General features: G+C 68.4%; 42 protein-coding genes and 1 riboswitch. Of the genes, 26 read left to right on the plus strand and 16 right to left on the minus strand.

All coding sequences use genetic code 11. The features are described 5' to 3' along the window. Nucleotides 1–215: 215 nt before the first annotated feature. Complete coding sequence (locus tag RHOFW104R8_RS15430; RefSeq protein ID WP_068092777.1) at nt 216–1,418, minus strand: amino acid aminotransferase; 1,203 nt, start codon at nt 1,416–1,418, stop codon at nt 216–218. A gap of 14 nt (nt 1,419–1,432) precedes the next feature. Continuing rightward, a complete protein-coding gene (gene ttcA / locus RHOFW104R8_RS15435) occupies nt 1,433–2,320 on the minus strand; it encodes a tRNA 2-thiocytidine(32) synthetase TtcA (RefSeq protein ID WP_068092775.1) in 888 nt (295 codons plus the stop codon). Between the two features lie 109 nt (nt 2,321–2,429). Between ttcA and RHOFW104R8_RS15440 the strand changes: the two genes are divergently transcribed. Then, the gene (locus tag RHOFW104R8_RS15440) at nt 2,430–2,636 is read left to right on the plus strand and encodes a YdcH family protein (protein WP_027484175.1); all 207 of its coding nucleotides are present in this window, start codon (nt 2,430–2,432) and stop codon (nt 2,634–2,636) included. An 18-nt stretch (nt 2,637–2,654) separates the two neighbouring features. Next, nucleotides 2,655–3,254, plus strand: a complete 600-nt coding sequence (locus RHOFW104R8_RS15445) for a GNAT family N-acetyltransferase (RefSeq protein ID WP_068092772.1) — start codon at nt 2,655–2,657, stop codon at nt 3,252–3,254. A gap of 153 nt (nt 3,255–3,407) precedes the next feature. Here the strand turns inward: RHOFW104R8_RS15445 and pssA are convergent, their stop codons facing one another. The 7 genes from pssA to RHOFW104R8_RS15480 form a co-directional block, all read right to left on the minus strand. Next, nucleotides 3,408–4,799 (minus strand): CDP-diacylglycerol--serine O-phosphatidyltransferase, encoded by a 1,392-nt coding sequence (gene pssA / locus RHOFW104R8_RS15450; RefSeq protein WP_068092769.1) that lies wholly within the window; start codon nt 4,797–4,799, stop codon nt 3,408–3,410. A 62-nt stretch (nt 4,800–4,861) separates the two neighbouring features. Further along, nucleotides 4,862–5,869, minus strand: a complete 1,008-nt coding sequence (locus RHOFW104R8_RS15455; RefSeq protein WP_068092764.1) for an HlyD family secretion protein — start codon at nt 5,867–5,869, stop codon at nt 4,862–4,864. A gap of 10 nt (nt 5,870–5,879) precedes the next feature. Beyond that, on the minus strand, nt 5,880–6,080 hold the full coding sequence (locus tag RHOFW104R8_RS15460) for a DUF1656 domain-containing protein (RefSeq protein WP_068092762.1): 201 nt from the start codon (nt 6,078–6,080) through the stop codon (nt 5,880–5,882). Next, nucleotides 6,070–8,199 carry an FUSC family protein gene (locus RHOFW104R8_RS15465; protein ID WP_082823663.1) on the minus strand — a complete coding sequence of 710 codons (2,130 nt, stop codon included), beginning with the start codon at nt 8,197–8,199 and terminating at the stop codon, nt 6,070–6,072. Before RHOFW104R8_RS15465 ends, RHOFW104R8_RS15460 begins: the two co-directional genes overlap by 11 nt. Nucleotides 8,200–8,203: 4 nt before the next feature. Further along, nucleotides 8,204–8,698, minus strand: coding sequence for a MarR family transcriptional regulator (locus RHOFW104R8_RS15470; RefSeq protein ID WP_068093065.1), 495 nt, complete (start codon nt 8,696–8,698; stop codon nt 8,204–8,206). Nucleotides 8,699–8,850: 152 nt separating this feature from the next. Further along, a complete protein-coding gene (locus RHOFW104R8_RS15475; RefSeq protein WP_068092760.1) occupies nt 8,851–9,258 on the minus strand; it encodes a DUF4156 domain-containing protein in 408 nt (135 codons plus the stop codon). Between the two features lie 144 nt (nt 9,259–9,402). Then, nucleotides 9,403–12,261 carry a pitrilysin family protein gene (locus RHOFW104R8_RS15480; RefSeq protein ID WP_068092756.1) on the minus strand — a complete coding sequence of 953 codons (2,859 nt, stop codon included), beginning with the start codon at nt 12,259–12,261 and terminating at the stop codon, nt 9,403–9,405. A gap of 259 nt (nt 12,262–12,520) precedes the next feature. On the opposite strand from RHOFW104R8_RS15480, the gene RHOFW104R8_RS15485 reads away from it, so the two are divergent. The 12 genes from RHOFW104R8_RS15485 to RHOFW104R8_RS15540 all read left to right on the plus strand — a co-directional run bounded on the left by RHOFW104R8_RS15485 (nt 12,521) and on the right by RHOFW104R8_RS15540 (nt 23,631). Next, nucleotides 12,521–12,724, plus strand: coding sequence for a hypothetical protein (locus tag RHOFW104R8_RS15485; protein ID WP_068093063.1), 204 nt, complete (start codon nt 12,521–12,523; stop codon nt 12,722–12,724). Nucleotides 12,725–12,765: 41 nt separating this feature from the next. Continuing rightward, nucleotides 12,766–13,233 (plus strand): tRNA (uridine(34)/cytosine(34)/5-carboxymethylaminomethyluridine(34)-2'-O)-methyltransferase TrmL, encoded by a 468-nt coding sequence (gene trmL, locus RHOFW104R8_RS15490; RefSeq protein ID WP_068092755.1) that lies wholly within the window; start codon nt 12,766–12,768, stop codon nt 13,231–13,233. A gap of 122 nt (nt 13,234–13,355) precedes the next feature. Further along, nucleotides 13,356–14,006, plus strand: a complete 651-nt coding sequence (locus tag RHOFW104R8_RS15495) for an SCP2 domain-containing protein (RefSeq protein ID WP_068092752.1) — start codon at nt 13,356–13,358, stop codon at nt 14,004–14,006. Continuing rightward, the gene (ubiB, locus tag RHOFW104R8_RS15500) at nt 14,003–15,652 is read left to right on the plus strand and encodes a ubiquinone biosynthesis regulatory protein kinase UbiB (RefSeq protein ID WP_068092749.1); all 1,650 of its coding nucleotides are present in this window, start codon (nt 14,003–14,005) and stop codon (nt 15,650–15,652) included. The genes RHOFW104R8_RS15495 and ubiB overlap by 4 nt, the downstream gene beginning before the upstream one ends. Before the next feature lie 126 nt (nt 15,653–15,778). Further along, nucleotides 15,779–16,495 (plus strand): pseudouridine synthase, encoded by a 717-nt coding sequence (locus tag RHOFW104R8_RS15505; RefSeq protein ID WP_068092743.1) that lies wholly within the window; start codon nt 15,779–15,781, stop codon nt 16,493–16,495. Between the two features lie 96 nt (nt 16,496–16,591). Continuing rightward, the gene (gene arfB / locus RHOFW104R8_RS15510; protein ID WP_068092742.1) at nt 16,592–17,014 is read left to right on the plus strand and encodes an alternative ribosome rescue aminoacyl-tRNA hydrolase ArfB; all 423 of its coding nucleotides are present in this window, start codon (nt 16,592–16,594) and stop codon (nt 17,012–17,014) included. After that, nucleotides 17,011–17,607: a lysophospholipid acyltransferase family protein gene (locus RHOFW104R8_RS15515; protein ID WP_068092740.1), complete on the plus strand. Its 597-nt coding sequence runs from the start codon at nt 17,011–17,013 to the stop codon at nt 17,605–17,607. The genes arfB and RHOFW104R8_RS15515 overlap by 4 nt, the downstream gene beginning before the upstream one ends. A 28-nt stretch (nt 17,608–17,635) precedes the next feature. Continuing rightward, nucleotides 17,636–18,265, plus strand: a complete 630-nt coding sequence (locus tag RHOFW104R8_RS15520; RefSeq protein ID WP_068092735.1) for a LysE family translocator — start codon at nt 17,636–17,638, stop codon at nt 18,263–18,265. Nucleotides 18,266–18,523: 258 nt separating this feature from the next. After that, complete coding sequence (locus tag RHOFW104R8_RS15525) at nt 18,524–19,540, plus strand: NAD-dependent epimerase/dehydratase family protein (RefSeq protein WP_068092734.1); 1,017 nt, start codon at nt 18,524–18,526, stop codon at nt 19,538–19,540. Beyond that, nucleotides 19,506–20,897, plus strand: coding sequence for a glycosyltransferase family 2 protein (locus RHOFW104R8_RS15530; RefSeq protein ID WP_068092731.1), 1,392 nt, complete (start codon nt 19,506–19,508; stop codon nt 20,895–20,897). Before RHOFW104R8_RS15525 ends, RHOFW104R8_RS15530 begins: the two co-directional genes overlap by 35 nt. Continuing rightward, the gene (locus RHOFW104R8_RS15535) at nt 20,894–22,372 is read left to right on the plus strand and encodes a hypothetical protein (RefSeq protein ID WP_235604364.1); all 1,479 of its coding nucleotides are present in this window, start codon (nt 20,894–20,896) and stop codon (nt 22,370–22,372) included. The genes RHOFW104R8_RS15530 and RHOFW104R8_RS15535 overlap by 4 nt, the downstream gene beginning before the upstream one ends. 260 nt (nt 22,373–22,632) lie before the next feature. Beyond that, entirely contained in the window at nt 22,633–23,631 is a 999-nt protein-coding gene (locus RHOFW104R8_RS15540) for a polysaccharide deacetylase family protein (RefSeq protein WP_068092724.1), read from the plus strand. Nucleotides 23,632–23,696: 65 nt separating this feature from the next. On the opposite strand, the gene RHOFW104R8_RS15545 is transcribed toward RHOFW104R8_RS15540, so the two are convergent. Continuing rightward, nucleotides 23,697–24,731 carry a LysR family transcriptional regulator gene (locus RHOFW104R8_RS15545; RefSeq protein WP_068092720.1) on the minus strand — a complete coding sequence of 345 codons (1,035 nt, stop codon included), beginning with the start codon at nt 24,729–24,731 and terminating at the stop codon, nt 23,697–23,699. Between the two features lie 123 nt (nt 24,732–24,854). On the opposite strand from RHOFW104R8_RS15545, the gene aceB reads away from it, so the two are divergent. Both aceB and aceA read left to right on the plus strand, forming a co-directional pair. Then, nucleotides 24,855–26,450 carry a malate synthase A gene (gene aceB / locus RHOFW104R8_RS15550; RefSeq protein ID WP_068092717.1) on the plus strand — a complete coding sequence of 532 codons (1,596 nt, stop codon included), beginning with the start codon at nt 24,855–24,857 and terminating at the stop codon, nt 26,448–26,450. 114 nt (nt 26,451–26,564) lie between these two features. After that, complete coding sequence (gene aceA, locus RHOFW104R8_RS15555) at nt 26,565–27,854, plus strand: isocitrate lyase (RefSeq protein WP_068098848.1); 1,290 nt, start codon at nt 26,565–26,567, stop codon at nt 27,852–27,854. Between the two features lie 76 nt (nt 27,855–27,930). Here aceA and RHOFW104R8_RS15560 read toward each other — a convergent pair whose 3' ends face one another. From RHOFW104R8_RS15560 to RHOFW104R8_RS15570, 3 genes are all read right to left on the minus strand, one after another. Next, nucleotides 27,931–29,718: a sodium:proton antiporter gene (locus RHOFW104R8_RS15560; protein ID WP_068095180.1), complete on the minus strand. Its 1,788-nt coding sequence runs from the start codon at nt 29,716–29,718 to the stop codon at nt 27,931–27,933. 157 nt (nt 29,719–29,875) lie between these two features. Then, complete coding sequence (locus RHOFW104R8_RS15565) at nt 29,876–31,369, minus strand: YifB family Mg chelatase-like AAA ATPase (protein WP_082823664.1); 1,494 nt, start codon at nt 31,367–31,369, stop codon at nt 29,876–29,878. Nucleotides 31,370–31,516: 147 nt separating this feature from the next. Continuing rightward, nucleotides 31,517–31,777 (minus strand): accessory factor UbiK family protein, encoded by a 261-nt coding sequence (locus RHOFW104R8_RS15570; RefSeq protein ID WP_068095204.1) that lies wholly within the window; start codon nt 31,775–31,777, stop codon nt 31,517–31,519. 180 nt (nt 31,778–31,957) lie between these two features. Between RHOFW104R8_RS15570 and glnK the strand changes: the two genes are divergently transcribed. Both glnK and RHOFW104R8_RS15580 read left to right on the plus strand, forming a co-directional pair. After that, nucleotides 31,958–32,296, plus strand: coding sequence for a P-II family nitrogen regulator (gene glnK / locus RHOFW104R8_RS15575; RefSeq protein WP_068095184.1), 339 nt, complete (start codon nt 31,958–31,960; stop codon nt 32,294–32,296). Between the two features lie 89 nt (nt 32,297–32,385). After that, nucleotides 32,386–32,597: riboswitch (cobalamin riboswitch) on the plus strand. Between the two features lie 153 nt (nt 32,598–32,750). Beyond that, entirely contained in the window at nt 32,751–35,204 is a 2,454-nt protein-coding gene (locus RHOFW104R8_RS15580; RefSeq protein WP_068095186.1) for a ribonucleoside-diphosphate reductase subunit alpha, read from the plus strand. A gap of 54 nt (nt 35,205–35,258) precedes the next feature. Here RHOFW104R8_RS15580 and RHOFW104R8_RS15585 read toward each other — a convergent pair whose 3' ends face one another. Next, on the minus strand, nt 35,259–35,555 hold the full coding sequence (locus RHOFW104R8_RS15585) for a GIY-YIG nuclease family protein (RefSeq protein WP_068095206.1): 297 nt from the start codon (nt 35,553–35,555) through the stop codon (nt 35,259–35,261). Between the two features lie 202 nt (nt 35,556–35,757). Here RHOFW104R8_RS15585 and RHOFW104R8_RS15590 point away from each other — a divergent pair, with 202 nt between their 5' ends. The 3 genes from RHOFW104R8_RS15590 (at nt 35,758) to RHOFW104R8_RS15600 (ending at nt 39,136) form a co-directional block, all read left to right on the plus strand. Further along, on the plus strand, nt 35,758–36,783 hold the full coding sequence (locus RHOFW104R8_RS15590; protein ID WP_068095208.1) for a ribonucleotide-diphosphate reductase subunit beta: 1,026 nt from the start codon (nt 35,758–35,760) through the stop codon (nt 36,781–36,783). Between the two features lie 129 nt (nt 36,784–36,912). Continuing rightward, nucleotides 36,913–37,299: a BlaI/MecI/CopY family transcriptional regulator gene (locus RHOFW104R8_RS15595; RefSeq protein ID WP_068095188.1), complete on the plus strand. Its 387-nt coding sequence runs from the start codon at nt 36,913–36,915 to the stop codon at nt 37,297–37,299. A 1-nt stretch (nt 37,300) separates the two neighbouring features. After that, nucleotides 37,301–39,136 (plus strand): M56 family metallopeptidase, encoded by a 1,836-nt coding sequence (locus tag RHOFW104R8_RS15600; protein ID WP_068095190.1) that lies wholly within the window; start codon nt 37,301–37,303, stop codon nt 39,134–39,136. A gap of 264 nt (nt 39,137–39,400) precedes the next feature. Here RHOFW104R8_RS15600 and RHOFW104R8_RS15605 read toward each other — a convergent pair whose 3' ends face one another. Beyond that, nucleotides 39,401–41,737 carry a S9 family peptidase gene (locus RHOFW104R8_RS15605; RefSeq protein WP_068095192.1) on the minus strand — a complete coding sequence of 779 codons (2,337 nt, stop codon included), beginning with the start codon at nt 41,735–41,737 and terminating at the stop codon, nt 39,401–39,403. Between the two features lie 193 nt (nt 41,738–41,930). Here RHOFW104R8_RS15605 and RHOFW104R8_RS15610 point away from each other — a divergent pair, with 193 nt between their 5' ends. Both RHOFW104R8_RS15610 and RHOFW104R8_RS15615 read left to right on the plus strand, forming a co-directional pair. Then, complete coding sequence (locus tag RHOFW104R8_RS15610; protein WP_153021720.1) at nt 41,931–42,323, plus strand: acyl-CoA thioesterase; 393 nt, start codon at nt 41,931–41,933, stop codon at nt 42,321–42,323. A 77-nt stretch (nt 42,324–42,400) separates the two neighbouring features. Continuing rightward, entirely contained in the window at nt 42,401–43,153 is a 753-nt protein-coding gene (locus tag RHOFW104R8_RS15615; RefSeq protein ID WP_068095194.1) for a glutathione S-transferase family protein, read from the plus strand. 9 nt (nt 43,154–43,162) lie between these two features. On the opposite strand, the gene RHOFW104R8_RS15620 is transcribed toward RHOFW104R8_RS15615, so the two are convergent. After that, the gene (locus tag RHOFW104R8_RS15620) at nt 43,163–44,062 is read right to left on the minus strand and encodes a LysR family transcriptional regulator (RefSeq protein WP_068095196.1); all 900 of its coding nucleotides are present in this window, start codon (nt 44,060–44,062) and stop codon (nt 43,163–43,165) included. Nucleotides 44,063–44,166: 104 nt separating this feature from the next. Between RHOFW104R8_RS15620 and RHOFW104R8_RS15625 the strand changes: the two genes are divergently transcribed. From RHOFW104R8_RS15625 to RHOFW104R8_RS15635, 3 genes are all read left to right on the plus strand, one after another. Next, on the plus strand, nt 44,167–45,159 hold the full coding sequence (locus RHOFW104R8_RS15625) for an aldo/keto reductase (protein WP_068095198.1): 993 nt from the start codon (nt 44,167–44,169) through the stop codon (nt 45,157–45,159). A 120-nt stretch (nt 45,160–45,279) separates the two neighbouring features. Next, nucleotides 45,280–46,104 carry an NADPH-dependent 7-cyano-7-deazaguanine reductase QueF gene (gene queF, locus RHOFW104R8_RS15630; RefSeq protein WP_068095200.1) on the plus strand — a complete coding sequence of 275 codons (825 nt, stop codon included), beginning with the start codon at nt 45,280–45,282 and terminating at the stop codon, nt 46,102–46,104. 188 nt (nt 46,105–46,292) lie between these two features. Beyond that, complete coding sequence (locus RHOFW104R8_RS15635; RefSeq protein ID WP_068095202.1) at nt 46,293–46,904, plus strand: hypothetical protein; 612 nt, start codon at nt 46,293–46,295, stop codon at nt 46,902–46,904. The last annotated feature ends 40 nt before the right edge of the window (nt 46,905–46,944 follow it).

Raw genomic sequence — 46,944 nt, forward strand, 5'->3', positions numbered from 1 at the left:
GTTCGGCCAGCGCCTCGTCGAGGCGGTTCAGGTCATCGGCAACGGCGGGGGAAAAACGGAACAGCGTGAGGTTGCGAAAAAACATTCAGGAATCCGGGTCAGTGCTACGGGAAGCAGGTGGTTTCGCCGTCATTCCGGCGAAAGCCGGAATCCAGTGGCTTGATAGGGCCAAAGACGCTGGGTCCCGGCTTTCGCCGGGATGACGGTCATGGATGTCAGCGGATGACGGCGGCGACCGCGGCGGCGACGGTGTCCAGGTTCGCCTGGTTCAGCGCCGCCACGCAAATGCGACCGCTGTCGAGCGCGTAGATCGCATGTTCGTCGCGCAGCCGGTGCACCTGCGCCTTGCTCAGGCCGGAGTACGAGAACATGCCGGCCTGGCGGTTGATGAAGCCGAAATCCGGCGCACCGTGCGCGGCCAGCCGTTCGACGAAGCCGGCGCGCATCGCGTGGATGCGCTCGCGCATGCCGCCCAGCTCCTGCTCCCAGCGCGCGTGCAGCTCAGCGCTGCCGAGCACGCCGGCGACCAGCGCGGCGCCGTGCGTGGACGGGCTGGAATAGTTCGCGCGGATGGTCTGCTTGATCTTCGACAGCAGCCGCGCCGCCTCGTCGCGGTCGGCGCCGACCATCGACAGCGCGCCGACCCGCTCGCCGTACAGCGAGAACGACTTGGAGTACGAATTGGCGACCACGAACGCCTCGATCCCCGACGAGGCCAGCAGGCGCACGCCGGCGGCATCGGCATCGGTGCCCTGGGCGAAGCCCTGGTAGGCCATGTCGACGAACGGCAGCAGCCGGCGCTCCCTGAGCAGCGCGATCACCTGCTGCCACTGCGCCGCGTCCAGGTCGACGCCGGTCGGGTTGTGGCAGCACGCGTGCAGCAGCACCACGGTGCCGGGCTCGAGCTTGCCCAGGTCCTCCAGCATGCCGGCGAAGTCCAGGCCGTGGCTGGCCGGGTCGTAGTAGCGGTACTCCAGCAGTGCGAAACCGGCGGTGCGGAACACCGCGTGATGGTTGCCCCAGCTGGGGTTGCTGATGGCGATCTTCGCGCCCACCCCGGCCACCTGCTTGAGCAGGTCGGCCGCCACCCGCAGCGCGCCGCTGCCGCCGACGGTCTGCACGGTGGCCACGCGGCCGGCCGCCAGCAGCGGCGAACCGGCGCCGAATACCAGCTGCTGGGTCGCCTGGTTGTACGCCGGCATGCCGTCGATCGGCAGGTAGCCGCGCGGCTTCGCCGCCGCGGCCAGCGCCTGCTCCACCTCGCGTACGCTCGGCAGCAGCGGGATGCGGCCATGCTCGTCGACGTAGATGCCCACGCCCAGGTTGATCTTGCCAGGGCGCGGATCGGCCACGTAGGTTTCGGTGAGGCCCAGGATCGGATCGCCCGGGGCCATTTCAACGGATGCAAAGAAGGACACGGCGGTTACTCGGCTCAGGTGGTGGAGGGGTGGAGGGTTCGGGCCGGCGCGGTCTCGTCCGCTGCGTCGCCGGGCCAGGCCGGCGGCGCGGCGGGCGGCGCGCCGAAGCTGAAATCGAACAGCCGGCGGTCGGCCAGCTGCGAGGGCGACACGTGGCCCAGCGCGCGGAAGATGTTCTCGCTGCGCCCGGGCTGCTGCCGTTCCCATTCGGCCAGCATGCGCTGCACCGCCTTGCGCTGCAGGTTGTCCTGCGAGCCGCACAGGTTGCACGGGATGATCGGGAACTGCCGCTGCGCCGCGTATTCGGCGATGTCGCTTTCGCGGCAATACGCCAGCGGGCGGATCACCACGTGGCGGCCGTCGTCCGAGCGCAGCTTCGGCGGCATCGCCTTCAGCTGCGCCTGGTAGAACAGGTTGAGGAAGAACGTGGCGAGGATATCGTCGCGATGGTGGCCCAGCGCGATCTTGGTGATGCCGTTGTCCGCGGCCCAGGTGTACAGCGCGCCGCGGCGCAGCCGCGAGCACAGGCTGCACATGGTCTTGCCGGCGGCGATCACCCGCGTCACCGTGCTGTAGGTGTCCTGCTCGATGATGTGGAACGGCACGCCGCGCGCGGCGAGGTAATCCGGCAGCACGTGCGCGGGGAAGTCCGGCTGTTTCTGGTCCAGGTTCACCGCGATCAGCTCGAAGCGCACCGGCGCCTTCGCCTGCAGCTGCAGCAGCAGGTCCAGCAGGGTGTACGAATCCTTGCCTCCGGACAGGCACACCATCACCCTGTCGCCGTCCTCGATCATGCCGAAGTCGCCGATCGCCCGGCCCACCTGCTGGCGCAGGCGCGAGGCCAGCTTGCCGGCCTCGGCGGCGGCGACAGGTGGACGGGGGATCCCGGGTTGGGCGGACATAGCGGCTGGCAGGACGACGGGGAACGCTCATTGTAGCCCGCCAGGCGCCCCGCCACCGGCCGACGAACGGCGTTAAACTCAAGGAACCGCCCCAGCAGCCGCCGACGCCATGCAGGTTCAGGATCACGCCGAGATCGTCCATCTTCTGGCCGAGTTGCGGATGGAGCATCGGGATCTCGACGCGGCGATCGAGCAGCTCGCCTCGGCGATCGGCCGCGACGAACTGCAACTGACCCGGCTGAAGAAGCGCAAGCTGCTGCTGAAGGACAACATTGCCCGGCTCGAGAGCAAGCTGATCCCCGACCTCGACGCCTGAATACCGCACCGGACTCCCATGAACCCGTTCGCCCCGATCCGTCTGCACGACGAGTACGTCGTGCTGGAACCCTTGAGCCTCGACCATGTGCCGGCACTGGAAGCGGCCGCTGCCGACGGCGAGCTGTGGAACCTCGCGGTCACCAGCGTGCCGCCGCCGGGACACGCGCGCGCTTACGTCGAGAAGGCGCTGCAGGGCCAGGCCGAGGGGCACATGCTGCCGTTCGCCGTGCGCGAGGCCGGCCGCGGCGAGATCGTCGGCAGCACCCGCTACTACGAGATCGACACCGCGCTGCCGCGCCTGGCCATCGGCTATACCTGGTACGCGAAACGCTGGCAGAAGACCCACCTCAACACCGCCTGCAAGCGCCTGCTGCTGGAGCACGCGCTCGAGGCGCTGGACTGCGTGGCCGTCGCCTTCCATACCGATGAATTGAACGAGGATTCGCAGCTCGCTATCGAACGCCTCGGCGCGCAGCGCGAAGGCGTGCTGCGCGCGCACAAGCGGCGCACCGACGGCAGCCTGCGCAACACGGTCTGCTTCAGCATCCTCGCCGACGAATGGCCGAACGTGGCGAACTGGCTGGAGATGCGCCTGAGCCGCCTGACCGCTTCGTAGGGCGGGCACAGCCCGCCGCTTTCGCCGCGGCGTATCGAAAAACCGGCGGGCATTGCCCGCCCGAAACTTGCCGCGCAATCGTAGGAGCGCACCCTGTGCGCGAATGCTCTTGGCACCGATCGACATCAGAGCATTCGCGCACAGGGTGCGCTCCTACAGCAGCCGGTTGACCAGCCGGTCCAGCCGCGTGCGGTTCAATCGCCGCAGCAGCCGGCGCACCTCGGCCGGGTAGCGCCGCGGGCTTTCCAGCGCGCGGTAATCGGCCAGGCGCGTGGCATGCCGGCGCAGGGCCGCCCACTCCGCCTCGTGCTTCGCCTGCAGCAGCCGCGCGGGATCGCGCAGCACCAGGCCGTTTTCCAGATCCAGCGACCACGCGCGCGGGTTGAGGTTGTTGCCGGTCAGCACGGCCACGTCGTCGTCGATGAACAGGCCTTTCAGGTGGTAGCTGTTGTCGCCGTCGCGCCACAGGTGCAGGTTGAGCTGGCCGCTCTCGATCTGCCGGCGATGCGCCCGCGCGAAGCGGCGCAGGTTGTTCTCGTACAGGTACGGCAGCAGGCCGATCGTCTTGAACGGTTGTCCCGGCGGGATGTAGAAATCGTTGGCGACCTTGTCGCCGACCATGATGTCGAGGGTGCAGCCGCGGCGCAGCAGCTGGCCCAGCACCGCCCGCACCGGCCGTGGCAGGTTGAAGTACGGCGTCAGCAGGATCAGCCGCCGGCGCGCGCCGCCCAGCAGCGCCAGCAACGCTTCGTTGAGCGCGTTGTCGCCGCGGCCGAAGCCGAGCAGCGGCGTCACCGCCACCTCGCCGATGCCCGGCGTGTCGCGCGGAACCTCGTACGCGGCGCGCTGCAATTCCTGGCGGAACTCGCGGATCGCCGGCTGCAGCATCTTCGTGGACGGCACCTCCGCTACGTCCAGCCGGCGCACCGCCGCGCTTTCGGCGAAGTACCGCTGCACGAATGCCGCCATCGCATCGGCCAGGCCGCGATGGCGCAGCAGGTGGTAGCGGTCGAGCCGGTAGCGTCCGTACCGCGCCAGGTAGACGTCGTTGAGGCTGGCGCCGCTGTACAGCACCGCGTCGTCGATCACGAAGCCCTTCAGGTGCAACACGCCGAACAGCTCGCGGTTCTGCACCGGCACGCCGTGGATTTCCACGCCCGGCCCCAGCCGCGCGGCGCACTCGCGGTACATGCCCGCATTGCCTTCGTTCTTCTGCTTGCCGATCAGGCCGCGCTGCGCACGATGCCAGTCGACGAACACCGACACCTGCAGCGCCGGCCGGCGCGCCTTCGCCGCGTACAGCGCGTCGAGCACCTCGCGGCCGCCGTCGTCGTCCTGCAGGTACAGCGCCACGATCACGATGCGCCGGGTGGCCTGCGCGATGCGCTGCAGCAGCTCGCGCCGGAACGCTGCCGGATCCGGCAGCACGTCGATGGCCCCGGCGGGGATGGCGAAGGACGGCAGCGCGACCGGCGCCGTGCGCGGCTTGCGCCGGAACGGCAGCAGGCGCGCAAGTCGGCCGGGAGCGGTGATCAGCTTGTTCATGACGGCGCCGTGGTGCAACGGCGCCCATCATCGCAAACCACGGCGCACGCGCCTACCGCGGACTACTTCCCCGCTGCGCGCGGCTGCACCTCGATGGTGGCGGTCATGCCGGCGGCGATCAGCGTGTCGGGCGGCAGCTTGCCGGTATCGATCGCGATGCGCACCGGCACCCGCTGCGCCAGCCGCACCCAGTTGAAGGTGGGATTGACGTCGGCCAGCAAGTCGCTGCCGGTGGGGTTGTCGCGGTCGGTGATGCCGCGGGCGATCCCGGTGATGGTGCCCTTCAGGTGCACGCCGCCGGCCATCAGGCGGATGTCGACCGGGTCGCCCACGCGCAGCTGCGGCAACTTGGTCTCCTCGAAATAGCCGTAGATGTAATAGCCGTGGCTGTCGATCAGGGCCAGCCGCGGGCTGCCGGTACTGGCGTAGTCGCCGACGCGGATGTCGAGGTTGGTGACGTAACCGTCCACCGGCGCGCGCACCTCGGTGCGCTCGAGATTGAGCCTGGCCTGGTCCAGCGCGACCTGCGCCTGCTCCACCGCGGCCTGCGCCTGCTCGCGCACCGCCGAGGCCTGGCTGCCGCCGGCCTGCGCCTGGGCCCAGGTGGCGCGGGCGGAGTTCGCGGTGGCGGTGGCATTGGCGCGTTCTTCCTGGGTGACGATGCCGCCCAGGCGCTGGCGGCGCGCGGCCTCTTCCGCCCGCATGTCGTATTCGGCCTTGCGCGCCGCGGCGCTGGCCAGCGCCGCGCCGATGTTGGCGCCGGCGGCCCGGGCGCTGGCCTCGGCGGCATCCAGGTTCGCCTGCGCCTGGCCGACCGCGTAGCGGAACCGCGCGGGGTCGATGTCGAACAGCAGGTCGCCCTTGTGCACGAACTGGTTGTCGCTCACCTCCACGCGGGTGACCAGGCCGGAGACGTCCGGCGCGATCCGCACCACCTCGGCGCGCACGCGGCCATCGCGGGTCCACGGCGAATACAGGTAGTGCTTCCACAGGGCGTGGCCGAGCAGGGCCGCCACGATGACGATGATGCCGGTGACGGCAAGGCGCAGCAGCAGGGGTTTGTTGTTCATGGAAGGGGACTCAGTGGATCAGCAACAGTCCGGCGGCGCCGAACAGGCAGACGAACAGCGCCAGCCGCACCAGCGATGGGTGCAGCACGTAGCGGTACAGGCCGAGCCGGCCGAGCACCGTATCGAACAGCCACATCAGCAGCAGGCAACCGAAGAAGACCACGACCAGGCCGGGCATCATGGCTCCGCCGATCGACACTTCATGAGGCATGGACAGGCTCCTCAGCCGCCGGCATGTACGGCGCCAGCGCCGATTCGTCGTCGCGCAGCACGCTGCGCAGCTGGTGAAGGTGCAGCAGCACGCGGCGGCTGCCGGCCTGTGCGCCCGACTGGCCGCGCACGATCTCCGTGATCGCCTCGGTGACCGTCTGCTCGGCCTGCTGCCAGCGCGCGGGGTCCGGTGCCTCGAACAGCCGCGCCACGGCCTGCACCGCCTGCTGCGCCGGCTGCTCCACCGAGGCCGGCAACTGGCTGCCGGCCATGTCCTGGCGCAGTTCGATCAGGCCGCGGCCGCACTCGTGCACGGTCAACGCCCAGGCCAGCAGGTCGCGCGATTCGCGGCTGTCCGGCCGGGTATACGTCACCACCTGCAGGAAGAGATCGCGATTCACGCTCTCGAAGCGGTATGCCAGCCCCGCCAACGGCGCACTGGCGGCCTGCACCACCTGCCGGCGCAACTGGCGCAGCTGGCGCGCGCGCTGCCAGCCGGTGCCGGTGATCGCGGGGATCGCCATGAAAGCCACTGCGCAGAGCCCGAACCCGGCCAGCTGCGCGATCGCCTCGTTGATGAAGAACGCCGGGTCGTAGCTCATCCGGTTGGTCAGCAGCATGCTGGAGACGAAACCGATGCCGTAGCCCACGCCCATGGTGGAAACCGCCGGCTTCGACTGCACGTAGAAGCCGGGAATCAGGAACGGGAGCGTGGCCACGATGAACATCGTGTAGCCGTCGCAGCGCGGCAGCAGCCCGAACGTGACGACGAACGCCACCGCCATGCCCACCCCCTGCGCGAACAGCGTGTGGAACGCCGCCGAGACCGGGTTCGGCGCCATCGCCAGCAGACCGGCGAAGATCGTGGCGATCAGCATCGCGCTGGCCCCGTGCGGCCAGCCGCTGGCCAGCCAGAACACGCTCAGGGCGACCATCGTGAGGAAGGTGCGCAGCACCGCCAGGCCGGCACTGGCGTAGTCGTTGCCGCGGCGGAACTGCACCCGCTCCACGTTGCCGCGCAGGCGCTTTGCGCGCAGCGAGTTCTCCACCAGGGCGAAGTCGCGCAACTCGTCGGCGAAGCGTTGCAGCAGGATCGCGCCGGTATCGAAGTCCAGCCGCGCCGGCGCCGGCAGCGCATCGCGCAATTGCCGCGCCAGCGCCGGCAGCACCTGCTCGCAGGCCTGCAGCCGCGGCGCCAGCACGGCCGGGTCATGCTGCTGCGCCGGCTCCGGCGACAATGCCTCGCCGATCGGCCGGTACAGCGCGATCAGCGCATCGGCGGCATCGGCGCGGCCGTTGCGCTGCAGCCGGTTGATCAGGTGATGCACCGACTGGAACGTGGTGGTGGCGGACATGTAGAACTGGTTGATCAGGCGGATGCGACTGCTGCGCGCGCGCGCCTCGGGATCCTCGAAGATCACCGCGGCGCGCAGGTTTTCCAGCTGCACCGCGCCGCGCACGAAGCGCAGGTAGGCCTGCTCCATGTCGCGGCGGGCGATCGTGCCGCCGGTGCTGCGACGGGCGAAGTCCAGGAAGTGCCCGAACTGCTCGCGTGCACTGCGCCGCAGCACCTCGCGCAGGCGGGTGGGCAGCACCAGGTCGCTCACCGCGCCGGCCACGATCACGCCCAGCAGCACCTCGCTCACCCGCATCACCGCCGAGTCGAACACGGTGAGCGGATTACCGATCGCCGGCAAGGTGACGATCGCGGCGGTATAGCCGGCCAGCACGAAGCCGTAGGACATGAAGTTGCGGTACAGCGTAGCGCCGCCGGCGCACAGCGCCACCCACAACGACATCGACAGCAGGAACAGCTCGCGCTGCTGCGGGAACAGCGCCATCAGCAGCACGCCGAACACGCTGCCGGCCAGCGTGCCGATCGCCCGGTAGAAGCTCTTCGCCAGCACCATGCCGCTCTGCGGATGCATCAGCAGCGCCACGGTGATCATCGTGGTGGACGGCTTCTCCAGCTGCAGCCACATCGCCAACCAGGTCGCCGCATACAGCGCCAGCGCGGCCTTGAACACGAACAGCCACGCACTGCCCTCGCCGGCGAAGGCCTCGGCCAGCCATTGCCGGAGCGGGGGCCGCGTCCCGGATTCGATGACGGCGACGGTCACAGCCTCAGGCCTGCTCGAGATGGTCCAGGAATTTCTTCAGCAGCTTTTCCAGCTGCGCAGCCTCGCGCGGCTGCAGGCCGGCGGTCTGGCGCTCCAGCAAGGCGCAGACGTCAGGCAGGAAGCCCTTGATCACCACCACCCCCGCCTTGGTCAACGTGAGCGCGATCTTGCGACGATCCTCGTCGCTGGCGGTGCGCTCGATCAGGCCCTTGTCGCACAGCTCGTCAGTCAGCCGCGTGATGTTGGCGGACTTCTCCCCCGCCGCCGCCGCCAGCTGCGACGGGCTGAGCGTATACCCCTCGGTGCCGTACAGCATCATCAGCAGGTTGTATTCCGGGTGGTTGATGCCCCACGGCTTCAGCAGCGTATTGGCGTCGTCGTGCAGGCGCTTGTAGAGATGCTTGACCAGCCGCACCAGCACGGCCGGCTCGCGCGGAAACGCGGGGTGCCGCCGGCAGGTGACCGCCAGGCGCTGCTCGGTGGGGGCAAAACTGTTCACGGCATTCATCATTAATTGTCGTGCATATTATACATAAATGTACTATATGTTTATGAATGCCATGCCGCTCCCCGGCACGGCGCAAGCACCCGGTCGGCACGCACGAAAAAGGCGCCCCGCGGGGCGCCCTTCGATGGCCGGACCAGGCGGGTTCAGCCGCCGTGCACGGGGAAGGTCTGCAGCTGGCCCGGGGCCGAGCCGGCAGCGGCCGGCGCCCGCGGCGCGGCGGCCGCTGCCGGCCGGTTCGCACCGCACTGGTACGCGCCCCACGGCTGCGAGCCGTCGGCCGGCTCGGCCAGCGGCTTGATGGTGTCGGCGTGCATCTTGGCAGCCTCGTTGCGGGCCAGCACCTCCAGCTCGTCGCGCACCTTGATGTCGTTGCGGTCGACCGGGCCGACGCGGTTCATCACCGAGACGGTGACCTTGCCCAGCTCGCGGCAGGAGGAGACGTCGCCGCTCCAGGCCGTGCGCACGTTCTTGGCGGCATCGTCCAGGGTGATGCCCCAGCTGCAGGCGCCGAGCAGGAGGACGGGGACGAGCAACAGCAGGGTCTTGCGCATGGGGTGGCTCCGCGACGATGGCTTGGGCATGGAAGGAGGCCGCACGTTGCCGGCCCGAGCTCCATCCTAGCGCGGGCACGCCGACGCGTCCCCGAACCGATCCACAACGGGCGGCGCCGGCACGGGCCGGCGCCACCCGCGGGCCTACTTTGCCGGCTTGGCGTCGGCGTCGAGCACCTGCACCTGGCCGAGATTCAGCGCGCGGATCGGCGCCTCGATCTTCTTGAGGTCGCCGACGATCACCCAGGTCAGCCGGTCCGGGTGGATGACCTCCTTCGCCGCCGCCTCGACCGCGGCGTCGGTCTGCGCCTCGATGCGCGACTTCAGGGTCTGCACGTAGTCGTCCGGCCGCCGGTACTGGGCGATGCCCTGCAACGCCCCCATCACCGCCGTGGTGGTCTGGTAGCTGCCCGGCATGCTGCGCACGTCGCCGACCTTGATCTTGTCGATCTCCTGCGCGGTCAGCGGCTTGTCGCCGATCACGCCCTTCGCCTCCTTCAGCATCTCGGCCACCGACGGCGCGGTCCGGTCGGTCTGCACCGGCGCGTACAGCATGAACGGGCGCTGGCCCACCGCGTTCTGCAGGAAGCTGAAGGCGCCGTAGGCCCAGTGCTTGTCCTCGCGCAGGTTCATGTTGAGGCGCGAGGTGAAGGTGCCGCCGAAGGCACCGTTCATGGTCTGGATCTCCAGGTTGTTCGGTGCCTCGGTGGACGGCGCCAGGCTGCCGGCGAGGATCAGGCTCTGCTGCGCGCCGGGGCGATCGACCAGGTACACGCGCGCCTGCGCCGGTGGCGCCACCTTGCCGACGTTCTTCGCCGGGACCTTGCCGGCCGGCGCCTTCCAGTTGCCGAACGCCGCGTTCAATTGCGGGATGATCTTGTCCAGCGTGGTGTCGCCGGCGACCAGGATCTTCATGTTGTCCGGCCGGATGAAGTCGCCGATGAACGCGCGCATGTCGGCGGCGCTCAGCGACCTGATCGAGGCCTCGGTGCCGGAGCCAGTGAACGGGATCGCGTAGGCATGGCCCTGCCCGTACAGCAGCGGCGGCAGGGTGCGCAGCGCGATGCCGGTCGGCTGGCTCTTCTCCTGGGCGATGCGCGCCAGCCACTGGCCGCGCAGGCGGCCGATGTCGGCCTCGCGGAACGCCGGATTGCGCACGATGTCGGCGAACAGCTCGAGCGACGGCTTCAGCTGGTCGTCCAGCGCGTTCAACGAGGCATTGCAGTAGTCCAGCCCGCAGCCGCTGGCGATGATCGCACCGAGGCGCTGCTTGCGCTTGGCGATCTCGACCGAATCGAGTTCCTTGCTGCCCTCGTCCAGCATCGCCATGGTGAAGCTGGAGGTGCCCAGCTTGCGGCCCTGGTCGGCCGCGTAGCCGGCGTCGAACAGCAGCTGCAACTGCACCGCCGGCACCGTGTGGCGCTCGGCCAGGATCACCTCGACGCCGTTGTCCAGCTTGCCGCGCTGCAGGGCGGGAAAGCTGAGGTCCGGGAACGTGCCGACCGCGGGCACGCCTTTGCCGCGGTCGACGTCGCTCTGCACCGTGCGGTAGTCGCCCCTGGCCGACAGCACCGGCGCCGGCGCGCCGCCGGCTGCGGCACGGCCGGCCACGGTGGCCATGTCGGTGGCCTCGACCTTGCCCGGCACCACGGTCAGCGTGTAGTCGCCCTTGGCGATCCACCGGTTCGCCACCGCGGCGACGTCGGCCGGGGTGGCCGCCATGAATTCCTTGAAGTCCTTCAAGTAGGCAGCCGGATCGTTGCGGTACAGCTGGCCCTGGGCCAGGATCGAGGCCTGCGAGTTGACCTTTTCCAGGCCGCGCACGAACGAGGCGCGGGTTTCCGTCTTGACCCGCGCCAGCTCGTCGGCGCCGGGGCCGTCCTTCAGGAATTTCCGCCACTCGTCGGCGATCGCCGCCTCCACCCTGGCCGGATCGGCGCCTTTCTTCACGTCCACCTGCAGGTTGAACATGCTGGCCAGCACGTGCTGCTCGACGTCGACCGAGACGTCGTCGGCCAGCTTGTCCCGGTAGACCAGCCGCTGGTACAGCCGCGAGGTCTTGCTGCCGCCCAGCACGGCGGCGGCCAGCTCCAGCAGGTTCTCGTCGCGGCTGCCGCGGCCCGGCACGTTCCACTCGCGGTAGATGCGCACCTGCGCCACGTTGTCGGTCATCGTGCCGCGGGTCGAGCCGTGGCGCGGCGCCACCCACGGTTGCGGCCGCGGCACCCGCGGGCCGGCGGCGATGTCGCCGAAGTACTTCAGCATCTTTTCCTTCGCCAGCGCCGGCGTGATGTCGCCGGACAGCACCGCCACCGTGTTGGCCGCGCCGTAGTAGTCGCGGAACCACTGCTTCACGTCGGCCAGCGAGGCCGCGTTCAAATCGTCCATCGAGCCGATGGTGTCGTGGTGGTACGGATGGTTGGCCGGGAACGCCTCGGCCTGGATCAGCTCGCCGGCGCGGCCGTACGGCTGGTTCTCGCCCTGGCGCTTCTCGTTCTGCACCACGCCACGCTGCTCGTCCAGCTGCGGCTGGCCGATCGCGCCGAGCAGGTGGCCCATGCGGTCCGATTCCATCCACAGCGCCATGTCCAGCGCGGTGGTCGGCACCGTCTCGAAGTAGTTGGTGCGGTCGAGCCAGGTGGTGCCGTTCTGGTCGGTGGCGCCGGCCAGCTCGAACGGCTTGAAGAACTCGTCCTTGTGGTTCTCCGAACCCTGGAACATCAGGTGCTCGAACAGGTGCGCGAAACCGGTCTTGCCCTTCGGCTCGTACGACGAGCCCACGTGGTACCACACGCTCACCGCCACCACCGGCGCCTTGTGATCCTCGTGCACCACCACGGTCAGCCCGTTAGGCAGGGTGAAGCGCGTGTAGGCCAGTTCGGGGATCTGCTGCTGCGCCGTCGCAGCCGCCACGGCGGTGTCGGGTGCGGCCAGCGCCAGCGGCATGCCGCCGGCCAGGGCGAGCAGGCCGGCGATGAGCAGGGCGAGCGGTTTCTTCGTCACGGTGAACCTCCTGTTTCACGGATAAGTCTCCGCAGGCTAGCGACGCCCCACGGGCACCGCAAATGACTTGTGGCACGGTCGCCGCCGGGTTGTCCGGTTGTCCGGCAGCGGGCGGACAGCTGTCCGCGGACAATGCTGCGGCTGGCCAATCCATTTATTTATATTTTAAAAATCAATGGCTTGAATCCAAATGGCTGCCTGGCACGGGGATTGCTCAGAGGAAAGCGCAGGAACCTTCCCCTCATACGGAGACATGACCATGAAATTCGAGACCATGATGTTGCGCGGCCTGTTCATCGCCTGCCTGGCGGTCTGCGGCCTGATCCTCGCCGCGATGGTGACGACCACACCGGCATCGGTGCAGCTCGCCGCCAACGGCGGCATCGGCGCGATCCTGCTGGCCGCACCGACCAGCTGCGCGTTGCGGCCGGACGGCGTGGTCTGCCCGCAGATCGGCGGCTGAGCACTCGACGCGGATCGGCACGGGCACGCGATAATGGCGGAATGCTGCACGTCATCCTGTTTCGCCCCGAGATCCCGCCGAACACCGGCAACGTGATTCGCCTGTGCGCGAACACCGGCGCCGCGCTGCACCTCATCCGGCCGCTCGGCTTCACGCTCGACGATGCCCGGCTGCGCCGCGCCGGACTGGATTACCACGAATACGCCAGCGTCGCGGTGCATGACGACCTGGCCAGTTGCCTTAATGCGATCGGCAGGCCGCGGGTGTTCGCCTTCACCACCCGCGGACGGGTTGCCCACGTCGACGCCCGCTTCGCCGACGGCGACGCGCTGCTGTTCGGCTGCGAGACGGCCGGCCTGCCGGCCGACGTGCTGGAAGCGATTCCCGCCCAACGACGCCTGCGCCTGCCAATGTGCCCGGACAGCCGCAGCCTGAACCTGTCGAACACGGTCGCCGTGGCCGTCTACGAAGCGTGGCGCCAGCTGGGCTTTCCCGGCGCGACCCCGTAGGAGTGCACCCTGTGCGCGAACGGCGGGCATCGCCCGCCCATGTTTATGGCGAGGCAACCGCAAGAGCATCGCGCACAGGGTGCGCTCCTACAGATCACGGCCCGCACGGCTACAATCGCCGGATGAACGCTGCCACTCCCAACTCCTGGTTGCCGCAACCGCTACGCAAGCTCGCCGGCCGTGCGCTGGAAACCGCGCTGAACCACACCCTGTCGCTGGATCCCGACACGCAGCAGAAGCTGGCCGCGTTGAACGGCCGCAGCGTGCAGTTGCACCTGCGCGGGCCGGAACTCGCGCTGGCGGTCACCGTCGACGACGCACGCCTGAAAGTCGGGCCGCCGCAGGACGACAGCCAGCTGAAGGTGGCCGCCACGCCGGGCAGCCTGCTGGCGATGCTGTTCCGCCGCGACGACGACGGCATCGCGCCGGGCAAGGTGGAGATCGCCGGCGACGCCGAGCTGGCGCGCCGGCTGGAAAAGCTGGCCGGCAAGTTCGCCCCGGATTTCGAGGAAGCGTTCGCGCGCAGCTTCGGCGACGTGCTCGGCGTGCCGCTGGCCAGGGCCGTGCGCAAGGCCCTCGCCCTCGCCCGCGACACCGCCGGCCATCTCACCGAGGACACCGCCGACTGGCTGCGCGACGAGGCGCGCGTCGCCATGGCACCAGGCGAGGTCGAGGGCTTCCTCGACGGCGTGGACAACGTGCGCGAGCGCAGCGAGCGGCTGGAAGCGCGCGTGCAGCGGCTCGTGCAGCGCCTGCAGGGCAACACCGCGTGACGCCGCTGAAGGTGGTGCCGCGCCTGCTGCGGGTCGCCTCGGTGCTGCTGGCGTACCGGCTCGACGAACTGGTCGACGCCACCCACCTGTACCGCCCGCTGAAACTGCTGCGCCCGCTGGTGGCGCGCCCGCGCACCGATATCCGCGGCCTGCCGCGCGGTGCGCGCCTGCGCCACGCGCTGACCGAACTGGGGCCGATCTTCGTCAAGGCCGGCCAGGTGCTGTCGACCCGCCGCGACCTGGTGCCGGCCGACATCGCCGACGAACTCGCCCTGCTGCAGGACCAGGTCGCGCCATTCCCCGGCAGCGGCGCGCGCGCCATCGTCGAGCAGGAACTGAAATCGCCGATTGGCCGTCTATACGCCCAGTTCGACGAGACGCCGCTGGCCTCCGCCTCGATCGCCCAGGTGCATGCCGCCACCCTGCACGACGGCCGCGAGGTGGTGGTGAAGGTGCTGCGCCCCGGCATCGACGCGCAGATCGCGCGCGACGTGAAGCTGCTGCGCTCGCTGGGCGAGCTGGCCCAGCGCTGGCACCCGAACGCCGACAAGATCCGCCCGCTGGACGTGGTCGCCGAAGTCGAGAAGATGCTGGAAAACGAGCTGGACCTGCAGCGTGAAGGCGCCAGCGCCAGCCTGCTCCGCCGCAACTTCGCCAGCGGCGTCGACCTCTACGTGCCCGAGGTGCACTGGGAACTGACCAGTGCGCGCGTGCTCACGCTGGAGCGCGTGCACGGCATCAGCAGCGACGACATCGCCGCGATCGACGCCGCCGGCCTCGACCGCAAGGCGCTCGCCGCCAAGGGCGTGCGGGTGTTCTACGAGCAGGTGTTCCGCGACAACTTCTTCCACGCCGACGCCCACCCCGGCAACATCTGGGTCGACCCCTCGCACACCGGCGAGCCGCGCTTCATCGCGCTGGACTTCGGCATCATGGGCTCGCTGCCCGAGGCCGACCAGTACTGGCTGGCGCAGAACTTCATCGCGCTGTTCGAACGCGACTACGCGCGCATCGCCAAGCTGCACGTGGACGCCGGCTGGATGCCCGCCGACGTGCGGCTGGACGAACTGGAGGCGGCGGTGCGCACGGTTTGCGAGCCGTACTTCACTCGCCCGCTGGCGCAGATCTCGCTGGCCGAGCTGGTAGTGAAGCTGTTCCAGACCGCGCGCCGCTTCGAGCTGACCCTGCAGCCGCAGCTGATCCTGCTGCAGAAGACCCTGCTCAACATCGAGGGCGTGGGCCGCATGCTCGACCCGGAAATCGACATCTGGGCGGTGGCGCATCCGGTGCTGAAGCGCATTCTGCGCGAACGCTACAGCCCGCGGCACACCCTGCGCGAAGTACGCAAGCGGCTGCCGGAATGGCTGCACGAGGCGCCGCAATTCCCCGGGCTGGTGCGTGATGCACTGCGCCAGATCGGCCGCGGTGAACGGCGCACTTTGAGCGATCCTGTCGAACTCAAGCTGCTGCACGACAACGCGCAACGCCAGCACAGGCTGCTCGCCTGCGGCCTGCTCGGCAGTTCGCTGCTGATCGCTGCTGCCCTGCTGTGGGCGCTGGCGCCGCAACACGGCAACTGGCCGCCGCTGTGCGCCGGCATCGCCGGACTGCTCGCATTCGCGACCGGCTGGCCGCGCGCGCGCTGATCAACGAGAAGCCCCCTCGGGACGTAGGGCGGGCACTGCCCGCCGCTTCGCGCCGAGACGCGGCAAGAGCCGGCGGGCGCTGCCCGCCCGGCGTCGCTCCCGCAACCTCATCGACACCTCGCCTGCATGCTCGACATTCTCTACCAGGACGATGCGCTGATCGCGGTGAACAAGCCCGCGAACCTCGCCGTGCACCGCTCGAAGATGGTGGGCAATGCCGAGGAGTTCCTGATCGACCTGCTGCGCGAGCAGATCGGCGACAGCGTGTACCTCGCGCACCGGCTCGACCGCGCCACCAGCGGCGTGCTGTTGATCGCGCGCACGCGCGAGGTCGCCGCCGCGCTGGGCGAGCAGTTCATGGGGCGCGCGGTGCACAAGCAGTACCTGGTGGTGGTGCGCGGCTGGCCGGAGCCGGCCGAGGGCGTGATCGACTATCCGCTGCCCGGCTCGCGCGAGACCGGTCCGCGCCGCGAGGCGCGCACGTGCTACCGGCGGCTGGCCACGGTCGAGGTGCCGATCGCGCTGGGCCGCTACCCGCAGCAGCGTTACGCGCTGCTGCGGGCCGAACCGGAAAGCGGCCGCTTCCGCCAGATCCGCAAGCATCTGGCACACATCCACCATCCGGTGATTGGCGACTGCCAGCACGGCCGCGGCGACCACAACCGGCTTTACAAGCAGCATTTCGGCTGCCACCGGATGCTGCTGCACGCGTGGCGATTGCGCTTCGCGCATCCGGTCACGGGTGCCGCGATGGAGATCGAGGCGCCGCTGGACGATGCGTACGCGGGGTTGCTTGAGCGCTTCGACTGGACGCTTGAAACAGGAGTGAGTGGAGAGGAGTGAGAAGTGAGAGAGAGCCAAAGCAAGCCGCGCCCGGGCTTTTCTCTCACTTCTCACTCCTCTCCACTCACTCCTCGCTTCTCCCCTACACTTCCCCGCATGCTGACCATCAGCCGCACCCTCTCCCTGCCCGAATCCGAACTGGTCGAGCGTTTCCTGCGCGCTGACGGCCCCGGCGGGCAACACGTGAACCGCACCGAGAGCGCGGTGGAGCTGCGTTTCGACGTGATCCACTCGCCCTCGCTGCCGGAGGAAATCCGCGCACGCCTGCTGGCGCGCCGCGATCGTCGACTGACCAGCGAGGGCGTGCTGGTGATCCAGGCGCGCCGCTTCCGCGACCAGGCGCGCAACCGCGACGATGCGCGCGAGCGGCTGGCCGAGATCATCCACGGCGTGCTGACGCCGCCGAAAAAGCGGGTCGCCACCAAGCCGACCCGTGCATCGAAAGAACGCCGGCTGGCCGGCAAGCAGCAGCGCGGCCGGATCAAGCAGGGGCGTTCGCGCAAACCGGAGCTCGAATGAAGGGTCACCTCCCGACGCCTGCCCGGCTGCCGCCACGGATGCCGCGACTGCACGACGGCTGGCAGCGTCGCCTCTGCCGCGCGGTGCTGCGCATGGCCGGCTGGAGCCTGGTCGGCGAGTTCCCCGACACGCCGAAACTGGTGCTGATCGCCGCGCCGCACTCGTCCTGGTGGGATGGCGTGTGGGGGCTGCTGATCAAGGTGGCGATCGGCGCCGACGTGCATTTTATGGCCAAGCAGGAACTGTTCCGCGGGCCGTTCGGCGCCTTGCTGGTCAGGCTGGGCGGCATGCCGATCAACCGCGGCAGCGCGCAAGGCGTGGTCGAGCAGATGATCGACCAGTTCCGGCGGCGCGACCGGCTGTGGCTGGGCATCGCACCGGAAGGCACGCGCAAGCGGGTAGCGCGCTGGAAGAGCGGCTTCTGGCGCATCGCCCGCGAGGTCGGCGTACCGATTTTCCCGGTCGCCTTCCACTACCCCGACAAGACCATCCAGCTCGGTCCGCTGTTCGCCACCAGCGCCGACATGGAGGCGGACCTCGCCCGCCTGCGCGCGTTCTACGCACCCTTCAAGGGCAAGCACCGCGACGTCTGACTGCACCCCATACATCCCGGACCCTTCCATGCTCGGCATCCAGCACTACGACGCCTTCCTGCTCGCCTGCATCGCGCTGAACCTCACGCCAGGGCTGGATACGTTCTACATCCTCTCGCGCAGCGGCCGCGAAGGACATGCGGTGGGCCTCGGCGCCGCGCTGGGCATCAACGCCGGCTGCGTGGTGCACTCGTTGGCCGTGGTACTGGGGCTGTCGGCGATCCTGATGACCTCGTCCACCGCGTTTACCGCACTGAAGTATCTCGGCGCCGCCTACCTGGTGTGGATCGGCTTGCGCATGCTGCTCGGCCAGCAAGCGACGCATGCACCCGCCACGACACGTGGCCATGGCTTCACCGCCGCGTTCCGTCAAGGCAAGCTCACCAACGTGCTGAACCCGAAGGTAGCGCTGTTCTACCTCGCCTTCCTGCCGCAGTTCGTCTCGCTGCAGGCGCCCCGGGCGCAACTCGGGCTGCTGGTACTCGGCCTGAGCTTCATCGGCACCGGCCTGTGCTGGTCGCTGGTGCTGGCCCTGCTCGGTTCGCGCATCCACCGGTTGCTGCAGCGTCAGCCACGCATCGGGCGCCGGATGGACCGCCTGTGCGGCGCCGTGCTGCTGGGTTTCGGGCTGAAACTGGCGCTGCAGCAGCGCGGCTGAACCGGGCCCCCGCCCTGGGCGGGAGACAGCTCCGGCCTACGCCCTCCATGGTCCTTTCCTGACCCCGCAGGGCCATCCCGGCCCCTTCCCGCGGCACCGGAGGTCACCTCCCTGGCTTCGGAGCGCCCTTAGCACATGTCTATCGGTCATGGCACGGCGCATGCTTGTCTATTTTTACGGAAAATGTGATACACATCACATTCTGTGGATTGTTACCTGGCTCAACAACCGGAGCGGTTCGCACAGGGGGTTCCAGACATGCATGTGTTGATCACGGGCGGAGCCGGTTTCATCGGCTCCCATCTGGTAGCGCTGCACCTCGCGCAGGGGCACAAGGTCCATGTGGTGGACGACTTGTCGACCGGCCTGCGTTCCAACCTGGCGCCTTTCGAGGCGTCGCCGAGCTTCCGCTTCGACGAGGCGGACATGCTCACCTGGCCGCTGCTGCAGCAGGCCGCGGCCTGGGCGGACCGCGTCTACCACCTCGCCGCCGTGGTCGGCGTGTACCGCGTGATCGCCGAGCCGACGCGCGTGCTGGCCACCAACATCGCCGCCTGCGAACGGCTTTTCCGCACCATCGCCGCCAGCGGCTGGCGGCCGCAAGTGGTGGTCGCCTCCAGCTCCGAGGTCTACGGCCACCGCCACGCGGAACTGCTGGGCGAGGACATGGACCTCAGCGTGTCCACCCGCGCCGGCACGCGCTGGAACTATTCGGTCAGCAAAATCGCCGACGAGGCGCTGGCGCTGTCCTACGCGCAGAAATTCGGCATCCCGGTGCTGGTGGCGCGCTTCTTCAACACCATCGGGCCACGCCAGACCGGCCGCTACGGCATGGTCGTGCCGCGTTTCGTCGACCAGGCGGTACACGGCGAGCCGATCACGGTGTACGGCGACGGCAAGCAGACCCGTTCGTTCTGCGACGTGCGCGACAACGTGGCCGCGCTCGACCTGCTCGCTTCGCGCGAGAGCGGCGACGCGCTGGTGGCGAACGTCGGCAACGACCGCGAGATCAGCATGAATGCGCTGGCCGAACTGGTCCGCGAGCGCGCGGACAGCGACTCGCCGATCACCCATGTGCCGTACATGAAGGCGTACGGCGAGGATTTCGAGGACATCCAGCGGCGCCGGCCGGAGCTGACCCGGCTGCGCATGCTGACCGGGTTCCGGCACCGCTACACGCTGGAAGACACGCTCGACGAGCTCATCCAAGAACGGCGCAACGCCTTGGCAGGGACCGAACATGGCCACCGCACCCTGGTTTGTCATCAGTCCTAACGCACTGCTCAGCGTGGTCGGATTGCTGCGCGGTCCGGACCGGACCGTGCCGACGCCCGCGCAGGACTGGCGCACCGCCACGGTGGACGTGGTGATCCCCGCCTACCGCGAGGCGGAGAATATCGCCCATTGCCTGGTCTCGGTGGCGCGGCAGACGCACAAGCCGCGCAACATCATCGTCGTCGACGACGGCAGCAGCGACGATACCGCCAGCCGCGCCGAGCAGACCGCGCAGCGGCTGGGCATGAAGATCATGGTGATCCGCCGGCAGGCGTCGATCGGCAAGACGCCCACGCTCAAGCGCCAGGCGCGCGAGTTCGACGCCGACGTGGAATTCATCCTCGACGGCGACACCTTCCTGGAATCGCCGGACTACATCGCCCGCTGCGTCGAGGAACTGTACAAGGGCGTCGGCATCGCCTCGGCCTGCGGCCGCGTGCTGCCGATGCGCCTGTCCGACCGCCGCCGCCTCGCGGAAACCCCGGAATACGCCGCCGTGCTCGCCGGCAAACCATACATCGACCCCAAGTCCAGCCGCACACGCCTGCAGCTGATCTGGTGGGGCCTGACCAACATCTACCGCGACTGCCTGTATCGCTACCTGCAGGGCTTCGTGTTCCACGGGCAGATGGTGTTCTTCGGCGGCATCACCAACCCGGTGGGCTGCGCGGTGGCCTACCGCCGCGAATACATCAAGGACCTGTTCGCGCGCTACGAGCCCCATTTCGGCGACAACCTCACCAATTCCGAGGACATCTTCATCGGCTTCGCGCTGATCAACCAGGGCTACCGCAACGCCCAGCTGACCGACGTCACCGCCCGCTCCGAGGAACCGCTGGCCACGCAATTGCCCAGGCAGATCTCGCTGTGGTCGTCCTCTTTCCTGCAGAGCTGCTACTACTTCGACGCGCTGGTGCGCAGCCCGTTCAAGGCCTTCGCGCGGCTGCACCGCCGCTGGCACGAGCGGCACGGCGAACACGGCGAACACATCCGCGAGATGCGCAAGATCGCCGAACCCTACCGGCAGGCGTTCGGCGAAGAGGTCACCCGGCGCTATGGCCGCCCGCTGGGCTGGATCATCTTCATGTCGGCGATCGAGAAGATCGGCTTCCCCACCGCGCTGATCGTGATGCCCCTGCTGCGCATGTGGGAGCCGCTGCTGATCACGGTGCTGGCGGAATCGCTGCTGTCGCTGATGGTGCTGGTGGTGATCTCCAAGGGCGAGCGCTGGAAGGCGTTCGGCAAGAGCCTGCTGGTGACGCCGCTGCGCTACGCGCTGATCCTCACCGAGATCGTCACGATCGGGCGATTCGCCAGCGATCTCTGGATCACGAGGAACCGGAAATGGCGCAAATGACCCCTCGCCGCCGGACATCGGCTCGCGCTTCCGCGCTGGGTCGGGCCAGCCTGCTCGCCTGCGCGCTCGCTTGCGCCTTGTCCCTGGAGCCGGCTTTCGCGCAGAACGCCGTCGCCTACCAGCCGGCGCTGGACGCTGCCTGGACCGGGCGCACCAGCGAGGCGCTGCGCCTGATCGACGCCTACCTCGCCAAACACCCGGACGACCATGCCGCGCGGCTCGACCGGGCGCGTTTCCTTGCCTGGCTCGGCGACTACGCCAGGGCGGACGACGCGCTGGCCGGGTTCGGCGCCGACGACAAGGAGGCCGCCGCGCTGCATGCGCGAGTGCTGGCCTGGGCCGAACGCCGCGATGCCGCGCTGGCGCTCAACACGCCGTTGTACGCGGCCGACCCGGACGACTATGACAACGCCTGGACCCAGGCGCTGATCCTGCGACAAGGCGAATGGCCGCACCAGGCCTTGCCGGCACTGGCCACCGTGCAGGCGGTCAAGCCGGACGACAAGGACACCATCGCCCTCGCCAAGGCGGTGCGCCTGCCGCTGTTCTCCTCGATCGGCCTGGCGCCTTCGCTGTACAGCGATTCGGATGACATCGAAATTCGCGGCATCGCCGCCGATGCCAACCTGTGGCTGTCCGATCGCTGGCGGTTGCTGGCCAGCGCCACGCGACGCGAGCACTCGGCCGCCTTCGGCGGGCCGTTCGCGCCGTTGCTCGGCAACAACCACGTCGACGAGGATCGCGTCGGCACAGGACTGCGCTTCGCACCGTCGCCCGACACCGCGCTGGAGCTGTGGCTGGGCAATTCGCGGACCGACAACGGTGTCGGCAGCGACAACAGAACGATCGGCCACCTGCAGATCTCGCAACGCGCCAGCGACGCCTTCCTCTATGCACTCACCTTCGACCGCGACCGCGTCGACCAATCACCGCGCGCGCTGGCGGTGATGCGCCACGGCCTCGCCGCCGACCTGCGCTGGACGCCGACGCTGCGCGACCGCTTCGATGCGCGCATCACCGGCGGCGATTTCGACGACGGCAACCGCCGTGCCTCGGTGCTGGCCAGCTATACCCGTGCCGTGTACCGCAGTGGGCGAGTGATGTTCGACCTCGGTCTGCAGGCAGAGGGTCAACACAACACCCGCCACACCGGCAATGGCTACTACAGCCCCGACCGCTACCGGCGCTATGCCGTCGCGGCTTCCAGCTACATCTCGCTGGGCCAGGAAGCCGGGCTGTACCTGTCGGCCGCGCTCGGCCAGCAGCGGGACGAGACTTTCGACAACTGGAAGCGCGCCACTGACGTCAATGCCGAGCTGACCCTCGGCATCTTCAGCCACTGGCAGTTGGTCGGCCGTGCCGGGTACAGCCAGCGCCTGAACCAGTTTGGCCGCTACGAGGGCGCCACCGTCGGGCTGGGACTGCGCTACCGCTTCTGCGAGTTCCGTGCCGACCGCTGCCCATCGGTGCCTTGAACGGCCCGATGGGGCCTGCGCCGGGCGGCGGCATCGCGCGCCGCCCGGCGCGATGGATCCGGCCCTGTTCGACTCGTCCTGCGCGGCCGGCTCCCGACCGGATCGATTTCGACGAAGGCGCGCGCCGGCGGTGGCCGCGCGCCTTCCGGGAACCTTCCATCGCGCTGCCGCCATGGGTCGCCGCACCGGTTCGCGCGCAGCCCCACTGCCGCGCATGGGCCGGCTCGAGCACGTATCCGGCACCGCGTCGGGGGAAGCACATGAAGGGATTGCTGCACCTTGCCTGCATCGCGCTCATGTGCCTGTTGCCGGCGGCACCCATGGCGGCGCCGGCAGCCACTGCATCCCATGACCGGCGCATCGCGATCACCTTCGACGACCTGCCCTGGGCCAGCCTCGATCCGAACACGCCGCTGCCCGCGCAGGGTACGGTACCGCCGCGCATCGCGGCCGAGTCCGTGCGCCTGCTGCAGGCCATCGAGGGTGCGGGGACGCCTGCCATCGGTTTCGTCAACTCCGCGCGTCTGCTGGTCGGCGGCCAGCCGCAACCGGACCGCACGGCGATGCTCGACGCCTGGCTCGATGCCGGACTGGAACTGGGCAACCACACCGCCACCCATGCCGACCTGCACGCCGTCGGCGTACAGGCCTACGAGGGCGACATCCTCGCCTGCGACCGTGTGCTGCGCCCGCTGCTGGCCAGGCGTGGCCGTGAACCGCAATGGTTCCGTCACCCTTACCTGCGCACCGGGCGCACGCTGGAAGACAAGGCAGCGATGGGCGTCTTTCTCGCCGCGCACGGTTACCGCATCGCGCCGGTCACGGTCACCAACTCCGACTGGATCTGGGCCGCCGCCTACGCCAAGGCGCTGAACAGCGGCGATGCCGCCACCCAGGCGAAGCTGCGCGCGCAATACGTGCCCTACCTGCTGCGCAGGGTGAACTACTTCGAGCACCGCTCGATCAGGCTGCTTGGCTATGCGTTGCCGCAGGTGATGCTGCTGCATGCCAATGCGCTCAATGCCGACACCTACCCCGATTTCGCCGCCGGCTTGCGCGCACGCGGCTACCGATTCGTCGGCCTCGACGAAGCCATGCGCGACCCCGCCTATCGGCGCGCGGACAAATTCACCAGCGCGCTCGGCACCAGCTGGATCCATCGCTGGGCGATCGCCGCAGGCAGGTCATGGAAGTTCTACGGCGGCGAACCGACTTCGCCGAAATGGGTGACCGACCTGGCCGGCGTGCCCCCGGAGTAGCACCCGCTTGCAGGCGGCAGCGCGGTACGGCGGCCGGCCACGATGCGATGGCCTCGTGATGCTGCTCAGCGACCCGAGTGCCCCGGCTCGTCGTAGTCGCGGTGGGTCAGCAGGCCGGGCCGGATCAGGTCGACGAAGGCGCGCGCCTCGGCGCTGAGGAACTTGCCCTTGCGCATCACCACGCCGTAGCTGCGCTGCGGGAAGTACTGCTTCATGTTGCGCACCGCCAGCCGCGCGTGGTCGGCCTCGGTGATGCAGATGCCGGTGACGATGGAGATGCCCATGCCCATCGCCACGTATTCCTTGATCACGTCCCAGCCGCCCACCTCAATCGCCACGTGGTACGGCACCTGGCGCTGCTGGAACACCAGGTCGACCAGGCGGTAGGTGGACAGCCGCTGCGGCGGCAGAATCAGGCCGTACGGTGAGATGTCCTCCAGCGTGATCTTGTCCTTCGCCGCCAGCGGGTGGTCCGGCGGCAAGATCAGCATCGGGTCGTAGTGGTGCACCGGTGCCCAGGCGATGTCGTTCGGCACGTCCAGCATCGAGCCGACCGCGAAGTCGGCCTCGTCGGCGCGCAGCAGCGCCAGGCCGTCCTTGCCGGTGACGTTGGCCAGCTGCAGCTGCACCGCGGGAAAGCGCTCGCGATAGCGGCGCACCAGCGCGGGCAGCAGGTACTGGATGGTCGAGGTGCCGGCGGCGATGGTCAGCCGGCCCGCCTGCAGGCCCTTCACCCGGGCCTGGAAGTCGCGGTCCAGCGTGTCCCAGCCCTCGACCAGCGGCCGCGCCAGTTCGTACAGCGCCTCGCCCGCGTCGGTGAGGTTGATGCGCCGGCGCCGGCGCTCGAGCAGGCTCACCCCCAGTTCCCGTTCCAGCGCCTGCAACTGCAGGCTGATCGTGGGCTGCGACAGGTACAGCGCCTCGGCGGCGCGGGTCAGCGTGCCCAGCTTCACCACGCTGACGAAGGCGCGCAGCTGCTTGTGGCGGTTGCCCTTGTAATAGAAGCGACCGGCGTCGGCCGGCTCAGCGCCGGCGCGCTTTTTTGTTGCGCTGCGATGTATTTTTTTTGACTTGCCCGAGACACCGGTTGGCTTCTTCATTGAAGGATTTCAGTTGGTTGAGTGATACATTTACATTGCTCATAGTAGTAATTGAAACATTCACTTTGTCAAATACATGGTGGCTGCCCTAGCTTCGAGTCATCCACGACACGGAGCGAACCCATGGCAGTACCGCAGGAACGACTCGACATCGGCGCCGTCGAGATCCACGCCGACCCCGCCGGTTACGCAGGCGTGCTGACCCCTGCGGCGCTGGCCTTCCTGGCCCGGCTGCACCGCCGCTTCGAGGCGACCCGGCGGCAGTTGCTGCAGGCCCGCCGCGAGCGCCAGGCGGGCTATGACGCCGGCGGCCTGCCGGACTTCCGCGCCGACACGGCGGCGATTCGCGCATCCGACTGGCACGTGGCGCCGATCCCGGCCGCGCTGCAGGACCGTCGCGTCGAGATCACCGGCCCGGTCGAACGCAAGATGATCATCAACGCGTTGAACTCCGGCGCGAAGGTGTTCATGGCCGACTTCGAGGATTCCTCCTCACCCACCTTCACCAACCAGCTCGATGGCCAGCTCAACCTGCGCGATGCGGTGAACGGCACCATCGCGTTCACCTCGCCCGAGGGCCGGGAGTACCGCGTCAACGCCAAGCCAGCGGTGCTGGTGGTGCGTCCGCGCGGCTGGCACCTGCACGACAGGTTCTTCAGCGTGGACGGCGAACCGGTGGCCGGCGCGCTGGTCGACTTCGGCCTGTTTGTCTTCCACAACGCCCGAGCCCTGCATGCACGCGACCACGGCCCGTACTTCTACCTGCCGAAGCTCGAGGCGATGGAAGAGGCCGCACTGTGGGACGCGGTGATGGCGGCGGCCGAGGACGAGCTGCAGCTGCCGCCCGGCACGATGAAGGCCACCGTGCTGATCGAGACGCTGCCGGCGGCATTCCAGATGCACGAGATCCTGCACGCCCTGCGCCGCCGCGCAGTCGGCCTCAACTGCGGCCGCTGGGACTATATCTTCTCGTACCTGAAGACCCTGCGCGGGCATCGCGACCGCCTGCTGCCCGAGCGCGGCCAGGTGCAGATGACCGCGCCGTTCCTCAAGGCCTATTCCGAGCTGCTGATCCAGACCTGCCATCGCCGCGGCGCGTTCGCGATGGGCGGCATGGCCGCGCAGATCCCGATCAAGGGCGACGACGCGGCGAACGAAGCCGCGCTGGCCAAGGTGCGCGCCGACAAGCTGCGCGAGGTCAGGGCCGGCCATGACGGCACCTGGGTGGCGCACCCCGCGCTGGTGCCGGTGGCGCAGCAGGTGTTCGACGAATACATGCCCGCGCCGAACCAGCTCGGCGTGCTGCGCGAGGACGTGCAGGTGAGCCGCGAACAGCTGCTCGCCGCACCGAACGGCACGATCACCCGCGCCGGTTTCGACAACAACGTCGAGGTCTGCCTGCGCTACACCGCGGCCTGGCTGGACGGCCTCGGCTGCGTGCCGATCCATCACCTGATGGAGGACGCCGCCACCGCCGAGATCGCCCGCGCGCAGCTGTGGCAGTGGCTGCATCACGGTGACCTCGAGTTTCCCGACCACGCGCCGATCGACTTCGCGCTGTTCGACCACGCGGTGGCCGCGCACACCCATCGCCTGCGCGACAGCCGCCACCCCGGCGCCGCCCGCGCCGACGACGCGGCCGCCTTGCTCAGCGCGATGACCCACGCCGACCAGCTCGGCGACTTCCTCACCCTGCCCGCCTACGAACAACTCGCCTGACCGATCTCGACCTGTAGGAGCGCGCCCTGTGCGCGATGCTTTTTGCACGACCAACTCCAGAGCATTCGCGCACACGGTGCGCTCCTGCAACAACACCATCACCGGAGCCACGCCATGAAGACCCTGCCCACCGCCGAACAGATCACCCTGGACTGGAACAACAACCCGCGCTGGACCGGCGTGCAGCGCAACTACTCCGCCGAGGACGTGGTCCGCCTGCGCGGCACCGTCGCGGTCGAGCATTCGCTGGCCCGCCGCGGCGCCGAGCGGCTGTGGAAGTCGCTGCACCAGGAGGACTTCGTCAATGCGCTGGGCGCGCTCACCGGCAACCAGGCGATGCAGCAGGTCAAGGCCGGCCTGCAGGCGATCTACCTGAGCGGCTGGCAGGTCGCCGCCGACGCCAACGTGGCCGGCGAGATGTACCCCGACCAGTCGCTGTACCCGGCCAACTCGGTGCCGCTGGTGGTCAAGCGGATCAACAACACCCTGCTGCGCGCCGACCAGCTGCACCATGCCGAAGGCAAGGACGACTGCGACTGGCTGGTGCCGATCGTGGCCGACGCCGAGGCCGGTTTCGGCGGCGTGCTGAACGCGTTCGAGCTGATGAAGGCGATGATCGAGGCCGGCGCCGCCGGCGTGCACTTCGAGGACCAGCTGGCCTCGGTGAAGAAGTGCGGCCACATGGGCGGCAAGGTGCTGGTGCCCACGCGCGAGGCGGTCGACAAGCTGAACGCCGCGCGCCTGGCCGCCGACGTCGCCGGCGTGCCGACCCTGCTGGTGGCGCGCACCGACGCCGACGCCGCCGACCTGCTCACCTCCGACATCGACGCCAACGACCGGCCGTTCATCACCGGCGAGCGCACCGTCGAGGGCTTCTTCCGCGTCAGGCCCGGCCTGGACCAGGCGATCAGCCGCGGCCTCGCATATGCGCCGTACGCCGACCTGATCTGGTGCGAAACCAGCAAGCCGAACCTGGACGACGCACGCCGCTTCGCCGAGGCGATCCACGCGAAATTCCCCGGCAAGATGCTGGCCTACAACTGCTCGCCCAGCTTCAACTGGAAGAAGAACCTGGACGACGCCACCATCGCCAACTTCCAGAAGGAACTGGGCGCGATGGGCTACAAGTTCCAGTTCATCACCCTGGCCGGCTTCCACAGCCTCAACTACGGCATGTTCGACCTGGCGCACGGCTACGCGCGCCGCCAGATGAGCGCCTTCGTCGAGCTGCAGGAAAAGGAATTCGCCGCCGCCGAACGCGGCTTCACCGCGGTGAAGCACCAGCGCGAGGTGGGCACGGGCTACTTCGACCAGGTAACCCAGGCGATTCAGCAGGGCCAGTCCTCGACCACCGCGCTGAAGGGCTCGACCGAGGAGGCGCAGTTCCGGCAGGCGGTGGCGTAAGACACGCGTAGGAGCGCACCCTGTGCGCGATGCTCTTTCGCCACGTGACGAAGAGCATCGCGCACAGGGTGCGCTCCTACGCCGCCGTCGGCGGCACCAGCGCGATCACCGTCCAGCCCGGCTTCGGCTCCAGCTCGCGCTTGGCCGAAGCCACCCGCAACGCGCCTTTCTCCTCCACGCCGAACATCAGCACCGTGTCCGAGCCGTACTGCTCGATGAAATGCGGCCAGTCGAAGGTGGCGCTGAGCCGGGTCGACTTGATCCGCCAGCCCTGCGCCAGCAGTTCGGCAAAGCGGCCGTGGGTCATCTCCTCGTCGAACAGCGGCGGCGCCAGCAGGCCGTCGGCCAGCGCCGCGCGGTCGGTGTTCTCCTGCGGCGTGAGGTTGCGCAGCCGATACACCTTCTCGCGCCCGAACTCCTGCCGGTAATGCACGCAGGCCAGCGAGTTGCGTTCGCGGTGCGTCGATACCGCCAGCAGCCGGCCGATGCCGGTGAGGTCGAGATGCCGCTCGGCATGCGGCGAGGCCGGGTTGCCGAAGAACGTGGCGAGCCCCTCCATCCGCGCCAGCCGGATGCCGTCCCAGTCGTCGTCGGCCAGCACCACGCGGAAGCCGGCTTCGTCCAGCGCCTTGCCGATCGCGCGAGCGACCCGGTCGGAACCGAAGATCAGCACGCCGCGCGGCTCCGGCTCGGCCACCTTCAGCCAGACCGCCAGCGGCCGCGCGGTGGCGCTCTGCAGGATCACCGTGCCGACGATCAGGGTGAACACCAGCGGCACCAGCGCCTCGGCGCCAGCCACGCCGAGCGCGTCCAGGCGCAGCGCGAACAGCGCCGACACCGACGCCGCCACGATGCCGCGCGGCGCCACCCAGCCGATCAGCGCTCGCTCGCGCCAGTTGAGGCCGCTGCCCAGGCTCGACAACGCCACGGTCAGCGGACGCACCACCAGTTGCGCGATCACGAACAGGGCGATGCCCGCGCCGAGCATGCCGTCCGGCAGCGGCCAGTGCAGCCGCGCCGCCAGCAGGATGAACAGCAGCGACACCAGCACCGTGGTGAGGCTTTCCTTGAAGTCGAGGATGTCGTCGATGTGCACGCCGCGCAGGTTGCCCAGCGCGATGCCCATGATCGTCACCGCCAGCAGCCCCGACTCGTGGGTAATCGTGTTGGAGACGCTGAAGGCGAGCAGCACCGCGGCCAGCACGGCGTAGTTCTGCAGGTACTCGGGGATCAGCTGGCGACGCAGGAAGAACGCCATCAGCCAGGCGGACAGCGCGCCGATCACCGCCCCGCAGCCGATCGTGGCCACGAAGATGCCGATGGTGTGGCCCTCCTGGCGCGACACGATCGCCTCGTAGACCAGCACCGCGAACAGCGCGCCCAGCGGGTCGATCACGATGCCTTCCCAGCGCAGCGTGTTGGCGATGCGGGCGTTCGGACGCAGGGTGCGCAGCATCGGCGCGATCACCGTCGGTCCCGTCACGCAGGCCAGCGCGCCGAACAGCAGCGCGATCGGCCAGGCCAGCCCGGCAACGAGGTGCGCGGCCAGCGCCAGCAGCAGCAACGAAGCCACCGCGCCGTAGCTGACCAGCCCGCGCACCGCCTTGCCGATCCCCGGCAGTTCGTGGAAACGCAGGGTCAGGCTGCCCTCGAACAGGATCAGCGCCACCGCCAGCGACACGGTCGGGAACAACAGCCTGCCGAGCACCTTGTCAGGATCGAGCACGCCGCCGACCGGGCCCAGCACGATGCCCGCCAGCAGCAGGAACAGGATCGCCGGCAGCTTCACCCGCCATGCCAGCCACTGCGCCAGGAAGCCGATCATCAGCATGCCGGCGAGCATGAGGCCCAGGTCGATCGTCATCGCAATCCTTGGACACATCGGCCGTCATCGAAACACGCGACGGCGCGCGCGTCCAGCGCCCGAAAAGCTTAAGGAGTGAGTGGAGAGGAGTGAGAAGTGAGAGGGAGCACGCATCTGCTCTTGCTCACTTCTCACTCCTCACCACTCATTCCTGCCTTCAGAAGCGGCGGTACTGCAGCGCCTCGGCCAGGTGCTCGCGCTCCAGCAACGCGGCGCCGCCATCGAGGTCGGCGATGGTGCGGGCCACCCGCAATACGCGATGGTAGGCACGTGCGGACAGACCCAGCCGCTCCAGCGCGGCTTCGAACCAACGTCGCTCGGCCGGTCCCAGCGCGCAGTCGCGCTCCAGTTCGCGCGTGCTGATCTCTGCATTCGGCCGCCCCGCGCGCATCAGCGACTGATGCCGCGCCTTGAGCACGCGCGCGCGCACCGTGGCGGAATCCTCGTCGCGCTCGCCGCGCGGCGTGCCCAAGTCGGCCAGCGGCACCGGCGGCACTTCCACGCACAGGTCGATGCGGTCGAGCAGCGGCCCGGAGATGCGCGCGCGGTAGCGCTGGATCTGGTCCGGCGTGCACTGGCAGCGCGGGTTGCCGGCATAGCCGCACGGGCAGGGGTTCATCGCCGCGACCAGCTGGAACTGCGCGGGAAACATCGACCGCCGCGCCGCCCGCGAGATCATGATGTGGCCCGACTCCATCGGCTCGCGCAGCACCTCCAGCACGTGCCGGCTGAACTCGGGCAGCTCGTCCAGGAACAGCACGCCGTTGTGCGCCAGCGAGATCTCGCCCGGGCGCGGGCTCGAGCCGCCACCGACCAGCGCCACCGCCGAGGCGGTGTGATGCGGCGCGCGAAAGGGTCGCCGGCGCCAGTGCTTCGGGTCGGTGACCTGCCCGGCCACCGAGAGCACGGCGCAGGTCTCCAGCGCCTCCGACTCCGACAGCGGCGGCAGGATGCCGGGCAGGCGCTCGGCCAGCATGGTCTTGCCGGTGCCGGGCGGCCCCACCAGCAGCAGGTGGTGGCCGCCCACCGCGGTGATCTCCAGCGCGCGCCGCGCCTGCAGCTGGCCGCGCACGTCGGCCAGGTCCGGACCGCCATCGGCGCCGCCGTCGCTGGGAATGCCCACCGGCATCAACAGTTCGTGCGCACCGCGCAGCCAGCCGCATACCTCGGCCAGCGTGTCGGCCACCCGCACATCCATGTCGGAGACCAGCGCCGCCTCGTTGGCGTTCGCGCGCGGCACCACCACGCGGCGGCCGCGCGCGCGCGCGCGCAGCAGCGCCGGCAGCACGCCGGAGACGCCGCGCAGCGAGCCGGTCAGGGCCAGCTCGCCGAGAAATTCGCAGTCGTCCAGTTTCTCGCGCGGCACCTGGCCGCTGGCGGCGAGGATGCCGAGCGCGATCGGCAGGTCGAAGCGGCCGCCGTCCTTGGGCAGCTCGGCCGGCGCCAGGTTCACCGTGACGCGACGGCCCGGATACTCGAATGCGGTGTTCTGGATCGCCACGCGCACGCGATCGCGCGCCTCGCGCACCGCGGCCTCGGGCAGGCCCACGATGCTGGTGCTCGGCAAGCCGCCGGAAAGATGCACCTCGACCATCACCTGCGGTGCGGCGATCCCTTCCTGGGCCCGACTCAGGGTGACGGCAAGACTCATGCGACCGCTGGTCGGTGGCGCGTGGCGGACAGGGTGCTGACAGGCACGGACATCGGCGGCTCCATCAGCAGCGCTGAATAAATAACCGCCTCCGATCGTTCTCGGGGTGAGGGTGACGGATCGGAGGCGGCTCCCGGGAGATGGTTGTCACGAACCCGCGCGGGCAGCCACCGCGGCCTCCAGTTCGGCCACGCGTCGCTCCAATTCGTCGACCTTGGCGCGGGTGCGCGCCAATACCTGGGACTGGACTTCGAATTCTTCGCGGGTGACCAGATCGAGGCGGCGCAATCCCTGCGCCAGAACATCTTGGAAGTTGGTTCGCAAATCCTGATGCGCCTGTGCCACCCCTGGCGGTACCAACGACACAAGTCGCAGGGCAATCTGGTCGATATCCTGCCTATCCATCATGGATAGCGCCTCGAGCTCGTCGAGGTAAATACTAGGTGAATGGAAATCGCGGGCACCATCGGTATGCTCCATCAAAAGTTGTAGGGATTGTCCTACACGAGCCGTTTCCAGGCGACAACCCTCCACCGGGCAGGCAGAATGCCAACCCGACCCATCCGATGCCCTGCTAAGGAACAAACCATGAAGCTGGTCGTGGCGATCATCAAGCCGTTCAAGCTGGACGACGTGCGCGAAGCGCTGGCCGAGGTCGGCGTGCAGGGCATCACGGTCACCGAAGTGAAGGGTTTCGGCCGCCAGAAAGGCCATACCGAGCTGTATCGCGGCGCCGAGTACGTGGTCGACTTCCTGCCCAAGATCAAGCTGGAGGTGGCGGTGGCCGACGACCAGCTCGATCGCGTGATCGAGGCGATCCAGACCTCCGCCCGCACCGGCAAGATCGGCGACGGCAAGATCTTCGTGAGCGCCCTGGAACAGGTGATCCGCATCCGCACCGGCGAGCTGGATCACGACGCCCTGTAATTTCGCGGCAGCCCGCACCGGCCCTCGCCGCAAGCGTCCTGCATACCGACTTATACACAAGTTGTTGGGTTGACCCTGCCCGGGCCACCCGATATGTTGTGTGCGTCGGTGCCCGACCAGATATTTAACTGGCGGGCTTGAGGGAATCCGGTGTAACTCCGGAACTGCCCCGCAGCGGTAGAGCGGAAACGAACGTCCCCACATGCACTGGCCCTCGGTGGCCGGGAAGCGAGGACAAGTAGGCGGATCGCCAGATCCATGTCCGCAAGTCCGAAGACCTGCCGGCACACCGGGACGAACGTGTCCCGGTGCGTAGTGACGGCTTCCGCGGGGAAGCGCGTCGTGGAGCCGGACGCCACAGGGCGCCCGGCTCGCGCGCTGCCCCCGGCATCCATCACTATCAGGCCCTGCGCGCGGGAGCAGGCGTTTGATGTCCATGCCGGAGCCACCAGCCATGCAACCCCTCGATACCGTTGGGCGCGAGCGCACCGTCGCGCGCGCCGACTCGCCCGCCGCTGAAGCGGCCGTACCGTCCTCGCCTGAAACCACTTTCACGCTGACCCCACCGCACAACCCGTCCCAGATGCGCGTGACCAAGCGCAACGGCAACCAGGAAACCGTCGACGTCAACAAGATCGTGCGCGCCGTGACCCGCAGCAGCGAAGGTCTGCACGGTGTCGACCCGCTGCGCGTGGCGCTGAAGACCATCGGCGGCCTGTACGACGGCGCCACCACCCAAGAGCTGGATCAGCTGTCGATCCGCACCGCCGCCGCGCTGACCGCGGAGGAGCCGGAATACGGCCAGCTCGCCGCGCGCCTGCTCGGTGCGTACATCGACAAGGAAGTCAGCGGCCAGGAAATCCAGAGCTTCTCGCAGTCGATCGCACGCGGCGCGGAACTTGGCATTCTCAACGATCGCCTGCGCGATTTCGTGGCTGCCAATGCACGCAAGCTCAACGACGCGATCGACCCGCTGGCCACCCGCCGCTTCGAATACTTCGGTCTGCGCACGGTGTACGACCGCTACCTGCTGCGCCATCCGCAGCGGCGGCTGGTGATCGAGACGCCGCAGCACTTCTTCATGCGCATCGCCTGCGCGCTGGGTGGCAACGAGATCGGCGAGACGCTGGAACTGTACCGGCTGCTCTCCTCGCTGGAATACCTGGCCAGCTCGCCCACCCTGTTCAACGCCGGCACCGCGCACGAGCAGCTCAGTTCGTGCTACCTGCTCGACTCGCCGCTCGATTCGCTGGAGTCGATCTACGACAAGTACGCCGACGTGGCCAAGCTCAGCAAATTCGCCGGGGGCATCGGCCTGGCGTATTCGCGGGTGCGTTCGCGCGGCTCGCTGATCCGCGGCACCAACGGCCATTCCAACGGCCTAGTGCCGTGGCTGAAGACGCTGGACGCCTCGGTCGCCGCGGTGAACCAGGGCGGCAAGCGCAAGGGCGCCGCCTGCGTGTATCTGGAATCGTGGCACGCCGACATCGAGGATTTCCTCGAACTGCGCGACAACACCGGCGACGACGCGCGTCGCGCGCACAACCTCAACATCGCGAACTGGATCCCCGACGAATTCATGCGCCGAGTCGAGAACGACGGCGACTGGTCGCTGTTCGATCCGAAGCTCGTGCCGCACCTGGTCGACAGCTGGGGCGAAACGTTCGATCGCGCCTATCGCGAGGCAGAAGCGAACGGCCTTGCCGTGAAAGCGGTGAAGGCACGCGAGCTGTACGCACGCATGATGCGCACGCTGGCGCAGACCGGCAACGGCTGGATGACGTTCAAGGACCGCTGCAACGCCACCAGCAACCAGACGGCGCAGGCGGAGAACGTCATCCATCTGTCCAACCTGTGCACCGAGATCCTGGAAGTGAGCTCGGCGACGGAAACCGCCGTGTGCAACCTTGGTTCGGTGAACCTGGCGCGGCACGTGGCCAACGGCGCTTTCGACTTCGAGCAGCTCGCCGCCACCGTGCGCACCGCGGTGCGCCAGCTCAACCGGGTGATCGACCTCAACTATTACCCGATCGAGACCGCGCGCACCGCGAACATGAAGTGGCGTCCGGTCGGGCTGGGTGTGATGGGCCTGCAGGACGTGTTCTTCAAGCTGCGCCTGCCGTTCGACTCGGCCGAGGCGCTGGCGCTGTCCAGCCGCATCGCCGAGGAAATCTATTTTCACGCGTTGTCGCAATCGGCCGAGCTGGCAGAAGCCGAAGGTGCGCATCCGGGCTTTGCCGAAAGCCGCGCCGCCAACGGCGAGCTGCAATTCGACCATTGGCCGAACGCCACGCCGCACGACGTCGCGCGCTGGAACGCCTTGCGAGAACGCGTCAAGCAGCACGGCCTGCGCAATTCGCTGCTGATCGCCATCGCGCCCACCGCCACGATCGCCTCGATCGCCGGCTGCTACGAATGCATCGAGCCGCAGGTATCGAACCTGTTCAAGCGCGAGACGCTGTCCGGCGATTTCCTGCAGGTGAATCGCCATCTTGCCGATGAGCTGAAGACGCTGGGCTTGTGGACGTCCGAAATACGCGACGCGATCAAGCTGGCGGAAGGTTCGATCCAGGGCATCGCCGCGATTCCCGAACGGCTGCGTGCGATCTACCGCACCGTGTGGGAGCTGCCGCAGAAATCGCTGATCGACCTGGCCGCTTCCCGTGGCGCCTGGATCGACCAGAGCCAGTCGCTGAACCTGTTCATGGAGAACCCGAACATCGGCCAGCTCAGCTCGATGTACATGTACGCATGGAAGGCCGGCATCAAGACCACGTATTACCTGCGCTCGCGGCCGGCGACGAAGATCGCCAAGACCACGGTGTCGGCGGTGTCCGACCAGGCGCAGGCGAATGCCGCGGTGTTCTGCTCATTGGAAAATCCCGAGTACTGCGAGGCTTGCCAGTAACCCCACGCTCGCCATCCCAGCGAAAGCTGGGATGACGCTGAGCGGACGGACGGCTCAGTCACAAATCTCCGCATACAAATCCCGCCAATACGGATTGGACTTCTCGATGAGCTTGACCTTCCACGTCCGCTTCCACGCCTTGATCGCCTTCTCACTGGCAATCGCGGATTCCATCGTGTCATGCACCTCGAACCAGACGAGGCCATGCACGTGATGACGCTGGGTAAAACCAGCGACCACGTTGTTCCGGTGCTGCCAGATGCGTGCAGGCAGGTTGGAGGTGACACCGACGTACAGCGTGCCGTTGCGCTGACTGGCGAGGAAATAAACACAGGGATTTCGTTCTTGCATACGGCGGATCCGTTCACTCCATTCAAGCGCCAAGAAACTTACCCATAAAACGTCCGTCATCCCAGCGAAAGCTGGGATCCAGAGCCTTTTGCTTACATGACATCGCGGTGAAAGCCGAAGTCGCTGGATCCCAGCTTTCGCTGGGATGACGGTCAAAAACACCCGCGCCTCGCTGGCTGCGAACCCACACAAGGAACCCCATATGTCCGCCCAACCCACCCGCAACGCCCACATCCTCGATCCCGGCTTCGAGCTCACGCTGCGCCCGATGCGCTACCCCGGCTTCTACGAGATGTACCGCAACGCGATCAAGAACACCTGGACCGTCGAGGAGGTGGATTTCTCGATGGATACGCGCGACCTCGACACGAAGATGTCCGCCGCCGACCGGCACCTGATCCGTCGGCTGGTGGCGTTCTTCGCCACCGGCGACACCATCGTGTCGAACAACCTGGTGCTGAACCTGTACCAGCACATCAACGCGCCGGAAGCGCGCATGTACCTGTCGCGCCAGCTGTACGAAGAAGCGCTGCACGTGCAGTTCTACCTCACCCTGCTGGACACCTATATCCCCGACCCGGCCGAGCGCAACGGCGCGTTCGCGGCGATCGAGACGATCCCGTCGATCCGCCAGAAGGGCGCGTTCTGCTTCAAGTGGATCGACTCGATCCAGGACCTGCGCCGGCTGGAGACGCGCGAGCACCGCCGCCAGTTCCTGCTCAACCTGATCTGTTTCGCCGCCTGCATCGAAGGATTGTTCTTCTACGCCGCATTCGCCTACGTCTACTACCTGCGCTCGCGCGGGCTGCTGCATGGGCTGGCCGCCGGCACCAACTGGGTGTTCCGCGACGAGAGCGGGCACATGGCGTTCGCGTTCGAGGTGGTGCGCACCGTGCGCGCGCAGGAGCCGGAATTGTTCGACGAGGCGATGCGCGCACAGGTCGAGGAGATGATCGAGGACGCGATCGCCTGCGAGACCCAGTTCGCCGAGGACGTGCTTTCCGGTGGCGTGGCCGGCATGTCGGTGCAGCAGATGCGCCAATACCTCGAGTATTGCGCCGACCAGCGCCTGGCCCAGCTCGATCTGCCGAAAAAATATGGCGCGAAGAATCCGTTCGACTTCATGGACCTGCAGGACGTGCAGGAACTCGCCAACTTCTTCGAACGCCGCGTCTCGGCCTACCAGGTCGGCGTGCAGGGCGAGGTGGCGTTCGACATGGCGTTCTAGGGCCGGGATGACCAGACGTTCGTCTGTTGAGAGCCGGGATTCGGGAGAACGTATGCCGCGAGGCACTTGACTACATCTGTAAGCATGGCGTAGCTTGCCTACAACTGTAGTCAACCGAGCCACCGGGCCATGCGCAAACCCACCATCGGCGACCAGGAACTGGCGCTGCTGCATCACATCGACGAGTGCGGCTCCGCCTCGGTAGGCGAGGTGGCCGCGAGCTTCGGCGAGCCGCGCGGGCTGGCCCGCTCCACCGTGCTGACCATGATGGAACGCCTGCGCGGCAAGGGCTATCTCAAGCGCCGGCAGCTCAAGGGCATGTTCCGCTACAGCACCGCCACCGGTCCGGGCGAAGTGATGCGCAGCGCCGTGGGCAGCTTCGTCGAGAAGACGCTGAGCGGTTCGGTATCGCCGTTCGTGGCGTGGATGTCGGAACGCGCTGAAGTCTCCGACACCGAGTTGGCCGAACTGGAGGCGCTGGTGGCGCAGTTGCAATCCCGGCGCAAGGAGTCGTGAAATGGACGCACTCGGCCATTTCGCCGACACCTTGCTCACCCGGCTGCTGTGGACGTCCATCCAGGCCTCCCTGCTGATCGGCATCGTCTATCTGCTTGGCTGCCTGTGGCCGCGCCTGTCGGCGGCGATGCGCTGCATGCTGTGGTGGCTGGTCGGCGCGCAGCTGTTGCTAGGCCTGCTGTGGCACGCACCGCTGGAACTTCCGCTGCTCTCGCCCACACCATTTGAAGCGACCGCGCCGGTCACGCCGCCCATGACGTTCTTCGCCGCGGCGGCTGGCGACGTTGCGCTGCCGTCGCTCGCTTCGCCACCGACACATGCGCTGTCCTGGCGCACCGGCATCGCCCTGTCGTGGTTGGCCGTCTTGCTGTTGCAGGGGTTGGTCGCGCTGCGCCAATGGCGGCAGGCACGCAGCGTGCTGCGCGAATCACGACCCTTGCGCGATGCCTCGCTGCAGGCGCTGTGCGCGCGCCAGGCGCGACAACTTGGCTTGCGCCGTTGCCCTCGCCTGCGCGTCTCGGGCGCCATCGTCTCGCCCCAGGTGACCGGCCTGTGGCGGCCCACCGTACTGCTGCCTGCCGGCCACGCGCTCAGCGCCGACGAGGCGGCGATGGCGATCGCGCACGAGCTGGCCCACCTGCGCCGCGGCGACCTGTGGCTGGCCTGGGTGCCGGCGCTTGCGCAGTGCCTGTTCTGCTTCCACCCGCTGGTGCGCTGGGCCATGCGCGAGTACGCGCTCAACCGCGAATCGGCCTGCGATGCGCAGGTATTGCGGCACGACCGCGCCGCGCCGCAGGAGTACGGCCGCCTGCTGCTGCGCCTCGGCGTGGCGCAGCCGATGCACGCAGGCCTCGCCGGTGCTTCCCCGTCCTTCCACAACCTGAAGAGGCGACTGACCATGCTGCAGCAAACCGTGAACCAGCCGCCGTCGCGCATCCGCGGCTGGCTGCTCGTCGCAGTGATCGCCCTCGTCGGCGTGCTGCCCTATCGCGTGACGGCGGCCGGCGCGGACAACACCCAGGCCACGCCTGCCTCCACCCAGGCGAGCCTGTTGCCGCCCCCGCCGGCTCCTCCGGCAGTGCCGCCGCCCACCGTTCCCGCCTTGCCACCGGCACCACCGGCGCCACCGCTGCCACCTACCCCGCCGCACGATGCCAACGGCCTGCGGGTCCACTACGCCAACGTCGCCATCCATACCGACGCCAGCGAAGGCTTCGCGTTGTTCGATGGCGATGCGGCCATCGTCAACGGCAGCGATGCCGATCTCGCCGCCGCGAAGCGCCTGCAGCGGAACGGCAAGTCCATGCTGTGGTTTCGCCGTGGCGACAAGGCCTGGCTGATCGACGACCCTGCCTACGTGCAACGCGCCAAGGCCGCCTACGCGCCGGTCGACGCCCTGGCCAGGCAGCAAGGCGAGCTGGGCGGCAAGCAAGGTGCGCTCGGCGGCAAACAGGGAGCCTTGGGCGCACAACAAGGCATGTTAGGCGCCCAGCAAGGGCAGCTCGCCGGCCAGCGCGCCATGCTGGCCAACCAGCAAGCCATGCTCGCCGCGCAATCCGGCCAGCGCGACCACACCGCTGAAATGCAGGCGAACCGCGCCAAGCTGGAAGTCAGCGAGCAGGAACTCAATCGGCAGCAGGAAAAGCTCAGTCAACAACAAGAAGAACTGGGTCGGCAGCAGACCGAGATCGGCAAGCAGCAGGAAGCGCTTGGCGCGCAACAGGAAGCACTGGGCAAACGCCAGCAACAGGCCACCAGCCAGGCCAGCCAGCAGATCAGGAAGCTGCTCGACGAAGCGATCGCCAAGGGTGTCGCGAAGCCGACGAGCCTGCGCTGAGCGCCTCCCTCTGAACTTTACGAGAGCGAACGCGTCGCCGCTCTTGTAGTCTTGCTCCCTCCCCTGCTCGAAGGGGGGAGGGCCGGGCGACCGCAGGGAGTCCTTCAGGTGAGGGGGCGCTCTTCGTCGCAAGTCAAAAGCCACCCCTTCCTGACCTCCCCCTGCTGCGCAGGGGGAGGAACCGGGTGTGTTACTTCTGCTCCCTCTCCCTTATGCCAAGGGGAGGAACAAGAGCGCCGGCATCTCCCGCACACGCACAGTCACTCAGCGCCAGGGCCACGCCTTCAGCTGGTACTCGTGCGGCGGCGTGTTGCCGGCGAGGTACTGCACGAAGTAATCCCAGCGCCGGCGGGTGGCGTACGGGGTGGCCTCGGCGTAGCCGTGGTGGACGTTCGGGATCAGCAGCAGGTCGAAATCCTTGTTCGCCTTGATCAGCGCGTCGGCCACCAGCAGGGTCTGGTAGGGCGGCACGTTGTCGTCCATGGTGCCGTGCACCAGCATCAGGCGACCCTTGAGGTTCTTCGCGAAGCTCTGGTTGGCCTGGGCGTCGTAGTTGGTCTTGCCGTCCTTGTCGGTCACCAGCAGGCCCTGCCACTTCTCGGCCCAGTCGTCTTCGTAGTTGCGGTTGTCGTGATTGCCGCTTTCGGCCCAGCCGACCTTGAAGAAGTCCGGGTAGTGGAACATCGCGGCCGCGGTGGCGTTGCCGCCGCCGGAGTGGCCCCAGATGCCCACGCGGTCGAGGTCGATCCACGGATACTGCTTGCCGAGTTCCTTCAGGCCGAGCACCTGGTCAGGCAGGGTGTTGTCCTCGACGTGCTCGAAGTAGGCGTCGTGGAACGCCTTGGAGCGCCACGGCGTGCCCATGCCGTCGAGCGCCACCACGATGAAGCCCAGCTCGGCCACGGACTGGTGGTCGCCGCGCGCGGACGAGAAACTGCGGCCGCGCACCGAGCCGGTCTGCGGGCCCGGGTAGATGTAGTCGATGATCGGGTACTTCTTCGACGGATCGAAGTTCGTCGGCTTGAACATCATGCCGTACAGGTCGGTCTTGCCGTCGCGCCCTTTCACCGTGAACGGGACCGGCGGCACCCAGCCGGCGGCCTTCAGGCGCGAGATGTCGGCGGTGGCCACGCTCGCCAGGTCGCGGCCGTCGTCGGAACTGCGCAGCACGGTGACCGGCGGCGTGGTCGGGGTGGAGTACGCATCGACGAAGGACTTACCGTCCGGCGACAGCGTGACGGTGTGGTCGGCCGCTTCCGGCGTCAGCAACACCGGCTTGCCGCCGCCCAGGCTGACCTTGAAGAACTGCTGGTAGTACGGGTTCACGCCGGCAGTGCGGCCGACGCCGCGGAACCACACGGTGCGCGTCTTCGGATCGACCTTCAGCACCTCGGTGACGTTGCCTTCGCCGGTGGTGATCGCGTGCTTGAGCTTGCCGGTCTCCAGGTCGTACAGGTACAGCTTGCCCCAGTTGCTGCGCTCGCTGAACCAGATCGCCTCGTTGGTCTCGGGCAGGTAGCGCCAGTTGACCGCGCCGTTGCCGCTTTCGTAGTACGTCGGCACCACTTCCTCGAACACGGTGCGCACCTTGCCGGTGCGCGTGTCGGCGATGCGGAACCACTCGTGCTTGTGGTCGCGCGAGGTGGAGACGAAGGCCAGGGTCTTGCCGTCGGCCGCCCACTTCACGTCGTCCCAGCCGCCGTCGGGGCCGCAGCTGACGTCGTCGCACAGGGTGGAACGATGCTGGTCCGGCGGCATCTGCAGGCGCAGCACCTTCTTCGCGGCGACGTCGACGATGACGCGCTCGATCATCGTCACGTCCTTGTCGCCGACCAGCGGGTACTTCCATTTCTCCAGCGTCGGATGGCCGACGTTGGTGCCGACCAGGTACATCTCGCCGGTCTTGCGCTGGTCCTGCTGGAAGGTGGCGATCTTCTTCGAATCCGGCGACCACTCCACGATGGCCTTGTCGGTGTGCTTCCAGCCGGCGTTGTCGGTGGCGTAGCCGAAGTTCTCCACGCCGCCAGTGGTGAGCCGGGTCTCCTTGCCGCTGGCGACGTCGCGCAGCCACAGGTTCCAGTCGCGGATGAACGCCTCGCTCTTCTTGTCCGGCGACAGCATACCCGGCTCCTTGCCGGTCTTTACCAGCGAGGCGCGGTCGACGCAGCTCGCCTCGGCGGCAGCCAGGTCGCACACGTAGTGCTTGCCGCGCACGGCGACATCGATGCGGCCATCGGGCCGTGCCTCGTAGCCGGTCACCGGCAACTTCTTCGCGTCGACCGGCTTGCCGCCGGCCTTGCCCAGCGCGGCGGCCAGCTTCGCGTGGTCGAACAGCGGCGCAGCCTTGCCGCCGGCCGCGTCCATCCGCACGAAGTGATCGCCGCCGGCGTCGTGGTCGACGTACCAGAAATGGCCGTCGTCCAGCCACTCGACCTTCTGCACCGCGTGATCGACCAGCGGCGCCGTGTTGTAGCCCATGAAGCGCTCCGCCCGCGCGTAGTCGTCCGCGCTCAGCGTGCGGCCCTGCGCGGCGACGCCGGCGGACAGTGTTCCCATGACCAGCGCGCCAAGCACGCGCGAACTGCCGATCTTCAAACCCATGTTGCGTTCCCCTTGCGAAAGCGGATTTCTGCGGTTGCCGACCCTGGCCCGGATGCACCCGAACGGCCGATGCTAACGTGAGCATGACCGATGGCACCCCTGCCATTGGTCCCGATTGTTTCGCTCATGCCGCGGAATGCGCTACCGCATGGGCGGCACACCACCCGCACCCGCCCCTACCGAAGCGATCCCGATGACCCCTGCCCCGATCGAAGCCCGCCTGCTGGAAATGGTTTTCCCCGACCACACCAACCACCTCGGCACGCTGTTCGGCGGCCAGGCGCTGGCGTGGATGGACAAGGCCGCCTTCATCGTGGCCTCGCGCTACGCACGGCGCACCGTGGTCACTGCCCGTTCGGAGGAGGTGAACTTCCGCGTGCCGGTCCGCACCGGCCAGTTGGTGGAGCTGGTGGCACGGGTGGTCAGGGTCGGCCGCAGCTCGATGCACGTCGAGGTGGAGATGACCGCCGAGGACCCGCTGAGCGGCGACCGCCGCATCTGCACCACCGGCCGCTTCGTGATGATCGCGCTGGACTCCAACGGCTCGCCCACGGCCATCCCGGCACTGCCGGACGCCGCCGGCTGACCCTCTACGCCGGCCCCGCTTGACGGGTGCGTACCGGCCATCGCACGCTGCGGCCACCGTGTTCCCGGAGCCGCCTCATGCCGCAGCGTCTCAGAGTCATCGGCAATTACATTTCGCCCTATGTGCGCAAGGTACTGGTGTGCCTGGAGCTGAAGGGGCTGGAATACGAAGTCGACCCGATCGCGCCGTTCGTCGGCAACGACGAGTTCACCCGGCTGAGCCCGCTGCGCCGCATCCCGGTGCTGCTCGACGGCGAGCTGGCGCTCAACGACTCCTCGGTGATCTGCCAGTACCTGGAGGATCGGCACCCCACGCCCTCGATCTACCCGCGCGACATCGCCGATCGCGCCCGTGCCCGCTGGCTGGAGGAATACGCCGACACGCGGCTGGCCGACGGGTTGATCTGGCGGCTGTTCAACCAGCTGGCGATCAAGCGCCACATCTTCGGCGAGGCTCCCGACGAGGCGGTGGTGCAGCATGCGCGCGAGGTGGACATCCCCGCCGCGCTCGACTACCTGGAAAAGCAGCTGCCGGACGACGGCTTCGTGTTCGGCGCGCTCTCGCTCGCCGACATCAGCATCGCCAGCTTCTTCCGCACCGCCTCGTTCGTGCGCTACGCGATCGACGCCGAACGCTGGCCGCTGGCGGCCGCGCTGGTGGCGCAGGTGCAGGCGCTGCCGGTGTTCCAGAAACTGGCCCGCTACGAGGACTGCATGCTGCGGCTGCCGCTGGCCGAGCAGCGCGGCGCCCTGATCACCGCCGGCGCCCCGCTGACCAGCGACACCCTCGGCACCAGCGCGCCACGGCCCGGCCCGCCGCGCGCGTCGTAGGCATCCGCCTCAACGCTGACCCGTCGTCAGCTCCACCAGCCAGTCGACGAACACCCGCAGCCGCGCCGGCATCTGCCGCTGCTGCGGATACAGGATGGTCATCGGCAACGACGGCGGCGGGTGCGCCGGCAGGATCTCGCGCATCCGGCCGCTCTTCAGCGCATCGACGATGCGGTAACGCGGCATCTGCGCGATGCCCAGGCCGGCTTCGCAACAGCCGAGGTAGGCATCCACGCCGCTCACGCTGACGCAGCCCGGCAGCACGACTTCGCGCCGCTTGCGGCCGACCATGAACTCCAGCGGCTCGGCCCGGTGGGTGGTCGGCGAAACCCAGTTCACCGCCAGGTGGCCGTCCTGCAGCGCGACCAGCGCATCAGGCAAGCCATGCCGGCGCACGTAGGCGGCGCTGGCCACGGTGACCTGCTCCAGCATCGCCACGCGGCGCCCGACCATGTCCGAATCGCCCAGCTCGCCGATGCGCAGCACGCAATCCACGCCCTCGCGCACCAGGTCGACGAAACGGTCGCCGGTACCGATGTCCAGCTGGATCTGCGGGTAGCGCGCGAAGAAATCGCGCAGCGCGGGAATCACCAGCAGGCGTGCCAGCGTCGCCGGCAGGTCGATGCGCAGGCGGCCCTTCGGCTGCACCCGCGCCTCGCGGAAATCCGTCTCGACCTCGTCCACGTCGGCCAGCAGGCGCAGGCAATGGCCGTAGTAGGTCTCGCCGTCGCGGGTGGCATGCACGCGGCGGGTAGTCCGCTGCAGCAGCTGCGCGCCCAGCTGCGCCTCCAACCGCTTGATCGCATGGGTGACGGTGGCGCGCGGCAGGTTCAGGTCGTCCGCGGCGGCGGTGAAGCTGCCCAGCTCGATGATCCGCGTATACAGCCGCATGGCTTCGAGTCGGTCCATGGCATTGTTGCTTGTTTTGAAATGGTGATGGCCATTATTGAGCATTTATCCGCTTACCGTCGCGGCGCACCATGCACCCACCTTCACCCACCGGAACGACCACCATGCAGACCCGCACTCTCGGCCATAACGGTCCGACCGTCTCCGCCCTCGGCCTCGGCTGCATGGGCATGAGCGCGTTCTACGGCCAGCACGACGACGCCGAATCGATCGCCACCATCCACCACGCGCTGGATCGCGGCCTCAACCTGCTCGACACCGCCGACATGTACGGCCCGCACACCAACGAGGCGCTGGTGGGCAAGGCGATCAAGGGCCGCCGCAAGCAGGCCTTCGTCGCCACCAAGTTCGGCATCGTGCGCGACCCGGACGACCCGCAGGCGCGCCGCGTCAACGGCCGCCCGGACTACGTGCGCGCGGCCTGCGACGCCAGCCTGCAGCGGCTCGGCATCGACACGATCGACCTGTACTACCAGCATCGCGTCGACCCGGGCGTGCCGATCGAGGAGACCGTCGGCGCGATGGCCGAACTGGTTGCCGCCGGCAAGGTGCGCTATCTCGGCCTGAGCGAGGCTTCCGGCGCCACGCTGGAACGTGCGTGCAAGGTGCACCCGATCGCCGCGTTGCAAAGCGAGTTCTCGCTGTGGACGCGCGACCCGCAAACGAATGGCATGCTCGCCGCCTGCCGCAAGCTCGGCGTCAGCCTGGTCGCCTATTCGCCGCTGGGCCGCGGCTTCCTCACCGGCGCGATCCGCTCGCCGGACGACTTCGACGCCGACGACTACCGCCGCACCAGCCCGCGCTTCATGGGCGACAACTTCGCCCGCAACCTGCAGCTGGTCGAACAGGTGAAAGCGCTGGCCGCCGACAAGGGCTGCTCGCCCGCGCAGCTGGCGCTGGCCTGGGTGCTGGCGCAGGGCGACGACGTGCTGGCGATCCCGGGCACCAGGAAACGCTCGCGGCTGGACGAAAACCTCGGCGCGCTCGATGTGCAGCTCAGCGCGGCCGAAATCGCGGCGATCGACGCGGTGTTCCCGCCGGACGCCGCCGCCGGCGACCGCTACGTCAGCTCGGGCATGCACATGGTCAACGTGTAACGCCGTGCTCCCTCTCCTGCACTGCAGGAGAGGGCCGGGCGACTCAGGTGAAGGGTTCGCTCTCGATCTTTCCCGCCAGTGCCTCGCAGGGCGAGAAGCAAGGCAGCTAAACTGCGCGGCATGAGCACCCCCGAACACTCCCCGCTCGGCAAGGACACCGTCTACGCCGACCGCTACGATCCGAGCCTGCTGTTTCCGATCCCGCGTGCGGACAAACGCGCGGAGATCGGCATCGCCGAGACGTTGCCGTTCCATGGCGTGGACATCTGGAACGCCTACGAGCTGTCGTGGCTCGACCTGCGCGGCAAGCCGCAGGTGGCGATGGCCGAGTTCCGCGTGCCGGCGGCGTCGCCGCACATCATCGAATCGAAGTCGTTCAAGCTGTACCTCAACGGCTTCGCGCAGGAGCGCATCGCCGACCCCGCCACGCTGGCTGCCACCCTGCTGCACGACCTGTCCGCGGCGGCCGGTGCGGTGGTCGGCGTGCAATTGCGCGACGCGCGCGCCGACGCGCTTCCCGTCGTCGACCTGGGCGGCCTCCTGCTCGACGCGCAGGACATCGCGATCGACCACTACGGCCCGCCACAGGCCGATTTCCTGCAGGCCGCCACCAGCGCGACGCCGGTGGCGGAAACCCTGGTCTCGCACCTGCTGCGCTCGAACTGCCCGGTCACCGGCCAGCCCGACTGGGGCAGCGTGCAGGTCGCCTACCGCGGCGCGCCGATCGACCATGCCGGCCTGCTGCGCTACCTGGTCTCGTTCCGCACCCACAACGAATTCCACGAACAGTGCGTGGAACGCATCTTCGTCGACCTGACGCAGCGCTGCGCGCCGCGGCAGCTCAGCGTGTATGCGCGCTACACCCGCCGCGGCGGGCTGGACATCAACCCGTTCCGCAGCAGCACGCCGGCCACGCCCGGCAATCCACGCACGGTACGCCAGTAGCGCTGGAAGCATCGACTCATTGCGCGCCGCGCGTCGCCGGCGCGTGAAAGTTCAGCACACTGAACGCCCCTCGGTAATCGCCGCTTCAGATCGGCGGCGCTAGCCTCGGTGGCCTGACCAACGCGCCGGACGGCGCTGCGGCAGTCGCCACGGACGGGCATCCGCCTGCGACCGAGCCAGGAGTTCCCATGACACGTCCCATGCACAATACCGCGCTGTTGAGCGCCACCCTCGCCGCCCTGCTGCTCAGTGCCTGCGGCAAGAACGAACCGGCGGCGCCGCCGGCCAACGCACCCGCCCCGGCCCACACGGCCGCCGCTCCCGCACCGGCTCCTGCCCCGGCCGCCACCGCCGCGCAACCCGTAGCCACCGCCACGGCCACCCATGCCGGTAGCATGGCGCCCAGCATCGCGGCAACGCCGCCGCCCGCGCCGCTCACCGTGGCCAAACTGACCCTGGGCAGCGCGGTGAACGCCGAGTACAAGGTAACCCGCCCCGGCAACCGTTTCGCCGCCAGCGACAGGACCATCTACGCCAGCGTCACCACCGAAGGCAGCACCGGCGGCGCCACGCTCAACGCGAAATGGAGCTACCTGGAAGGCCAGGGCCAGCTGGTCAGCAGCATCAGCCAGTCGATCGCCACCGACGGCCCCGCCATCACCACGTTCAAGGTGCAGAACCCCGACCTGTGGCCCGAAGGCAAGTACCGCGTCGAGATCTCGCTCGACGGCAAACCCGTGGCGAAGCAGGACTTCGAGATCAGGAGGGTTCTACCCCGTTTTCGCGGACAGTTGAGTTAAGGCCGTAAAGGCCCGGTCCCGAACCTCGATTCTGCGTTGC

It is taken from the genome of Rhodanobacter sp. FW104-R8 (assembly GCF_001617365.1).
GTDB lineage: Bacteria > Pseudomonadota > Gammaproteobacteria > Xanthomonadales > Rhodanobacteraceae > Rhodanobacter.

Coding starts and splice junctions, on each gene's coding strand:
- RHOFW104R8_RS15525 (WP_068092734.1), top strand. CDS start 18,524: ATGCATGTGTTGATCACGGGCGGAGCCGGTTTCATCGGCTCCCATCTG.
- RHOFW104R8_RS15530 (WP_068092731.1), top strand. CDS start 19,506: ATGGCCACCGCACCCTGGTTTGTCATCAGTCCTAACGCACTGCTCAGC.
- RHOFW104R8_RS15570 (WP_068095204.1), bottom strand. CDS start 31,777: ATGATGGATAGGCAGGATATCGACCAGATTGCCCTGCGACTTGTGTCG.
- queF (WP_068095200.1), top strand. CDS start 45,280: ATGAGCACCCCCGAACACTCCCCGCTCGGCAAGGACACCGTCTACGCC.
- RHOFW104R8_RS15610 (WP_153021720.1), top strand. CDS start 41,931: ATGACCCCTGCCCCGATCGAAGCCCGCCTGCTGGAAATGGTTTTCCCC.
- RHOFW104R8_RS15505 (WP_068092743.1), top strand. CDS start 15,779: ATGCTCGACATTCTCTACCAGGACGATGCGCTGATCGCGGTGAACAAG.
- RHOFW104R8_RS15590 (WP_068095208.1), top strand. CDS start 35,758: ATGTCCGCCCAACCCACCCGCAACGCCCACATCCTCGATCCCGGCTTC.
- RHOFW104R8_RS15445 (WP_068092772.1), top strand. CDS start 2,655: ATGAACCCGTTCGCCCCGATCCGTCTGCACGACGAGTACGTCGTGCTG.
- RHOFW104R8_RS15615 (WP_068095194.1), top strand. CDS start 42,401: ATGCCGCAGCGTCTCAGAGTCATCGGCAATTACATTTCGCCCTATGTG.
- RHOFW104R8_RS15440 (WP_027484175.1), top strand. CDS start 2,430: ATGCAGGTTCAGGATCACGCCGAGATCGTCCATCTTCTGGCCGAGTTG.
- pssA (WP_068092769.1), bottom strand. CDS start 4,799: ATGAACAAGCTGATCACCGCTCCCGGCCGACTTGCGCGCCTGCTGCCG.
- RHOFW104R8_RS15605 (WP_068095192.1), bottom strand. CDS start 41,737: ATGGGTTTGAAGATCGGCAGTTCGCGCGTGCTTGGCGCGCTGGTCATG.
- RHOFW104R8_RS15585 (WP_068095206.1), bottom strand. CDS start 35,555: ATGCAAGAACGAAATCCCTGTGTTTATTTCCTCGCCAGTCAGCGCAAC.
- aceA (WP_068098848.1), top strand. CDS start 26,565: ATGAAGACCCTGCCCACCGCCGAACAGATCACCCTGGACTGGAACAAC.
- RHOFW104R8_RS15565 (WP_082823664.1), bottom strand. CDS start 31,369: ATGAGTCTTGCCGTCACCCTGAGTCGGGCCCAGGAAGGGATCGCCGCA.
- RHOFW104R8_RS15625 (WP_068095198.1), top strand. CDS start 44,167: ATGCAGACCCGCACTCTCGGCCATAACGGTCCGACCGTCTCCGCCCTC.
- RHOFW104R8_RS15535 (WP_235604364.1), top strand. CDS start 20,894: ATGACCCCTCGCCGCCGGACATCGGCTCGCGCTTCCGCGCTGGGTCGG.
- trmL (WP_068092755.1), top strand. CDS start 12,766: ATGCTGCACGTCATCCTGTTTCGCCCCGAGATCCCGCCGAACACCGGC.
- arfB (WP_068092742.1), top strand. CDS start 16,592: ATGCTGACCATCAGCCGCACCCTCTCCCTGCCCGAATCCGAACTGGTC.
- RHOFW104R8_RS15600 (WP_068095190.1), top strand. CDS start 37,301: ATGGACGCACTCGGCCATTTCGCCGACACCTTGCTCACCCGGCTGCTG.
- RHOFW104R8_RS15540 (WP_068092724.1), top strand. CDS start 22,633: ATGAAGGGATTGCTGCACCTTGCCTGCATCGCGCTCATGTGCCTGTTG.
- RHOFW104R8_RS15520 (WP_068092735.1), top strand. CDS start 17,636: ATGCTCGGCATCCAGCACTACGACGCCTTCCTGCTCGCCTGCATCGCG.
- RHOFW104R8_RS15580 (WP_068095186.1), top strand. CDS start 32,751: ATGCAACCCCTCGATACCGTTGGGCGCGAGCGCACCGTCGCGCGCGCC.
- RHOFW104R8_RS15495 (WP_068092752.1), top strand. CDS start 13,356: ATGAACGCTGCCACTCCCAACTCCTGGTTGCCGCAACCGCTACGCAAG.
- RHOFW104R8_RS15595 (WP_068095188.1), top strand. CDS start 36,913: ATGCGCAAACCCACCATCGGCGACCAGGAACTGGCGCTGCTGCATCAC.
- glnK (WP_068095184.1), top strand. CDS start 31,958: ATGAAGCTGGTCGTGGCGATCATCAAGCCGTTCAAGCTGGACGACGTG.
- RHOFW104R8_RS15560 (WP_068095180.1), bottom strand. CDS start 29,718: ATGACGATCGACCTGGGCCTCATGCTCGCCGGCATGCTGATGATCGGC.
- RHOFW104R8_RS15485 (WP_068093063.1), top strand. CDS start 12,521: ATGAAATTCGAGACCATGATGTTGCGCGGCCTGTTCATCGCCTGCCTG.
- RHOFW104R8_RS15475 (WP_068092760.1), bottom strand. CDS start 9,258: ATGCGCAAGACCCTGCTGTTGCTCGTCCCCGTCCTCCTGCTCGGCGCC.
- RHOFW104R8_RS15455 (WP_068092764.1), bottom strand. CDS start 5,869: ATGAACAACAAACCCCTGCTGCTGCGCCTTGCCGTCACCGGCATCATC.
- ttcA (WP_068092775.1), bottom strand. CDS start 2,320: ATGTCCGCCCAACCCGGGATCCCCCGTCCACCTGTCGCCGCCGCCGAG.
- RHOFW104R8_RS15635 (WP_068095202.1), top strand. CDS start 46,293: ATGACACGTCCCATGCACAATACCGCGCTGTTGAGCGCCACCCTCGCC.
- RHOFW104R8_RS15515 (WP_068092740.1), top strand. CDS start 17,011: ATGAAGGGTCACCTCCCGACGCCTGCCCGGCTGCCGCCACGGATGCCG.
- RHOFW104R8_RS15545 (WP_068092720.1), bottom strand. CDS start 24,731: ATGAAGAAGCCAACCGGTGTCTCGGGCAAGTCAAAAAAAATACATCGC.
- RHOFW104R8_RS15620 (WP_068095196.1), bottom strand. CDS start 44,062: ATGGACCGACTCGAAGCCATGCGGCTGTATACGCGGATCATCGAGCTG.
- aceB (WP_068092717.1), top strand. CDS start 24,855: ATGGCAGTACCGCAGGAACGACTCGACATCGGCGCCGTCGAGATCCAC.
- RHOFW104R8_RS15460 (WP_068092762.1), bottom strand. CDS start 6,080: ATGCCTCATGAAGTGTCGATCGGCGGAGCCATGATGCCCGGCCTGGTC.